At 64.3% G+C, this 50,218-nt stretch carries 49 protein-coding genes, 3 tRNA genes and 1 pseudogene; 34 read left to right on the forward strand and 19 right to left on the reverse strand.

Annotated elements, in window-relative coordinates:
* Positions 1-47: 47 nt before the first annotated feature.
* The gene (locus EWH12_RS09640; RefSeq protein ID WP_129926427.1) at positions 48-776 is read left to right on the forward strand and encodes an SDR family NAD(P)-dependent oxidoreductase; all 729 of its coding nucleotides are present in this window, start codon (positions 48-50) and stop codon (positions 774-776) included.
* Between the two features lie 2 nt (positions 777-778).
* Here EWH12_RS09640 and EWH12_RS09645 read toward each other — a convergent pair whose 3' ends face one another.
* Complete coding sequence (locus EWH12_RS09645) at positions 779-2,044, reverse strand: SAM-dependent methyltransferase (RefSeq protein WP_129926428.1); 1,266 nt, start codon at positions 2,042-2,044, stop codon at positions 779-781.
* A gap of 49 nt (positions 2,045-2,093) precedes the next feature.
* On the reverse strand, positions 2,094-3,470 hold the full coding sequence (locus EWH12_RS09650; RefSeq protein WP_129926429.1) for a cryptochrome/photolyase family protein: 1,377 nt from the start codon (positions 3,468-3,470) through the stop codon (positions 2,094-2,096).
* A gap of 232 nt (positions 3,471-3,702) precedes the next feature.
* Here EWH12_RS09650 and EWH12_RS09655 point away from each other — a divergent pair, with 232 nt between their 5' ends.
* From EWH12_RS09655 to EWH12_RS09700, 10 genes are all read left to right on the forward strand, one after another.
* Positions 3,703-4,188, forward strand: coding sequence for an RNA pyrophosphohydrolase (locus EWH12_RS09655; RefSeq protein WP_129926430.1), 486 nt, complete (start codon positions 3,703-3,705; stop codon positions 4,186-4,188).
* 55 nt (positions 4,189-4,243) lie between these two features.
* A complete protein-coding gene (locus EWH12_RS09660; protein ID WP_066601489.1) occupies positions 4,244-5,152 on the forward strand; it encodes a DUF481 domain-containing protein in 909 nt (302 codons plus the stop codon).
* Positions 5,153-5,211: 59 nt separating this feature from the next.
* The gene (locus tag EWH12_RS09665; protein ID WP_066601488.1) at positions 5,212-6,456 is read left to right on the forward strand and encodes a hydrolase; all 1,245 of its coding nucleotides are present in this window, start codon (positions 5,212-5,214) and stop codon (positions 6,454-6,456) included.
* Entirely contained in the window at positions 6,453-7,472 is a 1,020-nt protein-coding gene (locus tag EWH12_RS09670) for an arginine N-succinyltransferase (protein ID WP_165363593.1), read from the forward strand. The genes EWH12_RS09665 and EWH12_RS09670 overlap by 4 nt, the downstream gene beginning before the upstream one ends.
* Positions 7,469-8,728 (forward strand): N-succinylarginine dihydrolase, encoded by a 1,260-nt coding sequence (locus tag EWH12_RS09675; RefSeq protein WP_066601480.1) that lies wholly within the window; start codon positions 7,469-7,471, stop codon positions 8,726-8,728. The genes EWH12_RS09670 and EWH12_RS09675 overlap by 4 nt, the downstream gene beginning before the upstream one ends.
* A 29-nt stretch (positions 8,729-8,757) precedes the next feature.
* Positions 8,758-8,973 (forward strand): hypothetical protein, encoded by a 216-nt coding sequence (locus EWH12_RS09680; protein WP_066605181.1) that lies wholly within the window; start codon positions 8,758-8,760, stop codon positions 8,971-8,973.
* A 196-nt stretch (positions 8,974-9,169) separates the two neighbouring features.
* On the forward strand, positions 9,170-10,054 hold the full coding sequence (locus tag EWH12_RS09685) for a PAS domain-containing protein (protein WP_129926431.1): 885 nt from the start codon (positions 9,170-9,172) through the stop codon (positions 10,052-10,054).
* Between the two features lie 170 nt (positions 10,055-10,224).
* On the forward strand, positions 10,225-10,689 hold the full coding sequence (locus EWH12_RS09690) for a TadE/TadG family type IV pilus assembly protein (RefSeq protein ID WP_129926432.1): 465 nt from the start codon (positions 10,225-10,227) through the stop codon (positions 10,687-10,689).
* Complete coding sequence (locus tag EWH12_RS09695) at positions 10,686-12,311, forward strand: pilus assembly protein TadG-related protein (RefSeq protein ID WP_129926433.1); 1,626 nt, start codon at positions 10,686-10,688, stop codon at positions 12,309-12,311. The genes EWH12_RS09690 and EWH12_RS09695 overlap by 4 nt, the downstream gene beginning before the upstream one ends.
* Before the next feature lie 54 nt (positions 12,312-12,365).
* Entirely contained in the window at positions 12,366-13,817 is a 1,452-nt protein-coding gene (locus EWH12_RS09700; RefSeq protein WP_129926434.1) for a cobyric acid synthase, read from the forward strand.
* 51 nt (positions 13,818-13,868) lie between these two features.
* On the opposite strand, the gene EWH12_RS09705 is transcribed toward EWH12_RS09700, so the two are convergent.
* Together EWH12_RS09705 and EWH12_RS09710 are read right to left on the reverse strand one after the other, a co-directional pair.
* A tRNA-Arg gene (locus EWH12_RS09705) sits at positions 13,869-13,945 on the reverse strand.
* Between the two features lie 58 nt (positions 13,946-14,003).
* Positions 14,004-14,080: transfer RNA gene (locus EWH12_RS09710), tRNA-Arg, on the reverse strand.
* Between the two features lie 113 nt (positions 14,081-14,193).
* Here EWH12_RS09710 and EWH12_RS09715 point away from each other — a divergent pair.
* Positions 14,194-14,694, forward strand: a complete 501-nt coding sequence (locus EWH12_RS09715) for a hypothetical protein (RefSeq protein WP_129926435.1) — start codon at positions 14,194-14,196, stop codon at positions 14,692-14,694.
* A 39-nt stretch (positions 14,695-14,733) separates the two neighbouring features.
* On the opposite strand, the gene ppdK is transcribed toward EWH12_RS09715, so the two are convergent.
* The 3 genes from ppdK to EWH12_RS09730 form a co-directional block, all read right to left on the reverse strand.
* Positions 14,734-17,433 (reverse strand): pyruvate, phosphate dikinase, encoded by a 2,700-nt coding sequence (gene ppdK, locus EWH12_RS09720; protein WP_066601472.1) that lies wholly within the window; start codon positions 17,431-17,433, stop codon positions 14,734-14,736.
* Between the two features lie 145 nt (positions 17,434-17,578).
* On the reverse strand, positions 17,579-19,759 hold the full coding sequence (gene glyS / locus EWH12_RS09725) for a glycine--tRNA ligase subunit beta (protein WP_129926436.1): 2,181 nt from the start codon (positions 19,757-19,759) through the stop codon (positions 17,579-17,581).
* Positions 19,759-20,658, reverse strand: a complete 900-nt coding sequence (locus tag EWH12_RS09730; RefSeq protein ID WP_129926437.1) for a glycine--tRNA ligase subunit alpha — start codon at positions 20,656-20,658, stop codon at positions 19,759-19,761. Before EWH12_RS09730 ends, glyS begins: the two co-directional genes overlap by 1 nt.
* A gap of 181 nt (positions 20,659-20,839) precedes the next feature.
* On the opposite strand from EWH12_RS09730, the gene EWH12_RS09735 reads away from it, so the two are divergent.
* The 6 genes from EWH12_RS09735 (at position 20,840) to EWH12_RS09760 (ending at position 26,617) form a co-directional block, all read left to right on the forward strand.
* Complete coding sequence (locus EWH12_RS09735) at positions 20,840-21,754, forward strand: TraB/GumN family protein (protein ID WP_129926438.1); 915 nt, start codon at positions 20,840-20,842, stop codon at positions 21,752-21,754.
* Entirely contained in the window at positions 21,754-22,638 is an 885-nt protein-coding gene (locus EWH12_RS09740) for a TraB/GumN family protein (RefSeq protein WP_129926460.1), read from the forward strand. The genes EWH12_RS09735 and EWH12_RS09740 overlap by 1 nt, the downstream gene beginning before the upstream one ends.
* 147 nt (positions 22,639-22,785) lie before the next feature.
* A complete protein-coding gene (locus EWH12_RS09745) occupies positions 22,786-23,403 on the forward strand; it encodes a 50S ribosomal protein L25/general stress protein Ctc (RefSeq protein ID WP_066601468.1) in 618 nt (205 codons plus the stop codon).
* 137 nt (positions 23,404-23,540) lie between these two features.
* Positions 23,541-24,110 carry an aminoacyl-tRNA hydrolase gene (gene pth, locus EWH12_RS09750; protein ID WP_066601467.1) on the forward strand — a complete coding sequence of 190 codons (570 nt, stop codon included), beginning with the start codon at positions 23,541-23,543 and terminating at the stop codon, positions 24,108-24,110.
* Between the two features lie 89 nt (positions 24,111-24,199).
* Entirely contained in the window at positions 24,200-25,828 is a 1,629-nt protein-coding gene (locus tag EWH12_RS09755) for an alpha-D-glucose phosphate-specific phosphoglucomutase (RefSeq protein WP_129926439.1), read from the forward strand.
* Positions 25,829-25,933: 105 nt separating this feature from the next.
* Positions 25,934-26,617: a DUF2490 domain-containing protein gene (locus EWH12_RS09760; RefSeq protein WP_129926440.1), complete on the forward strand. Its 684-nt coding sequence runs from the start codon at positions 25,934-25,936 to the stop codon at positions 26,615-26,617.
* 200 nt (positions 26,618-26,817) lie between these two features.
* Here the strand turns inward: EWH12_RS09760 and EWH12_RS09765 are convergent, their stop codons facing one another.
* Positions 26,818-27,561 (reverse strand): hypothetical protein, encoded by a 744-nt coding sequence (locus EWH12_RS09765; protein WP_129926441.1) that lies wholly within the window; start codon positions 27,559-27,561, stop codon positions 26,818-26,820.
* Positions 27,562-27,718: 157 nt separating this feature from the next.
* Between EWH12_RS09765 and EWH12_RS09770 the strand changes: the two genes are divergently transcribed.
* Both EWH12_RS09770 and rarD read left to right on the forward strand, forming a co-directional pair.
* A complete protein-coding gene (locus EWH12_RS09770) occupies positions 27,719-27,940 on the forward strand; it encodes a hypothetical protein (RefSeq protein WP_066605161.1) in 222 nt (73 codons plus the stop codon).
* 29 nt (positions 27,941-27,969) lie between these two features.
* Positions 27,970-28,836, forward strand: a complete 867-nt coding sequence (rarD, locus tag EWH12_RS09775; protein WP_277986018.1) for an EamA family transporter RarD — start codon at positions 27,970-27,972, stop codon at positions 28,834-28,836.
* A 4-nt stretch (positions 28,837-28,840) separates the two neighbouring features.
* On the opposite strand, the gene EWH12_RS09780 is transcribed toward rarD, so the two are convergent.
* The gene (locus EWH12_RS09780) at positions 28,841-30,172 is read right to left on the reverse strand and encodes a dihydroorotase (RefSeq protein ID WP_129926443.1); all 1,332 of its coding nucleotides are present in this window, start codon (positions 30,170-30,172) and stop codon (positions 28,841-28,843) included.
* A gap of 69 nt (positions 30,173-30,241) precedes the next feature.
* On the opposite strand from EWH12_RS09780, the gene ygfZ reads away from it, so the two are divergent.
* Together ygfZ and EWH12_RS09790 are read left to right on the forward strand one after the other, a co-directional pair.
* Entirely contained in the window at positions 30,242-30,979 is a 738-nt protein-coding gene (gene ygfZ / locus EWH12_RS09785) for a CAF17-like 4Fe-4S cluster assembly/insertion protein YgfZ (protein ID WP_129926444.1), read from the forward strand.
* A complete protein-coding gene (locus EWH12_RS09790; protein ID WP_129926445.1) occupies positions 30,976-31,728 on the forward strand; it encodes a glutaminyl-peptide cyclotransferase in 753 nt (250 codons plus the stop codon). Before ygfZ ends, EWH12_RS09790 begins: the two co-directional genes overlap by 4 nt.
* Here EWH12_RS09790 and EWH12_RS09795 read toward each other — a convergent pair.
* Complete coding sequence (locus EWH12_RS09795) at positions 31,725-32,168, reverse strand: DUF983 domain-containing protein (protein WP_129926446.1); 444 nt, start codon at positions 32,166-32,168, stop codon at positions 31,725-31,727. The two genes, EWH12_RS09790 and EWH12_RS09795, sit on opposite strands and share 4 nt — an antisense overlap.
* Before the next feature lie 160 nt (positions 32,169-32,328).
* Here EWH12_RS09795 and ychF point away from each other — a divergent pair, with 160 nt between their 5' ends.
* The 4 genes from ychF to EWH12_RS09815 all read left to right on the forward strand — a co-directional run bounded on the left by ychF (position 32,329) and on the right by EWH12_RS09815 (position 35,853).
* Positions 32,329-33,429, forward strand: a complete 1,101-nt coding sequence (gene ychF / locus EWH12_RS09800; protein WP_066601449.1) for a redox-regulated ATPase YchF — start codon at positions 32,329-32,331, stop codon at positions 33,427-33,429.
* Positions 33,430-33,433: 4 nt separating this feature from the next.
* Positions 33,434-33,964, forward strand: coding sequence for a DNA-deoxyinosine glycosylase (locus tag EWH12_RS09805; RefSeq protein ID WP_066601448.1), 531 nt, complete (start codon positions 33,434-33,436; stop codon positions 33,962-33,964).
* A 70-nt stretch (positions 33,965-34,034) separates the two neighbouring features.
* The gene (locus EWH12_RS09810; protein WP_066601445.1) at positions 34,035-35,315 is read left to right on the forward strand and encodes an alkaline phosphatase family protein; all 1,281 of its coding nucleotides are present in this window, start codon (positions 34,035-34,037) and stop codon (positions 35,313-35,315) included.
* Between the two features lie 64 nt (positions 35,316-35,379).
* A complete protein-coding gene (locus tag EWH12_RS09815; protein WP_066601444.1) occupies positions 35,380-35,853 on the forward strand; it encodes a MaoC family dehydratase in 474 nt (157 codons plus the stop codon).
* Positions 35,854-35,909: 56 nt separating this feature from the next.
* On the opposite strand, the gene EWH12_RS09820 is transcribed toward EWH12_RS09815, so the two are convergent.
* Entirely contained in the window at positions 35,910-36,401 is a 492-nt protein-coding gene (locus EWH12_RS09820; RefSeq protein WP_066601443.1) for a hypothetical protein, read from the reverse strand.
* 4 nt (positions 36,402-36,405) lie between these two features.
* On the reverse strand, positions 36,406-38,196 hold the full coding sequence (gene mutL / locus EWH12_RS09825; RefSeq protein WP_129926447.1) for a DNA mismatch repair endonuclease MutL: 1,791 nt from the start codon (positions 38,194-38,196) through the stop codon (positions 36,406-36,408).
* A 161-nt stretch (positions 38,197-38,357) separates the two neighbouring features.
* Here mutL and EWH12_RS09830 point away from each other — a divergent pair, with 161 nt between their 5' ends.
* The 6 genes from EWH12_RS09830 to EWH12_RS09855 all read left to right on the forward strand — a co-directional run bounded on the left by EWH12_RS09830 (position 38,358) and on the right by EWH12_RS09855 (position 44,223).
* Positions 38,358-39,404 carry a rod shape-determining protein gene (locus EWH12_RS09830; RefSeq protein ID WP_066601439.1) on the forward strand — a complete coding sequence of 349 codons (1,047 nt, stop codon included), beginning with the start codon at positions 38,358-38,360 and terminating at the stop codon, positions 39,402-39,404.
* Positions 39,405-39,421: 17 nt separating this feature from the next.
* Positions 39,422-40,336 (forward strand): rod shape-determining protein MreC, encoded by a 915-nt coding sequence (mreC, locus tag EWH12_RS09835; protein WP_129926448.1) that lies wholly within the window; start codon positions 39,422-39,424, stop codon positions 40,334-40,336.
* On the forward strand, positions 40,333-40,860 hold the full coding sequence (mreD, locus tag EWH12_RS09840; protein WP_129926449.1) for a rod shape-determining protein MreD: 528 nt from the start codon (positions 40,333-40,335) through the stop codon (positions 40,858-40,860). The genes mreC and mreD overlap by 4 nt, the downstream gene beginning before the upstream one ends.
* On the forward strand, positions 40,857-42,932 hold the full coding sequence (gene mrdA / locus EWH12_RS09845; protein WP_129926450.1) for a penicillin-binding protein 2: 2,076 nt from the start codon (positions 40,857-40,859) through the stop codon (positions 42,930-42,932). Before mreD ends, mrdA begins: the two co-directional genes overlap by 4 nt.
* Positions 42,929-44,041, forward strand: coding sequence for a rod shape-determining protein RodA (gene rodA / locus EWH12_RS09850; protein ID WP_129926451.1), 1,113 nt, complete (start codon positions 42,929-42,931; stop codon positions 44,039-44,041). The genes mrdA and rodA overlap by 4 nt, the downstream gene beginning before the upstream one ends.
* 106 nt (positions 44,042-44,147) lie before the next feature.
* Positions 44,148-44,223 (forward strand) — tRNA-Lys (locus EWH12_RS09855).
* Between the two features lie 621 nt (positions 44,224-44,844).
* On the opposite strand, the gene EWH12_RS22460 is transcribed toward EWH12_RS09855, so the two are convergent.
* The 5 genes from EWH12_RS22460 to sciP form a co-directional block, all read right to left on the reverse strand.
* Positions 44,845-45,036 (reverse strand): cation-transporting P-type ATPase, encoded by a 192-nt coding sequence (locus EWH12_RS22460; RefSeq protein ID WP_207212384.1) that lies wholly within the window; start codon positions 45,034-45,036, stop codon positions 44,845-44,847.
* A 391-nt stretch (positions 45,037-45,427) separates the two neighbouring features.
* Positions 45,428-45,832 (reverse strand): nucleoside diphosphate kinase regulator, encoded by a 405-nt coding sequence (rnk, locus tag EWH12_RS09865; protein ID WP_129926452.1) that lies wholly within the window; start codon positions 45,830-45,832, stop codon positions 45,428-45,430.
* A gap of 249 nt (positions 45,833-46,081) precedes the next feature.
* Complete coding sequence (locus EWH12_RS09870; protein WP_129926453.1) at positions 46,082-47,086, reverse strand: rod shape-determining protein; 1,005 nt, start codon at positions 47,084-47,086, stop codon at positions 46,082-46,084.
* 152 nt (positions 47,087-47,238) lie between these two features.
* Complete coding sequence (locus tag EWH12_RS22640; RefSeq protein ID WP_340640831.1) at positions 47,239-47,643, reverse strand: c-type cytochrome; 405 nt, start codon at positions 47,641-47,643, stop codon at positions 47,239-47,241.
* Between the two features lie 131 nt (positions 47,644-47,774).
* Entirely contained in the window at positions 47,775-48,074 is a 300-nt protein-coding gene (sciP, locus tag EWH12_RS09880; protein WP_129926454.1) for a CtrA inhibitor SciP, read from the reverse strand.
* Between the two features lie 205 nt (positions 48,075-48,279).
* Between sciP and EWH12_RS09885 the strand changes: the two genes are divergently transcribed.
* Together EWH12_RS09885 and EWH12_RS09890 are read left to right on the forward strand one after the other, a co-directional pair.
* Positions 48,280-48,591 (forward strand): hypothetical protein, encoded by a 312-nt coding sequence (locus tag EWH12_RS09885; protein WP_129926455.1) that lies wholly within the window; start codon positions 48,280-48,282, stop codon positions 48,589-48,591.
* A 125-nt stretch (positions 48,592-48,716) separates the two neighbouring features.
* Positions 48,717-49,124 carry a DUF4332 domain-containing protein gene (locus tag EWH12_RS09890; protein ID WP_129926456.1) on the forward strand — a complete coding sequence of 136 codons (408 nt, stop codon included), beginning with the start codon at positions 48,717-48,719 and terminating at the stop codon, positions 49,122-49,124.
* Between the two features lie 87 nt (positions 49,125-49,211).
* Here EWH12_RS09890 and EWH12_RS09895 read toward each other — a convergent pair whose 3' ends face one another.
* Positions 49,212-49,478, reverse strand: coding sequence for a GlsB/YeaQ/YmgE family stress response membrane protein (locus EWH12_RS09895; RefSeq protein ID WP_129926457.1), 267 nt, complete (start codon positions 49,476-49,478; stop codon positions 49,212-49,214).
* Positions 49,479-49,563: 85 nt separating this feature from the next.
* Positions 49,564-50,079: pseudogene (aqpZ, locus tag EWH12_RS09900) on the reverse strand (aquaporin Z); the annotation flags it as partial.
* Positions 50,080-50,218: the final 139 nt, after the last annotated feature.

The following is a 50,218-nucleotide window of genomic DNA, read 5'->3' on the forward strand; positions in this document are numbered from 1 at the left end:
ACGGGTCTTCGACACGCTCAGCCCCTACTCAGCACGAACGGATTTATATGTCTTCTTCCGACCTTCCCCTTTCTGGCCCCCTCTCCGGCAAATTGGCGCTCGTCACCGGGGCGAGCCGCGGCATCGGCGCCGCCACGGCCGAAGCGCTCGCCGCCGCGGGCGCGCATGTGGTGCTGACCGCTCGGACTACGGGCGGGCTGGAAGAGGTGGAGGATCGCATCCACAAGGCTGGCGGCCATGCGACCATCGCGCCGCTCGACCTGACCGATGGCGAGAGCATCGGCCGGCTGGCGCAGGCTGTCGGCGGTCGCTGGCAGGCGCTCGACATTCTCCTGCTCAACGCCGCGACGCTGGGCGCGCTGGCGGCGGTCCCGGCGATCGACGCCAAGGAATTCGCCCGGCTGCTGACGCTCAACATCGCCGCGCCGCAGGCGCTGATCGCCGCCTTCGACACCATGTTGCGCGCCAGCGGCGATGCGCGGGTCGTGGCGCTGACCTCCTCGGTCGTGGCGCCGCGCGCCTATTGGGGCGCCTATGGCGCGTCGAAGGCGGCGCTGGAAACGCTGGTCGGCGCCTATGGCGAGGAGATGAAGAATATCTCCGCCATCCGCACCCATATCGTCGATCCCGGCGCGACCCGCACGGCGATGCGCGCCCGCGCCTTCCCCGGCGAAGACCCGGCGAGCCTCAAGGGGCCGGACGCGGTGGCCGAGGCGATCGTTAATCTGGTGACGTCCGACGCGCCGACCGGCCATCGACTGCGCGTCGAAGGCTAAGCTTACGCCGGCTTGACCAAAGTCACTTGCGCCACATCGATGCCACCGCCGCGAAAGCCGCCTTCGCAATACATCAGATAATAGCGCCACAAGGCCACGAAATGCTGGTCGAAACTGGCGGGCAGCTGGCCTTCCTCGATCGCACGGTCGAACCGCTCGCGCCAGCGGCGCAGCGTTTCGGCATAGTCCAGGCCGAAGCGGTGGACGTCGCGCCATTCCAGCCCCTGCGCCTCCGCCAGCGCACGGAACCGGCTTTCCGACACCAGCATCCCGCCGGGAAAGATATAGGCCTGGATGAAGTCGGCGCCGCGGGCATAGCGTTCGAAGATCGCGTCATCGATCAATATATACTGGATCGCCGCCTTGCCGCCGGGCTTCAGCAAGCGATGGATGGCGGCCAGATAGGCAGGCCAATAGGCTTGCCCCACCGCCTCCACCATCTCGACGCTGGCGATGGCGTCATATTGGCCCTGGGCATCGCGATAGTCGGTCAGCAAAATCTGCGCGCCCGACCCCAGCCGATCGCGGGCATAGCCGGCCTGTTCGGTCGACAGGGTCAGTCCGCTATAGGCGATCGCGCACCGCTCCATCGCCTGTTCGGCCAGACCGCCCCAACCGCAGCCGATCTCCAGCAGCGACGCGCCATCGGTGAGGTCCAGCCGGTCGAGGACCGCATCGACCTTGCGCCGCTGCGCCTGCTCGAAATCCTCGTCCTGATTCGCAGAATCGATAAACAAGGCACTGGAATAATGCATATTTTCATCGAGCCAGAGCCGGTAGAAATCATTCCCCAGATCATAATGATAGGCGATGTTGTGCCGCGATCCCGTGCGGCTGTTGCGCCGCAACCCGTGCATCGCGCGGCCTATCCACCGCCCCGGCCCGCGGGGCCGCGCCGCTTGCCCCAGCGCCGCCGCATTGCGCATGAACAGGGCGAAGAGCGGCACCGGATCGGGACTGGCCCACTCGCCCGCCGCCCAGGCGCGATACCAGCCCGCCGATCCTCCCACCGCCAGTCGCACCAGCGCGCGCCAGGAGCGCAGGTCCACTTCGCAACGCGGCCCCGGCGCCCGACCGCCCAGCAGGCGATTTGTGCCGTCCGGCAGCGAGGCGTGCAATTCGCCCGCCTCCAGCCCTTGGTCGATCCGGTCGAGCAGGCGATGGAAAGACGGCGCCAGCGCGCGCGACGCCAGGCCGGGTGCGCCGGATCGTGGTGGACGTTTGATCGATAGCGCGCGCCGACCGCGCCGGGGAGTGATGGCGTTCATGACGCCAATCCTGCCGCAAGCCGCCCGCCGCTGCAATCACCCGCTGCAATCACCCCTTGCTATGACGATAGGCGGCCAATGCCCGTTCACGCCCCTCGCGATGGCCGATGATCTTCGCCGGATAGTCCGTAGGGCGCGCGTCATGGGCGTCGGGGTCGTGGATCGCCGCGTCCGACAGCTCCGCCAGTTCGGGCACCCATGACCGAATATAGTCGGCCGCGTCGAACTTGTCCGACTGGGTCAATGGCGCCATAATTCGCGTGAACAGATTGGCGTCCACGCCGCTGCCCGCGACCCATTGCCAATTGACGCTGTTATTGGCGTAATCCGCATCGACCAGCGTGTCCCAGAACCAGCGCGCGCCATGCCGCCAGTCGATCAGCAGATGTTTGATGAGGAAGCTGGCGGCGATCATGCGCACCCGGTTATGCATCCAGCCCGTCGTCCAAAGCTGCCGCATACCCGCGTCCACGATCGGATAGCCTGTCCTGCCCGCCTTCCACGCGGTGAAATCGGCCCTCGCCTCCCGCAGGTCGCGCCAAGGCAGCGCATCGAAATTCGATCGCGCATTTTCGGAGCCATAGGTCGGCAACTCGCAAATCTGGACATGCGCATAATCGCGCCAGATCAATTCCTTAAGGAAGATCGTTGCATCATGGCCTGACGTTTCTATCCGGCGCCACACATAGGCGGGCGACACTTCGCCAAAGTGCAGATGCGGCGACAAGCGCGACGTCCCCTCGATCGAGGGCAGATTGCGGGCCGTCGCATAATCGCCCGCCTCGTCCAGAAAATTCGCGACATTGGCGCGCGCGCCCTGCTCGCCCGGCGTCCAGTCCGCCGCGAAACCCTGGGCCCAGTCCGGCTTCGTCGGCAATAAGCCCCAGTCGTCCAGCGAATCGCTCGCCGGCCAGTGCGCCGGCCCGTCGATCCGATGCGGCGCGGGATGCGGCGCGGCGGGCGGCATATGCTCCATCACCGCGCGGGAAAAGGGCGTGTAGATGCGATACATGCCGCCCGCCCCGGTCCGCACCGCGCCGGGCGGCAACAACAGGCCTCCGTCATGCAGGCAGAGGTCCAGCGCCTTGCCCACCGCCTTTTCCGCGTTGCGCCACCAGGGTTCATAATGATGCAGCGCATGGACCCGCGACGCGCCGGCCTCCTTCGCCAGCGTGGCCAGAACATCCGAGCACCGCCCGCGCCGCAGAATCAGGCGCGATCCCTTGGTGCGCAGGCTTTCGTCCAACCGCGCAAGGCTATGGTGCAGCCACCAGCGCGTCGCGCCGCCCATTGCCCATTTGCGCGGGCTTTCATCATCCAGGATATAGACCGGGATCACCGGCCCTTCGCTGACGGCGGCGGCCAGGGCGGCCTGATCGGACAGGCGGAGATCCTGGCGGAGCCAGAGGAGAAGGGGAGCGGACATGCCGGGGCAATGCGCCGCGCCGCCGCCGGTTCCAAGCGGCCATTGGGGCATATTGCCGTCATCCCATCCCTCGTCGCATCTTCCACCGCATCGCCACAAATCGGCAGGCGGACGATTCGACCGATGGACGCGGAGCCTTCCGCTGCCTATTCTGACCCAAGCGTCGGGAAGCGGCGCCAATGGCGGTCTTTGGGACGGACAACGCCCGAAACCGAACTCTTTTGGGGATGATATGGCATCGATGCCGAACGATACAGAATTGCCATACCGCCCCTGCGTCGGGATCATGCTGGTGAATATGGACGGCAAGATATTCGTCGGCCAGCGGCTCGATAATCTGGTCGAGGCGTGGCAGATGCCGCAGGGCGGGATCGACGAAGGCGAGGATGCCAAGGCGGCTGCGCTGCGTGAATTGCAGGAAGAAACCGGCATCCGCCCCGAACTGGTCGAGATTATCGCCAAGGCGAAGGACGAGCATTTCTACGATCTGCCGCCTGAACTGGTCGGCAAATTATGGGGCGGCAAATATCGCGGCCAGCGCCAATATTGGTATCTCGCCCGCTTCGTCGGCCAGGACGGCGACATCGATATCCAAACCAAGCATCCCGAATTCCGGGAATGGAAATGGACGATCCCCGATACGCTGCCCGACCTGATCGTGCCGTTCAAGCGCAAGCTGTACCGCGACATATTGCAGGAGTTTCGCGCGCTTATCTGACCCGACAGGCGTTTTGGGGGCTTAAAATCCCCGGTCGCTTGGCTATGACGGGACCATGTATGCCCGTCTGATCCCCCTGTCGTTGCTGCTCTTCGCCCTGCCCGCCGCGGCGCAGGCTGGCGAATCGGCACTATTGCCCCCCGCCGTCCGCGAAATGATGGAGGCGGCGATCGCCAACGGCAATGAAACCGACATCGCCACCGTGTCCAAGATCGCCAAGCAGACCAATCCGGCGTCGGCCGACGAAATCCAGCGCATGGTCAATAGCTGGAAGGAGCGGACCAAGGCGACCCACGACACTGTGATTCGCGAAGCGCGCTTCAACGAACTATGGACCGGCCGGGTCGAAGCGGGCGGCTTCCGCTCTACCGGTTCCACCAGCGAACTGGGCATTACCCTGGCGGCGACCGCGACTCGCGCCGGGCTGCAATGGTCGCACAAACTGACCGCCGCCGTCGATTATCGCCGCGCCAATGGCGTAACCTCGCGCGAGCGCTATTTCGCGGGTTACGAACCCAAATATGAATTCGATCCGCGCGGTTTCGTCTACGGTCTCGCGCAGTTCGAACGTGACACGTCGATCGGCTATGACGAGCGATACACCTCGTCAATCGGCGTCGGGTATAAGCTGATCGTCAGCAAACCGATTGATCTATCGGCCGATATCGGTCCATCCATCCGCCACGTTAAATATATGATCGGCGAACGGGAAACCAAATTGGGCGTCCGCGGATCGATGGCGTTGGCCTGGCGCGCGACGCCGACGGTGACGTTCAAGCAGACCGCATCGGGCTACGCCGAAAGCGACGTCTATACCCTCAACGCCCTGTCCTCGGTCGAAACCAAGGTCAGCACACGGCTGTCGGCGGCTTTTTCCTATAACATCCAATATGAATCGGAGACATTGCTGTCCACCCGCGACCTGGACACCCTCAGTCGCCTGACCCTGACCTATGATTTCTGAACCACGCAATTTTATTGCGGGGGTGGAGACGCGCCCGGCGCTCTGATAGACCAGAGCGGATGAGGGATTTTTCATCGCAGGAACGAATGCTGCTCGACCGCGCTGCCGCCGCGCCGATGCTGGCGCAGACGCAGGATTGGGCGGCGATCAACAGCGGATCGCGCAATCTGGGCGGGCTGGCCCGGATGGCGGATGTGCTGGCCGACGCCTTTTCCGCGCTGCCCGGCGCGATCCGACTGGTCGATCCCGCGCCGGTCGAAAGCATATCGCCGGACGGCCGCGTCCAGACGATCGACCATGGTCGCCATCTCCATCTGTCCGTGCGCCCCGACGCGCCCATCCGCCTGCTCCTGACCGGGCATATGGACACGGTGTTCCCCATCGATCACCCTTTCCAGCAGCAACGCTGGTTGGAGCCGGGCGTCCTCAACGGCCCCGGCGTCGCCGACATGAAGGGCGGGATCGCGGTCATGCTCGCAGCGCTCCATGCTATCGAGGGATCGGACGCTGTCGCCACGCTGGGCTATGATGTCGTCATCAACAGCGACGAGGAAGTAGGCAGCGCATCGTCCGCGGCGCTGTTGCGGGGACTGGCGGCGGGTAAGCTGGCGGCCTTCACCTACGAGCCGTCCGCATTGCCCGACGGCACGCTGGCCGGCGCGCGGGCGGGGAGCGGCAATTTCTCCATCATCGTCACGGGCCTGAGCGCCCATGCCGGGCGCAACCCCGATGACGGCCGCAACGCCCTGCTCGCCGCCGCTGACCTGGCGCTGCGGCTGAAGGCGGGCAGCGGTGCCGGATTTTCCTGCAACCCTGCGAAGATCGATGGCGGCAGCCCGAACAATGTCGTGCCCGACCATGCCGTGTTGCGCGTCAATTTCCGGCCGCGCACGCCGGAAGACGAGGTCGTCGCCCGCGCCCTGATCGACCGGTCCATGGCCGATGTCGCGCGCGACCATGACGTCAGCCTGCATCTCCACGGTGGCTTTGGTCGCCCGCCCAAGCCCATGGACCCCAAGGCGCAGGCGCTGTTCGGGCTGGTGCGGCAATGCGGCGCGGACCTCAGCCTCACCATCGGCTGGCGCGATACCGGCGGGGTATGCGACGGCAATAATATCGCGGCCTGCGGCGTGCCGGTGGTCGACACGATGGGCGTGCGCGGCGGTAACATCCATAGCGACGCCGAATTTCTGCTGACCGACAGCCTGCCCGAACGGGCGCAACTATCCGCGCTGGCGCTGTGGCGGATCGCGCAGGGCCAGTTCGATCCGGCGCAATTTATAAAAGAGGGGATCACCGCTTGAGCTTCATCATGCGCATCGCGCGCGCCGACGATTTGCAGACGCTCTATGAGATGGCGAAGCTGACCGGCGGCGGCTTCACCAACCTGCCGCCCGATCGCACGGCGCTGTCCGCCAAGCTGGAGCGCACCGAAAAAGCGCTCGCACGCCAAGGCGACGGCATCGAAGACGAACTGATCGTCATGGTGCTGGAAAATGTCGAGACGGGCCAGGTCCGCGGCACCTGCCAGATATTCTCGACCGTGGGCCAAAGCTGGCCCTTCTACAGCTATCGTCTGGGCGTGCTGACCCAGCATAGCCGGGAACTGGGCCGCACCTTCCGCGCGCAGATGCTTTCGCTCACCACCGATCTGGAAGGATCGGTCGAGGTCGGCGGCCTGTTCCTTCACCCGCGCGAGCGGGCCGAGGGGCTGGGGTTGTTGCTGGCGCGCAGCCGCTATCTCTATATCCGCAGCCATCGCGCGCGCTTTGGCGACCGGGTGATTGCAGAATTGCGCGGCGTCATCGACGAAGCGGGTGGATCGCCCTTCTGGGACGGCCTGGCCGGTCGCTTCTTCGGCATGAATTTTCAGGAAGCGGACGAGTTCAACGCGGTGAACGGCAATCAGTTCATCGCCGACCTGATGCCCAAGACGCCCATCTATACCGCCATGCTGACCGACAGCGCCCGCGCCGTCATCGGCCTGCCCCACCCCAATGGCCGCGCGGCGATGCGGATGCTGGAGACGGAGGGGTTCGACAATGCCGGCTATGTCGATATCTTCGACGGCGGCCCGACCATGGTGGGACAGATCGACCAGCTAAAGACGATCGCAGCGGCCCGCGACGTCATCCTCTCCGCTACCCATGAAAAGGGTGGGGACAAGATGCTGATCGCGACCGGCAAACTGGCCGATTATCGCTGCACCTGGGGCTTCGTGCAGGAAGGCGCGAATGGCGCGGTGTCGCTCGACGCGGCCAGCGCGGCGCGGCTCGGCCTCGAAACCGGCGGCTCCTTCACCATGGCGGGGCGGGCATGAGCGTCCGGGAAATCAATTTCGACGGGATCGTCGGTCCCAGCCACAATTATGCGGGCCTCAGCCTCGGCAATCTCGCGTCCGCGCGCAATGCCGGCGCGGTGGCGCATCCGCGCGCGGCGGCGCTACAAGGGCTGGAAAAGATGCGCGGCAATATCCGCCTCGGCCTCGCCCAGGGCATCTTCCTGCCACAATGGCGGCCCGACGTCGCCTGGCTGACGAAGCTGGGCACCGATGTCGGCGACGCCGATCCCCATATTCGAGCGGCCGCCATGTCCGCTTCCTCCATGTGGGCGGCCAACGCCGCCACGGTGTCGCCCGCCAGCGACACGGCGGATGGGCGGACACACCTGACCGTCGCCAATCTCGTCACCATGCCGCATCGCAGCCATGAATGGCCGCAGACTCTGGCGCAGCTCCGGATCGCCTTTTCCGACACCCGCGCCTTTGCCGTCCATGATCCCATCCCCGCCCCCTTTGGCGACGAGGGCGCGGCCAATCATATGCGTCTGGCCGAACGCCACGACCAGCCGGGCGTGGAGGTGTTCGTCTATGGCCGGTCGGGCGGCGCCTTCCCCGCCCGCCAGCATCGGGAGGCCAGCAAGGCGGTCGCCCGCATCCATGGCCTCGATCCGGCGCGCACCCTGTTCGTCGAACAGTCCGAAGCCGCGATCGCTGCGGGCGCCTTCCATAATGACGTCGTCGCCGTGGCGAACGAGCGCGTGCTGTTCACCCATGAGCAGGCCTTTGCCGACAAAGACGCTTTCTACGCCGATCTGCGCGTCGCCCTGCCCTGCGTCGAGATCGTGGAGGTGCCCGCCAGCGCGGTCAGCCTGGCCGATGCGATCAAATCCTATCTGTTCAACGCGCAACTCGTCACCCTGTCTGATGGCGGCATGGCGCTGATCCTGCCGACAGAGGCGCGGGACACCCCCGCAGTCTGGACCTGGCTGGAACAGATGATCGCGGGCAACGGCCCGATCCGCCGCGTCGTGCCGGTCGATGTGCGTCAATCCATGGCCAATGGCGGCGGCCCCGCCTGCCTGCGGCTGCGCGTCGTCGCCGATCCCGTCGACATCGATCCGCGCTTCCTGGTGGACGAAGCGCAGTTGGATAATATTGCGCGGATCGTGTCCCAATATTGGCCAGAATCGATCGCGCCCCAGGATTTGAGCGACACACGGCTGATTGCCCGGATCGAGCAATCATGGTTAACGCTTGTTGACCATTTGCAGCTGTCGGGCGATCTTTCGCCCTGATGGCGGGGGCAACGCCGGATGGAATCGATATGGAACGGATCAAGAGCCTCTTCATCATCAAGACCAAGTTCGAGGCGTTTCTGGTGATCTATGCCCTCGCGCTGGGCGCTGCCGAGCGCGGCCATGTCTATATGCAGCAATATCCCGGCGCCGGCGGCCATCTGCTGGCGCTCGCCTGTTCCGGCGCCGTGTTCATGGCGGGTGGCAAGATCCTCGACGCGCTGGATTATCAGCGGGGAATCTAGAGCGTTTTTCAAGCAGGCAGATTCACCTGCTGACTCGGAAAACGCGCCAAATCAAAAGACTAGAGCAACTGAGCAGATGCAATCGGATCGGCTGCTCTTGCGACTGCCCTCGTTCCGAAACGGATCGAACTGCGCCACAACCACAGTCCGTTCTGCATTATCCTGCCTGCGTTCACGACAACGGAGTGCCGACAGGATGCTGGACGATCGACGCAGGCGCAGCGTGCCCGCCGCCGAACTGGTGCGCAATTTCGCCCATTGGCGCGAGGTCGGATCGCACGAACCGGTGATGGTGACCCATCATGGCCGCGAAACCCATGTCTTCATGGGGCTGGACCGGTTCCGCACGATGACGATCGGCGATGATGGCGCGGTGGCGCCCGACCGCACCTTCGAACTCGCCGCCCGCATCCATCAGGGCCTGGTCCTGTGCCGCGGCGACCTCACCATCGACTATGTCAATGGCGTCGCTCTGGCGATGGCCAAACGCTGGGACCGGCATCTGGAGGGACAGTCGCTATGGGAGGCCTTTCCCGAACTGGCCGGCACGTTGACGGAGGCGCATATCCGCCACAGTCTGGCCTCTGGCGAAGCGAGCGCGGCCGATATCCCGTCCCCCTTTCGCAGCGATGTCTGGCTGCATGTCCAGACCTTCCCCTTTGCCAGCGGCGTCGCGCTGCTGCTACGGGACATCACCGCCGACATGCAGCGCCACCGGCTGGCTGACGTCAAATCGGCCATCCTCAAGGCGATGGGCGTGCATGGCGGTGTGGGCTATGTCCGCGTATCGATGCGGGGTTTCATCGATGTCGTGAACGACAGTTTCTGCGCGATGGTGGGTCTGACCGCCGATCGGCTGGCGGACGCCCCAGTCGCCGATCTGGTCGCGCTGCCCGCCCGGCCCCATTTTCGCGAGCGGATGGAGCGGGTGCTGCGCGGCGAAGGCGACATGCGCTTTCCCACTCAATTGCTGACCAACGATGGTTCGCTCGCGCCGACCGACGCGGCGATCGCCCGGTTGCACGGCATTTATGGACCGGAGGGGGCGGTGATCGTCATGACCCCCACGAACGCCGCCTGAATGTGCGACAACAACGTCCATATCGGAGGATGCCAGGCGGCCCTGCGCAAGCTTTGCGCCAAAGTCCGCTTTTCGCCTGCCGGACGCGCCTGCCGACTATGTAAAATCCGTCAATCGCGCGGTTGGCGAAGCAAACCCGATATTGAACCGCGCGCTCTAGCATCCCCCTCATGCCCTACGATAGCGCCCGCCCTGTCACCCGCCATCCTGTCACCCGATCGCGTCGACCGCTGGCCGCCCTGCGGCGCCATCAGGCCGGCAGCAGCCTGATCGAGGCGGCCTTCGCCCTGCCGCTGCTCATCCTGCTGCTGATGGGCATATTGGCCTATGGCAACTGGTTCATGACCGCCCACAGCCTCCAGCAAGCGGCGAATGACGCTGCTCGCGCATCGGTGGCCGGGCTGAACGCGACCGAACGCCGCACCCTGGTCGATCAGAGCGTCGTCGCCGCCCGCGCCGCCTTTCCGGTCGCCGGCGCCCAGACGATCGCCGTCAGCACTGGCGAAAGCAGCGGCTATTACACCGTCACGCTGCGCTACACCCTCGCGAGCGCGCCGCTATTCGCGGCCATGCCCTTGCCCATGCCCGGCAATGTGCTGGAACGCAGCGCCGTCGTGCGGATCGCCAGCCAATGATCGGCGCGCGCCTTGGCCGGGCGCTGGCGCGGGACCGGCATGGCGGCGTGACGTTCATCCTGGCCGGGTCGCTGTTCATGCTGGCGGGCGCCGCCACCGTCGCGGTCGATCTGGGGTCGGTCTATCTGGCCCGTCGCCAGTTGCAGGGTGTGGCGGACGCCGCCGCGCTGGCCGCCGCCGATGGCGGACGCACCGCCGCCGAACAACTGGTGGGGCGCAGCGGGATCAGCGGCGCAGCGCTCGCGACCTTCGACAGCGGCAGCTATGTCGCCGATCCTTCCTTGCCCTTGGACCAGCGTTTCCGCGCGGGCGACGCCAATGGCGGCGCGATGCGGGTGGAGGTGCGCCGCCGCGCGCCGCTCTTCTTCGGCCGATTGCTGGTCGGCCGCGACGGCATCGACCTCAGCGCCCGCGCCACCGCCGCCCGCACCGACGCCGCCGCCTTTTCACTCGGCACCGGCCTCGCCTCGATCAGCGGCGGATTGCCCAACATGCTGCTGTCCAACCTCGCCGGGACCGAACTCAACCTGTCGGTCATGGACTATAATGGCCTGGCCAGCGCCAATCTCGACCTGCTGCATGTCGCCGATGCGCTGCGAGTGCGGACCGGGCGCGACGGGGAAGCCTATGGCGCGCTGTTCGACCGGGACATTCCGTTGACCGACCTGCTGGCCGCGATGGCGGACAGCGCCGGGACCAGTCCCGCCGCCGCCACGCTGCTGGCGCTGTCGAGCCGCATTCCCGGCCGCTCCACCCGCCTGAGCGACATCGTCGATCTTGGCCCGATGCGCGGCGCGGTCAGCGCCACCGGCCAACCCAATATCCTGCTCGATGCTTTCTCGATGCTGCGCATGGTGCTCAGCCCGCCATTGGGAACGACCGTGCCGATGGACCTGCGCGTCACCGTGCCGGGCCTCACCAGCACCCGGCTGATGCTGGTGACGGGCGAGGGACAGGCCAGATCGCCGCTGATGAGCATCACCGCCAAGCGCGACGTGGTGCTGCGCACCGCCCAGACCCGCATCTATCTGGAAAGCTCCGTCGCCACCGCGCTGTCCGGCATAGCCTCCGTGCGCGTGCCGCTTTATGTCGAACTGGCGGCGGCGGAGGCGCGCCTGTCGGATATCCAGTGCGGCAGCGATGGGGGCGTCACCCTGGCGGTCACGCCATCGGTTGGCACCGCGGCGCTGGGCGATGTCGATATGACTGCGCTGACCAATTTCTCGGCCTCCGCCAACCCGCGCGCGGCCGTGCTGGCGCAGACGCTGGGGACGCGCATCACCGGCTATGCCAATATCAGCCTGGGCGGCACGCAAACCCATAATGTCCATTTCTCCCCGTCGGAGATCAGCGCGCAGCAGGCCAAGACCGTCAGCACCCAGGATCTGACGCAGGGCATCGCCGCCAGCTTGGCGGGCCAGACCCAGATACAGGTGTCGCTGCTGGGCATCACCATAGGCAACAGCCCGCTCAGCCCGCTGGTCGGCGCCGTACTGGGCACCACCGCACCGCTGCTGGACGGCATCGTCAACAGCGTCACCGCCACGCTGGGCGTCCGGGTCGGGGCGGCGGAGGTGCGCGTGCATCAGCGGCGCTGCGGCATGGCGGCTATCGTCGCCTGACCCTGGCCTTGATCTCCCCTTGCGCTGGCGGCGCTGCACCGTCAGGAGCAGGCCATGGGCGCTATCATGTTGCAGGGAACCGGATCGGACGTCGGCAAATCGGTGCTGGTCGCGGGACTATGCCGCGCGCTGCTGCGCCGGGGCTATCGGGTCCGCCCGTTCAAGCCGCAGAATATGTCGAACAACGCCGCCGTCACCAGCGATGGCGGGGAGATCGGCCGGGCGCAGGCGTTGCAGGCGATTGCCTGCGGCATCGCGCCGCATACGGACATGAACCCGGTGCTGCTCAAGCCCCAGGCCGACCGGACGTCGCAACTGATCGTCCATGGTCAGGTGCGCGGGACGCTGGGGTCGGGCAATTTCCGCAGCGCGCGCGGGCCGTTGCTGGGCGCTGTGCTGGAAAGCTACGAACGGCTGCGCGGCCAGTGCGACATCGTCGTGGTCGAAGGCGCGGGATCGCCGGCCGAGATCAACCTGCGCGCCGGCGATATCGCCAATATGGGTTTCGCCCGCGCCGCCGATGTGCCGGTAATCCTGGTCGGCGACATCGACCGGGGCGGCGTGATCGCGGCTGTGGTCGGCACCCGCGCGGTCATTGATCCCGACGATGCGGCGATGATCCGCGGCTTCCTCATCAACAAATTCAGGGGCGACCCGGCGCTGTTCGAGGATGGCTATGCCCAGATCGAAGCGCTGTCGGGCTGGCGCGGATTTGGCGTGGTGCCCTGGCTCGACGCCGTCGCGCGATTGCCAAGCGAAGATGCGGTGGTGCTGGAACGTCGGACCTTCTCGACCGCCGCGCCGCTGGTCGTCGCCTGCCCGGTGCTGCCGCGCATCTCCAATTTCGACGATCTCGACCCGCTCAAGCTGGAACCGGGTATCGATCTACGCATGATCGGACCGGGCCAGGCGATCCCAGGTGATACGACGCTGGTGATCCTGCCCGGATCGAAGGCGACGGTCGCCGACATGCGCGCCATGGTCGCGCAGGGGTGGGACATCGACATTCGCGCCCATCATCGGCGCGGCGGCATGGTGCTGGGCCTGTGCGGCGGCTATCAGATGCTGGGGCGCCTGATCGCCGATCCCGACGGGCTGGAGGGACCGGCTGGGTCCGTCGCGGGGCTGGGGCTGCTTGACATCGAAACGCGCCTGTCCGGGGTCAAGACACTGGAGCAGGTCCACGGCCGCGCGCTCGATGCCGACTTTACCGGCTATGCAATGCATATGGGCGTAACCCACGGCCCGGATTGCGCCCGCCCCTTCGCCCTGATCGATGGCGCGCGCCCGGATGGGGCCATCAGCCGCGACGGACGGGTGATGGGCAGCTATGTCCATGGCCTGCTCGCCAGCACGGCGCTGCGCGATGCGCTGTTGCGGCGGCTGGGCGGCGCGTCGGCGGGGCATGACTATGACCAGTCGGTCGAGGACGCCCTGGACGAGGTCGCTACGCTATTGGAAAGCCATGTCGATATCGACGCCATGGTGGCGCTGGCGATGGCCTGACCGGCACGTAAAAAAGGCGGCCAGATGCCGCCTTTTTATTCGATCATAATATGGTGCACCCAGAGCGATTCGAACGCCCGACCCTCAGATTCGTAGTCTGATGCTCTATCCAGCTGAGCTATGGGTGCGAAGGAAAGACGAACGGACCGCGGCTATAAGCCCGGACCAAAAGCCCTTCGGAATAAATGGTGCACCCAGAGCGATTCGAACGCCCGACCCTCAGATTCGTAGTCTGATGCTCTATCCAGCTGAGCTATGGGTGCGTGGAGACGCGCAGATAGAAGCGCTTGGCCGATTGGGCAAGCCCCTTTTTTGCACTTTTATGGCCGGGCAACTTTTATCCCCCGTCCCTCGTTCAGTGGGGCAGGAGGACGCCATGATGAGCTTCAATCTGAACGAGGTTGCGTTACTGCTGGTGGTGCTGGTCATCGGCTGGCTGCTGGGTCTGATGATGAGCGGTCGCGGCAAATATCGGCGGCTGTGGCAGGACGAACAGGCGGTGCATCGCAGCGCTATCAAGGAGCGGGACGCCCGCATCGAAGCGTCCCATAAGCGGATCGCCGAACTGGAGCGCCACTCGGCCGCCCCGATCGCCGTCGGCGCCACCACGACGGCCGCTGGGGTTGGTCATGGCCGCGACGATCTGAGCCGGATCAGCGGCGTCAGCCAGGCGCAGGAAAGCGCGCTGAACCAAGCGGGCTATCACCGCTATGGCCAAATCGCCGCGCTCAATGCCGAGCAGGAAGCGACGCTGGAGGCGCGGCTGGGCCTGAAACCCGGCGCCATCGCGCATGACGACTGGCGCGGTCAGGCTCTGGCGCTGGAACGGGGCGACAGCAAGCCCGGCTTGCTCAGCCGCCTGACCGGATCGCACTGAAACGAAAAAAGGCGGGGTTGACGCCCCGCCCTTTCCTCATCACTTCCGGGCAAGCGCCGCCTGCGCCGCCGCCAGTCGAGCGATCGGCACGCGATAGGGCGATGCCGACACATAATCCAGGCCTGTCGCCTCGCAGAAGGCGATCGACGCCGGATCGCCGCCATGTTCACCGCAAATGCCGAGCTTGATGTCGGGACGGGTCTTGCGACCACGCTCGGCGGCGATCTCGATCAGTTCGCCCACGCCTTCCACATCGATGCTGACGAAGGGATCGCGCGCGAAGATGCCCTTGTCCACATATTGCGTCAGGAACCGCCCCGCATCGTCGCGGCTGATGCCGATCGTCGTCTGCGTGAGGTCATTGGTGCCGAAGGAGAAGAATTCGCCCACCTCGGCAATCTCGCCCGCCTTCAATGCCGCGCGCGGCAGTTCGATCATGGTGCCAACCAGATAGTCGACGCGCTCGCCCTGCTCTTCGAACACTTCGGCCGCGACGCGATCGACGATCGCCTTCATCAGTTCCAGTTCCTTGGCGGTCGCGACCAGCGGGATCATCACTTCGGGGATCGGCGCTTCGCCGCCCCGCGCCTTGACGATCAGCGCCGCTTCGAAGATCGCGCGCGCCTGCATCTCGTAGATTTCGGGATAGGTCACGCCCAGGCGGCAACCGCGATGACCCAGCATCGGGTTGAACTCATGCAGTTCGTTCGCGCGGCGCTTGAGCGTATCGACGCTGACGCCCGCCGCCTTCGCCACTTCCTCGAACTCCGCTTCGCCATGCGGCAGGAATTCGTGCAGCGGCGGATCGAGCAGGCGGATGGTGACGGGCAGGCCCGCCATCACCATGAATATCTGTGCGAAATCGTCGCGCTGTTCCGGCAGCAGCTTGTCGAGCGCGACGCGGCGGCCCTTCTCGCTGTCCGCCAGGATCATCTCTCGCACCGCGGTGATGCGCGCCGCGTCGAAGAACATATGCTCGGTCCGGCACAGGCCCACGCCTTCCGCGCCGAATTCGCGCGCAACCTTGCAGTCCTGCGGCGTTTCCGCGTTGGCGCGCACCTTCAGGCGACGGACCTTGTCCGCCCACACCATCAGCGTGCCGAAATCGCCCGCCAGTTCGGGCTGCACGGTCGGCACTTCGCCCGCCATCACTTCCCCGGTCGACCCGTCGATGGTCAGGATGTCGCCTTCCTTCAGCTCACGGCCACCGACGCGCAGGATCTTGGCCTTGCCGTCGATCGAAATGCCGCCCGCACCGGACACGCAGGGACGACCCATGCCGCGCGCCACCACGGCCGCGTGCGACGTCATGCCGCCGCGCGCGGTCAGGATGCCTTTGGCCGCGTGCATCCCATGAATATCTTCCGGGCTGGTTTCCACGCGCACCAGGATGACCGCGTCGCCCATTTCCGCGCGCCGTTCGGCGGTGTCGGCATCGAACACGATCGCGCCCGAAGCCGCGCCTGGCGAAGCCGGCAAGCCCTTGGTCAGCACGTCGCGCGGCGCCTTGGGATCGAGCGTGGGGTGCAGCAACTGGTCGAGCGCAGCCGGATCGACGCGAGCGACGGCTTCTTCCTCGGTGATGAGGCCCTCATGGGCCATGTCCACTGCCATTTTCAGCGCAGCCTTGGCGGTGCGCTTGCCCGACCGGGTCTGGAGCATCCACAGCTTGCCCTGCTGCACCGTGAATTCGATGTCCTGCATGTCGCGATAATGGGTTTCCAGGATCTGGAAAACGCCTGCCAGTTCGGCATAGGTTTCCGGCATCGCTTCTTCCATCGACAGCGGCTTGGCCCCTGCCCGCTCACGCGCAGCCAGCGTCAGATATTGCGGCGTGCGGATGCCCGCGACGACATCCTCGCCCTGCGCGTTGATCAGATATTCGCCATAATAGGCGTTCTCGCCGGTCGACGGATCGCGGGTGAACGCGACGCCGGTCGCCGACGTTTCGCCCATATTGCCAAACACCATCGCCTGCACGTTGACGGCGGTGCCCCATTCGCCGGGGATGTTGTTCAGGCGGCGATAGACCTTCGCGCGCTCCGACTGCCACGATCCGAACACGGCCGAAATCGCGCCCCACAACTGGTCATGCACATCCTGCGGGAAGGGCTTGTTCCACAGCTTCTGCACCAGCGCCTTATATTCGGCGACCAGCGCCTTCCAGTCGGCGGCCGTCATTTCGGTGTCCAGGCTGTAACCCTGGTCTTCCTTGGCGACCTCCAGCGCTTCCTCGAACGCGCCATGGTCCAGTTCCAGCACCACGTCGGAATACATCTGGATGAAGCGGCGATAGCTGTCCCAGGCGAACCGCTCGTCTCCGCTGGTCGTCGCCAGGCCGATGACGGTCTCGTCGTTGAGGCCCAGGTTCAGCACCGTATCCATCATGCCCGGCATAGACGCGCGCGCGCCCGAACGGACCGACACCAGCAGCGGATCGGCGGCATTGCCGAAACGCTTGCCGGTGATCCCCTCGATATGGGCGATGCCGTTTGCGACTTCGGCGTTCAGGCTTTCGGGATATTGGCCGCCATCTTCATAATAGCGGGTGCACATGGCCGTCGTGATGGTGAAACCCGGCGGCACCGGCAGGCCGATCGCGGCCATGCCGTCCAGATTCGCGCCCTTGCCGCCCAGCAGGTTGCGGTCACCCTGCCCGCCATCATCCACGCCGCCGCCGAAACGATAGACATAGCGCGTCGCGGTGCTGTTCATGATGGCCTCTTCCGTCGTAACCATGTGATCCGGCTCTCCCTGCACTGATTGCCGTGAATATTGTGCGCTGCAACAGCCTTTACAAAAGACGTGCGGGAATTGCACCCGCCTTTATTGGACTTTGTCGTCATATCGTCATTTTTATGGACGGATATGTCCGACTTGTCTCTCAGCCCGTAATTTTCGAAAAGTCCGCGACGCCATGCACAGCCGCCCGCACCCGGTCGAGCAGCGCAAGACGCGCCGCCCGTTTTGCAGGATCGGCGTCGTTGACCGTGACGGACTCGAAGAAAGCGTCGATCGGCGCGCGCAGCGTGGCGAGCGCGGCCATGGCGTCTGCAAAGCGTTCGTCAGTGACAGCCCGCGCCGCGAGGGGCTCGGCAGCGTCGAGCGCGGCGAGCAAAGCGGCTTCCGCCGGTTCGGACGGCGCCGCCGGGACGATGGCGGGATCGACGGCTTCCTTTTTCAGGATATTGGCCGCCCGCTTGTACCCGGCGAGCAGGTTCGCGCCATCATCCGTCGCGACGAAGGATTGCAGCGCATGGACGCGGGCGAGCAAGCGGACGAGATCATCCTCGCCACCCAGCGCGAACACCGCGTCGATCAGGTCGTGGCGGACGCCGGCTTCGCGTTGCTGGACCTTGAGGCGGTCGGCGAAGAACGTAACCATCGCATGAGCAATGTTCGGAGGAATTTCAAACCCTGCCCACGTTTCTGGGTTTTCACCAGAAAGCTTCTCGTTCAATTGAATCTTTTTTTCTATTGGCAACTCGTCATAATTCAATAATACGCCCTGCCAATGCGTCAAACTCTCTGACGTCAATTGCCTCATGACAGTCATCGCGTGACCATAACTCACGCCATTTAATGAGGTTCTAACCCGGTTTTCCAGTATAAGCTGGATAACTCCCAGAGCTGCCCGTCGGAGAGCGAATGGGTCTTTCGATCCAGTAGGCAGTAAACCCCATGAGAAAAAGCCGACCAGCGTATCCAGCTTGTCCGCCAGGCTCACCGCCACCGTCACTGGCGCGGTCGGCACGTCATCGCCCTGCCCGACCGGCTTATAATGGTCGCGGATCGCGTCGGCCACCGCGTCGGGCAAACCCTCCGCGCGGGCGTAATAGCCGCCCATGACGCCCTGCAATTCGGGGAACTCGCCGACCATCTCCGTGACCAGGTCGGCCTTGGCGAGGCGGGCTGCCTGTTCGGCCAAATCCGCATCCGCGCCCTTGACGATCCCCTCTTCCACCAACCACCGCGCCAGCTTCGCAACCCGCTCCACCTTGTCGGCGACGGTGCCCAACTTCTCGTGGAAGGTGATGCGCGCCAGCTTCTGCGCATGGTCCGCCAGCGCCGTCTTGCGATCCTGCTCCCAGAAGAAGCGGGCATCGCTCAACCGCGCGGCCAGCACCTTGCGGTTGCCCGCCACGATCGCCGCGCCGCCATCCTTCGCCTCGATATTGGCGGTGCAGATGAAGGCAGGCGCCAGCTTGCCAGCCGCGTCGCGCAGCACGAAATATTTCTGGTTGATGCGCAGCGTCAACTGGATGACTTCGGGCGGCACCTCCAAAAAGGCCGGGTCGAAATCGCCCAGTAGCGGCACCGGCCATTCGGTCAGCCCCGCATTCTCCGCGACCAGGCCCTTATCCTCGATCACCGTGTAACCATGCGCCGCAGCAGCCTGCGCCGCCTTCGCCGCGATGATCGCCTGCCGCTCTTGATGGCTTACGATCACATGGCAGGCGCGCAGCTTTTCGACATAATCGTCCGCGCCGCCGATCGTGATCGCGCCGGGATGATGGAAACGATGGCCCAGCGTCGCATAGCCCGACCGCACATCCTCGACCACGATATCGACCAGTTGCTCACCCAAAATGGCGACGATGCCCTGCAACGGGCGGACCCAGCGCAGGCTCTCGGTCGTCTGGCTGGCGACGCCCCAGCGCATCGCCTTGGGCCAGGGGAAGGCGCGGATGACGGCGGGCACGGTCTGCGCCAACACGTCCATGGTGGCGCGGCCGGGCTTGTTGACGACGGCGAACCAGACGCCGTCCCGGTCTTCCAGCTGGTCCTGGGTCAGGCCGGTCTTGCGCAGAAAGCCTTCGAGCGCCTGGGGCGGCGCGGATGTGCGCGGACCTTTATGCTCTTCGCTCACCGCCGCGGTTTCGAGCGGCAGGCCGCGCGCGACCAGCGCAAGGCGGCGCGGCGTGACAAAGCTGTCGATCGCAGCGGGCTTGAGGCCGGCCCTGGCCAGTTCTTCGGTGAACAGGCGGGCAAGGTCTTCGGACGCCTTCAATTGCATACGCGCGGGAATTTCCTCACAGCGCAATTCGAGGAGGAAATCAGTCATCACGCGGTCCACCCCGGAAATTTGGCGCTCCATGCGTCGGCATTGCTGGCGATCCACGCCTCGCAACTGCCCTTCGCCATGTCGCGCACCTGGCCCATATAGCTGGCGCGTTCCTGCACGGAAATCACGCCGCGCGCCTGGAGCAGGTTGAACACATGGCTCGCCTTGATCGCTTGGTCATAGGCGGCCAGCGGCACGTTCGCCTCGATGCAACGACCATATTCGGCCTGGCAATCCTTGAACCAGCGGAACAGCTTGTCCGTGTCCGCGACCTCGAAATTCCATTTCGACATCTGCTGTTCGTTGGCCAGAAACACATCGCCATAGGTGACGCCGGCGTCGTTGAATTTCAGGTCGTAAACGCTGTCGACGCCCTGAATATACATGGCCAACCGCTCCAACCCGTAAGTCAGCTCGCCCGCGACCGGCTTGCAGTCGTATCCGCCCATTTGCTGGAAATAGGTGAACTGGGTGACTTCCATCCCGTCGCACCACACTTCCCAGCCCAGACCCCAGGCGCCCAGCGTCGGGCTTTCCCAGTCATCCTCGACGAAGCGAATGTCGTGGACCAGCGGGTCGATGCCGATCTCCACCAGACTGCCCAGATAGAGTTCCTGGAGGTTCGCTGGCGACGGCTTCATGATCACCTGATATTGGTAATAATGCTGCAACCGGTTGGGATTTTCGCCATAGCGCCCGTCGGTCGGGCGGCGGCTGGGCTGGACATAGGCGGCGTTCCAGGGCTGTGGCCCCAGCGCGCGCAGCGTGGTCGCCGGATGGAATGTGCCCGCCCCCACTTCCATGTCATAGGGTTGGAGGATGACGCAGCCCTGTTTCCCCCAATAGGCATGGAGGGTCAGGATCAGGTCCTGGAAGGAAAGCGCTTTGCCTTCGGCCACGAAACGTCCTTATCGAAATCGCTGAATTACGTGGCCGCGCCTTGGCGCATGGGGCCGATAGGGTCAAGGGCCAAGGGTCGGGGCCAAGGGTCGGGGGCCAAGGGCCAAGGGTTGGGGAAAGCCGCCCTAAACAGGGTTAAGCGGCTTGCCCTCCCGCCCCGCGCTCCCCATTGAAGGAGGCATGAAGCTGCTTCCTACCCTGTTGCGGGCCATCGGCGCCGCATGGCTGCTGATCGGCGGCGTCCCTGCCCATGCCAAACCCGCCGTCACCACGACGACCGCCACCCCGGCGCTGTGGGCGGTGCAGGATGCCGACACCACCATCTATCTGTTCGGCACCGTCCATGTGATGAAGCCGGACATTGACTGGTTCCATGGCGACATAAAGCGCGCCTTCGACCGCTCGAACGAACTGGTGCTGGAAATCATCGAGCCGGACGATCCAGGCGCGATCGGCGCGGCGATGGCGGGCATGGCGCTGGCCAAGGACGGGGTGAAGCTGTCCGACCGGCTGACCCCGAACGCGCGCGCGCGATATCAGGCGGCGATGGACGCCAATAGCCTGCCCTGGCGCACGTTCGACATGTTCAATCCCTGGATGAGCGGCATGGCCCTGTCGGTCGCCCCGCTCGCAAAGCTGGGCTATAAAAATGATCTGGGCGCGGAGAAAATCCTGCGCATCGCGGCGCAGGCCGCGAGCAAGAAGGTCGATGCGCTCGAAACGGTCGAACAACAGCTAGGCTTCTTCGCCAGCCTGCCGATGGCGCAGCAGGTGCAGTTCCTGAACGCCACCGTGGACGGCCTGCCGGACATGGAGAGCGAATTTGGCGACCTGCTGCGTTACTGGCAGGCGGGTCAGCCGGACAGGCTGGCCAAATCGATGAACGAATCGCTCGAAGCGACGCCGGAACTGGCGCAGGTGCTGCTGACCGGCCGCAACGCCAACTGGGCCAAGTGGATCAAGGCCCGGCTCGACCAGCCCGGCACCGTCTTCGTCGCCGTGGGCGCGGGTCATCTGGCCGGCAAGGGCAGCGTGCAGGACCAACTCAAATCTTTGGGCCTGCGCGCCCGCCGCCTGAAGGACGTAAAACCATGATGCGCCTCGTCACCCGCCTCCTCGCTCTGTTCGCGCTGACGCTGGTCGCGGCGTGCGGACAAAATGACGCGCCGCCCGCCAAGGCGCAGGGCGGCCCCGCCCTGTGGCAGGTGCAGCGGGGCGAACTGAACGGCTGGCTGTTCGGCACCATCCATGTCCTGCCCAAGGGGCTTGCCTGGCAAACGCCCGCCATCACTGAAGCGATGACCGCGTCCGACCGGCTGGTGCTGGAGGCTGCCGATTTGCAGGACGAACAGAAGACCTTGTCGCTGTTCGAGAAAATGGGCCGCAGCGCCGGCCTGCCGCCACTGGAACGGCGCGTGCCGGACGAGGAAAAAACGGCCCTGGTCAAGGCGATGGCCGATGGCGGCACCAACAGCCAGCTGCTGTCGGGCTATGAAAGCTGGGCCGCCGCGATGCTGCTGTCCGCTTCCAGCCAGCAGGGCCTGGGCGTCAGCCAGGATGACGGCGTGGAGCCGGTGCTGATCGAGGCGTTCAAAAAGGCCGGCAAGCCGATCGGCGGGCTGGAGACGGTGGAGCGGCAATTCGCCGCCTTCGACACGCTGCCCGAAGCGGCGCAATCCCGCCTGCTGGTCCAGACCATCCATGAAGCCAAGGGCATGAAGGCGCTCTACGACCGCATCCTCGCCGCTTGGGGCAAGGGCGACATGGAAGCGATCGCCAAGGAAGACCAGATTGGCGAGCAGCCCGACCCGATGGTCGAGGAAGCCGTGCTGGTCGCCCGCAACCGCGACTGGGTGAAGGCGATCGAACCGATGCAGGGCCGCCCCTTCATCGCGGTGGGCGCGGGCCACCTGACCGGCCGGGAAAATCTGATCGAGTTGTTGAAAGCCAAGGGGTTTACGGTGACGCGGGTGCAGTAACGCCTCCCCCACCACCAAACGGAACTTGCGCAATATGGCTCCCACCCTTGCATTCCCGCCCTTTTCTGCTAAAGGGCCGCCTCCCGCTATGGTCATCCCTGGAGGCGTGGCGGGAAAGTACATCAATTTTGCTTTTGGAGACACGCAATGAGCGAGCAGCTTACGCTGTCGGCCGAGGCACGCGATCGGGCAGGCAAGGGAGCCTCCCGCGCCCTCCGCCGTGAGGGCCGCGTACCCGCCGTCATCTATGGAATGAACGAAGAACCCCTGTCGATCCATGTCGAGGAAAAGCTCCTCAACAAGCAGCTCGGCACCGGTCACTTCTTCAATTCGGTCATCATGGTCGAAGTCGGCGGCAAGACCGTCCGCACCCTCGCCAAGGACGTGGCCTTCCACCCCGTCTCGGACCGTCCGCTGCACGCCGATTTCCTGCGCGTTTCGGAACATGCCTCGGTCAACGTCAACGTCCCGGTGCGTTTCGAAAATGAAGACGCTTCGCCTGGTCTGAAGAAGGGCGGCGTGCTGAACGTCGTTCGTCATGAGATCGAACTGATCGTCGATGCCGCCGAAATCCCCGAAGACGTCGTTGTCGACCTCAAGGGCTTCGAAGTCGGCGATTCGATCCACATCAGCGCGGTGACGCTGCCCAAGGGCGCGAAGACCGCGATCGACGACCGCGACTTCACCATCGCGACCATCGTCGCCCCTTCGGCTCTCAAGAGCGCCGAGGGCGAATCGGAAGCTGAAGCGGGCGAGGCCGAATAAGTTTTTCGAGCTATACGCTAATGGCTCAACCCCGTTCGGGCTGAGCCTGTCGAAGCCTGATCCTTCCCTATTCGGAAGCAGAAAGGCCCTTCGACAGGCTCAGGGCGAACGGGGTTTTGCTTTTCTGGAGGATATGGATGCAGATCTGGGCGGGCCTTGGCAATCCGGGGCAGCAATATGCGATGCACCGGCACAATGTCGGCTTCATGGTCGCGGATCTGGTCGCGGACATGCACCGTTTCTCCCCGCCCAAAAAGCAGTTTCAGGGCTGGGTGCAGGAAGGACGGATCGGGCCGGAAAAAATCATCCTGCTCAAACCCGCCACCTTCATGAACGAAAGCGGCCGGTCGGTCGGCGATGCGATGCGCTTCTACAAGCTGACGCCGCAGGACGTCACCGTCTTCCACGACGAACTCGACCTCGTGCCCATGAAGGTCAAGGTGAAGCGCGGCGGCGGCAATGCCGGGCATAACGGCCTGCGCTCGACCGACGCGCATATCGGCAATGATTTCCGCCGGGTGCGGATCGGCATCGGCCATCCGGGGCATAAGGACAAGGTCCATGGCTATGTCCTGGGCAATTACGCCAAGAGCGAGATGGACGCCCTGACCGACATGCTGGCCGCGATCGGCGCGGAAGCCGAATGGCTGGCGAAGAATGACGACGCCCGCTTCATGAACGAAGTGGCGCTGCGGCTGGCAGCCTGAAAAAGCTTAACCCGATTGCGCGTTGCAACATTGCCGGGCCATAAGGCCCATAATATTACAGTGCGCAAACGCAGTTCAGGGGATATTGGGTGATTCACACCGTTGCCACGACGCCGTTCGACGACCAGAAGCCCGGCACGTCCGGCCTGCGCAAAAAGGTCCGCGTCTTCGCGCAGCCCCATTATGCCGAAAATTTCGTCCAGTCGGTGTTCGACAGCCTTGATGGCTTTGCCGGGCAGACGCTGGTGGTGGGGGGCGATGGCCGTTACCTCAACCGCGAAGTCATCCAGATCGTCCTGAAGATGGCGGCGGCCAACGGCTTTGGCCGGGCGCTGGTCGGCCAGGGCGGCATCTTGTCCACCCCCGCCGCCTCCCACCTGATCCGCGCATCCGGCGCGTTCGGGGGACTGGTGCTGTCGGCCAGCCACAATCCGGGCGGCCCGGACGAGGATTTCGGCATCAAATATAATATCGGCAATGGTGGCCCCGCGCCGGAAAAGGTGACCGACGCCATCGCCGCCCGTTCGCTCGTCATCGACCACTACACCATCCTCGACGCCGCCGATGTTGACATCGACACGATCGGCGAAATCCAGTTGGGCGACATGACGGTCGAAGTGGTCGATCCGGTGGCCGCCTATGCCGATCTGATGGAAAGCCTGTTCGATTTCGCCGCGATCCGCGCCCAGATCGCAGGCGGCTTCACCCTCGCCTTCGACAGCATGAGCGCTGTGACCGGCCCCTATGCGGTCGAGATTTTCGAACGCCGTCTGGGCGCGCCGCAGGACACGGTGATGAACGGCACCCCGCTCCCCGATTTTGGCCATCATCACCCCGATCCCAATCTGGTCCATGCCAAAGAGCTTTACGACCGGATGATGGCCCCCGACGCGCCCGATTTCGGCGCGGCGTCGGACGGCGATGGCGACCGCAACCTCATCATCGGCCGGCACAGCTATGTGACGCCCTCGGACTCGCTCGCGGTGCTGGCCGCCAACGCCCATCTGGCGCCCGGCTATGCCGCGGGCCTAAAGGGCATCGCCCGTTCCATGCCCACCAGCGGCGCGGCCGACCGGGTCGCCGAAAAGCTGGGCGTGCCGCTCTATGAAACGCCGACCGGCTGGAAATTCTTCGGCAACCTGCTTGACGCGGGCATGGCGACCATCTGCGGCGAGGAAAGCGCCGGCACCGGCTCCGACCATGTGCGCGAAAAGGACGGCATCTGGGCGGTGCTGCTGTGGCTCAATATCCTGGCCGTCCGTCAGCAAAGCGTCGCCGCGATCATGGCGGACCATTGGGCGACCTATGGCCGCAACTATTATGCCCGCCACGATTATGAAGCCATCGCCAAGGACAAGGCCGATGCGCTGATGGCGGCGTTGCGCGCCAAGCTCGACAGCCTGTCCGGCACGGCGAATAGCGGCGGCACGGTCAAGGCCGCCGACGATTTCGCCTATACCGACCCCACGGACCAGTCGGTCAGCCGCAACCAGGGCGTCCGCATCCTGTTTACGGACGGATCGCGCGTGGTGTTCCGCCTGTCCGGCACTGGAACCGAGGGTGCCACCCTGCGCGTCTATATCGAACGCTATGTCGGGCCGGACGGCGACCTTGGCCTGGAAACCGGCGACGCCCTCGCCCCGCTGATCGCCGCGGCGCAGGAATTGGCCGACATTACGGGTTATACCGGCATGGACCAGCCGAGCGTCATCACCTGATCGCCCGGCTTCGCTGGCGCAGATATAAACTAACGCATCGGCAACAAAGTGGAAACGCGCGCGGATTAGAGGGACGGGCATCCCTTTCCCAACTCCAGGACATCCATGCGCCGCCTCGCTCTCTGCCTGTCCGCCTGCCTCGCGCTGCTCTCTGCCCCTGCCCGCGCGGCCACCAGCGAGGATGAGCAAGTCTGGCTTAACCTGACCGCCATGGGATCGATCAAGGACGAACTGGTCTATTTCGCCGAAATTCAGCCGCGCTTCGGCGATGGCGTCTCGCGGATCGACCAGTCGCTCTTCCGCGGCGCTGTGGGCTGGAAATTCTCGCCCACGCTGACCCTCTATCAGGGCTATGCCCATGTCGTCGCACCGATCGAGGGCGGCAAGGACGTCAACGAGGAACGCAGCTTCCAGCAGCTAAACTGGACGCTCGGCAAGCCCTGGGGCGGCGAACTCTCGTCGCGCACCCGCCTCGAACAGCGCTGGCGCTCGGACGGCGACGACATGGGCTGGCGCGTGCGCGAAATGCTCCGCTACGAAAAGCCGCTGCGCGCCGACAGCGACGCCGTCAACGCGCTGGTCTATGCCGAGGGGTTCGCGGCGCTCAACGACACGGACTGGGGCGCGCGCAACGGGTTCGACCAGCTACGCAGTTTCGTCGGCGCGGAAATCGGCCTGCCCGGCGCATCGACGCTGGAGGTGGGTTACCTCAACCAGTTGGTCAACCAGCGCGCGGGCAACACGCGCGTCAACCATGTCGCGTCGCTGACGCTATTTTTCCGGCACTAAGGACAGCTGCGACGTCCTCATCAGGATGATTTGCGTGCATTTACCGTCAATCACAGGCGTCACAAGTCATTGGTTATAAAGAAAAATAGGATAATTAACGTCCACATCGAATGACAGGCGGTCAAAAAATCGCCGCATAACAATAACTTGCAATCGCCCGATGTGGCGCAACTGTCCAACTCGCTGTCTCGGAACGCGGCTTATCGGCCGTTGTCGGCGATGATATCAACGCTGGTCTTGCCGCCCGGCGCGTCGGTGAACAGGATGAAATAGGCGCTGCCGTCGGACCTGCGGGTGCCGCCCAGCACATGGTCGCCGCCCAATATCTTATGTTCGCCATCATAGCCTGCGCGGCGCGCCAGCGTGTAATAATAGTCCATCACGCCCTGCCGCGGCGCCGGCGTCACGAAACTCGCCGCGCGCAGGGTGCAGCCGTCGACCTGCGCGCCCGCCGCCTCGGTCAGTTGCGCGCCGGGAAACAGGCCGAAGGGTTCGGGCAGCCGCTGCGCCCATTCCATGCCGTAATTCAGCTTCTTCGCGCAAGCGCCGTTGCCGCCGCGACGGCCGGAGTCCGCGCGCGCGACCGCGCCCAGCGTCACGGTCGACGCCATGGCCTCACCCTCGCTCGCGGTCGGCGTGGATAGCAGCTTGCCGCCGGCCAGCTTCACCGCTTCCGCCTGCGCCGCGCCCGCATCTCCGGTCAGCGCCGGCAGCGCGCCATTGGCGGGCCGATCGGCGGAGCGCACGGCGTTGCGATTGGCCCGGCCCACCAGTTGCGGATCGACCACGATCGGATCGGCGAGCGCCCCCTTGAGCGCCGGGTCGGTCGCATTGTTGGTCAACTGCGCGTCGAGCGCGGCCAGGCTGGCGTCCTTGTCCCCCTTGCCGCAGGCGGCCAGCGCCAACGCCAAAGACACCATTGCTATAGATCGGACACGCGCCATGCTTCACTCCTTCGTAAACAAGCCATGAAGAGGGCAAGTTAATTTTCCATTAGGATATGTGGTGAATCTGCCGATTTTTGCGCAGATGGCCAGCGCTTATCGACTGGCCTTGTCCCGCTGTCTTGCTCTGGGACAATATCGCGGCCATGATGGGCCGATGCTCAATATATTGTCAGGCTTCATCGGCCTTGTCACCCTCATCCTCATGATCCCGGCGGTCATCCCGCTGCTCGGCGCGCTCAACTGGATATTGGTGCCGCTGGCCCTGTTCGGCGCGCTTGTCGGCATGATCTCGTCGAAAAATGGCGGGCGGAACTTCTGCCTGATCGTCGCCGGCTTCGGCGCGCTGCGGCTATTCCTGGGCGGGGGCATTTTCTGAGCGACATCGACGCGGAAACGCGGCGTGGCTTGCTGGCCGCAATGGTCGCCTATGGCCTGTGGGGGCTGCTGCCGCTCTTTTTCCGCCTGCTGCACCATGTCGATCCGGTGGAGATCGTGACCCAACGAATCCTTTGGTCGCTGCTGCTGATCGCCGCCATTCTCGCCGCGCGAAAAAGCCTGCCCGCTTTTCTGGCCGCCATGCGCGACCGCCGATTGGTGGTGCCGCTGGCCGGATCGGCGCTGATGATCGGCATCAACTGGCTGACCTATGTCTGGGCGGTCAATGACGATCATGTCGTCGCGGCGAGCCTGGGCTATTTCCTCAATCCGTTGGTCAATGTCACACTGGGCGTATTGGTGCTCAAGGAAAGGCTGCGCCGGGGGCAGATGCTCGCGATCGGGGTGGCCACGATCGGCGTCGCCATCCTTGCCGCATCGGCGCTGACGACATTGTGGATCAGCCTGGCGCTGGCGTTCAGCTTCGCCTTTTACGGCCTGCTGCGGAAACTGACGCCGGTCGCGCCTATGACCGGCCTTGGCGTCGAGACGCTGTTGTTGGCGCCGCTCGCCATCGCCTATCTGTTCTGGAAAGCAGACCATGGCGGCATCGGGTTCGGGCAGGACATATCCACCAGCGCCTTGCTCATCCTCTCCGGCGCGGTGACGACGGTGCCGCTGGTGCTGTTCGCCGTGGCGGCGCAACGTCTGCCGATGGCGACGCTTGGCCTCATGCAATATCTCGCGCCCACGCTGCAATTTCTCTGCGGACTGCTGCTGGGCGAAAAGCTCAGCATGGGACAGATGGCCAGCTTCGGCCTGATCTGGATCGGCCTGATCCTCTTCGCCGGCGACGGCATCGCCGCCGCCCGCCGCAACCGGCAGGCGACGACATGATCCGTCATCCGAACTGGGTCGCCTCGAAGCGCACCGCTTCGCCGACCGCCGCATTGGCCAGCGCATCCTCCCACATCACGCGATTGCCGCGAATGATGGTGCCGATGGCCTTGCCGGTCAGTTGATCTCCCTCGAACGGCGACCAGTTACAGCGCGAGGCGAGCCACTCGCTGCCCACGGTCCAGCGCTTCTTGAGGTCGACTACGGTGAAGTCGGCGTCATAGCCGAGCGCAATCCGCCCCTTGCCGACCAGCCCGAACACCCGCTGCGGTCCTGAAGAGGTGAGTTCGATAAAGCGCCGCAACGACAGCCGCCCCTGCGCCACATGGTTCAGCAGCAGCGGCACCAAAGTCTGCACGCCGGGCATCCCGCTTGGCGAAGCGGGATAGGTCTTGGCCTTTTCCTCGATCGTGTGCGGCGCATGGTCGCTGCCCAACACGTCGGGCACGCCCTGATTGAGCCAGAACCACAGGCCGTCGCGGTGCGCGCCCGACCGGATCGGCGGATTCATCTGCGCATAGGTGCCCAGCCGCGGATAGGCGTCCTCGCCCGCCAGCGTCAGATGCTGCGGCGTCACTTCGCAGGTCGCGATATCCTTGTTCTGCGCGATATATTCCAACTCGGCGGGCGTGGTGATGTGCAGGATGTGGATGCGGCGACGCGCCTTGCGGGCCAATGCGATGATCCGCTTGGTCGCGATCATCGCGCTTTCGTCGTCGCGCCAGACGGGGTGGGTCGACGGATCGCCTTCCAGCGCATGGACCTTGCGCGCGTTCATCCGCGTCTCGTCCTCGGCATGGATGGCGACGCGGCGGGTGCCCGACGTCAGCACGCGCGACAGGGCATCGTCATCATCCACCAGCAGGCTGCCGGTCGATGCGCCCATGAAGATCTTCACCCCCGATGTGCCGGGAATCCGCTCCAGTTCCTTGAGCTGCTCGGCATTGTCCGCCGTCGCGCCGACATAGAAGGCATGGTCGCACCACATGCGGTGATGCGCGCGCTTCAGCTTGTCATGCACCCGCTCGGCGGTATCGGTGTTGGGATTGGTGTTGGGCATTTCGAACACGGCGGTCACGCCGCCCAGCACCGCGGCGCGGCTGCCCGATTCGAGGTCTTCCTTATGCTCCAGCCCCGGCTCGCGGAAATGGACCTGGCTGTCGATGCAGCCGGGCAGCACGTCCAGGCCGGTGCAGTCGATCACCTCGCCCGCATCGCCCAGCCCCGTGCCGATCGCCACGATCTTGCCAGCCCGCACGCCTACATCCACGCTCTCCGCGCCGCCCGGCGTATGGACGGTGCCGTTCCTGAGGATCATGTCGAAGGTCTGGGTCATGACGATATTCCTATATTCCGTTCGCGCAGACGGCTTGGCTAAGTCGTGCTGCCGTCCTACCTAAAGCCGATGACCGGCACCACCCTAAGCGATCGCGCGATCCTGAGAATTTCCGGCGAGGAGGGCAAAGCCTTCCTGCAAGGGCTGCTCACCCGCGACGTCCTGACCCTTGCCCCCGGCCAGCCGCGCTGGACCGGGCTGCTGACGCCGCAGGGCAAGGCGCTGTTCGATTTCATCCTGTGGGGGGATGGCGACGACATCCTGATAGACTGCGAAGCCGCGCAGGCGGATGCGCTGGCCAAGCGGCTGAACATCTACCGCCTGCGGCGCAAGGTGGTGATTGCCCGCGAGGAAGGACTCGCAGTCCACTGGTCGCCCGACGCCAGCGACCACCCGCTCGACCCGCGCCTGCCCGCGCTCGGCCATCGCTGGATCGCGCCCGCCACGCCGGGCGACGCCGCGCCTGCCTTCCGCGCGCACCGCCTGGCGCTGGGCGTGTTCGAAGGCGCGGCGGAACTGGGGCAGGACCAGACGCTGTGGCTGGAAACCAATGCGGAGGAACTGCACGGCGTCGATTATGACAAGGGCTGCTATGTCGGGCAGGAGAACACCGCCCGGATGCATTACCGCAACAAGGTGAGCCGCCGCCTCGTCGCCGTGCCGATGGCGCAGGCGGACGAAAAGCGCCAACGCGCCGCCCTGCCCGATATGGGCCTGTCGATCGAGTTGCGCCGGGTCGAAACGCTCGATCCCGCTACCCTTCCCTCATGGCTGGCTACCGCGATCGAAAGCCAGGCGGCGGAATGAATCGCATCCTGTTCGCGCTCGTCAGCGCCTTTCTTCTGGTTCCCCCCGCCCAAGCCGACACCCCCTGGAAGCTGGTCGCCACCCATCCCCATGACGCGACCGCCTTCACCGAAGGTCTCTTCTACCATGACGGCGCGCTCTACGAGAGTACCGGGCTGGAGGGCCAGTCGGACATCCGCAAGGTGGCGCTCAAGACGGGGAAAGTCCTGCAACGCCGCATCATCGACCCGCCCTATTTCGGCGAGGGCATCGTCAACTGGGGCGACAAGCTGGTCAGCCTGACTTGGCGGCACCGTCGGGGCTTCGTCTGGAACCTGGCCGATTTCGCACCGCTATCCGACTTCCGCTATGATGGCGAAGGCTGGGGCATGACGCAGGATGGCCGCAGCCTCATCATGAGCGACGGCACCGCGCAACTGCGTTTCCTCGATCCCGACAGCCTGGCCGAACAGCGCCGTATCACCGTCACCTGGAACGGCCGGGCGGTCGATCGGCTGAACGAGTTGGAATATGTGAAGGGGGAGGTGTGGGCCAATATCTGGTACGACACCCGCATCGCCCGCATCGATCCCGCGACCGGCGCCGTGATCGACTGGATCGACGTGGCGCGCCTGCGCAAGGCCGCGGGCGTCACCGATAGCGAAGCCGTCGCCAACGGCATCGCCTACGACGCGGCGAAGGACCGCGTCTTCATCACCGGCAAAAACTGGCCGAAACTGTTCGAGATAAAGGTGGCGCCAAAGCCTTAGCCGCGCGGCGGGCCATCATGCAGCTTGGCCCATAGCGCGCCCGTCCCGGCCTCCTGCGCGCGAGTCGTGAACTGGGCGGCGACCAGCCAGCCTTTGATTGGCCGCATGGGCAGCAGGGTCGTCAGGATCAGCACCGGCAACCCGACGGCCAGATGCACCCAAAGGCCGGGACGCGCGATAATCTCCAGCATCAGGATGAACACCACGCCCGGCACGCAGGCGAACAGTTGCACGAACACCGCCGGGCCATCGGCCGGGTCGGCGAAGCTGTAATCAAGCCCACAGACCTCGCAATGGTCGCGCATCGTCAGGAACCCGGTGAAAATATGCCCCTCGCCGCAGCGCGGGCAGCGACCGAATACGCCCGTTTCATGCGCCGGACGCTTTTTCCACGCCCGACCCTTTTCGTCGATCCAGTGGGTTTCGCTGCTCTGTTCCATATCATCTCCCGACATCATCCCCTATGTCGGCAAAGCGCCGCTGATTGCAATTGCGCCTTTTGTCCCACCCCTTCTGGCCCACGAACGCGCCAAGGCTGGCCATCGGGCGCGCAAACCGCTATCGGGCGCGCCAATGTTTCCGATCTTATAAGGCAGTCAAATGGGTTTTCGTTGCGGTATCGTCGGCCTCCCCAATGTGGGCAAGTCCACCCTGTTCAACGCGCTGACCGAAACGCAGGCGGCACAGGCGGCCAACTATCCCTTCTGCACGATCGAACCCAATGAGGGCCGCGTCGCCGTGCCCGACGACAGGCTCGATACGATCGCGAAGATCGGCGGCAGCGCAAAGATCATCGAAACGCAGCTCAGCTTCGTCGACATCGCCGGGCTGGTCCGCGGCGCATCCAAGGGTGAAGGGCTGGGCAACCAGTTCCTGGCCAACATCCGCGAAACCGACGCGATCGTCCATGTCCTGCGCTGTTTCGAGGATGACGACATCACCCATGTCGAGGGCAAGGTCGATCCGATCGCCGACGCCGAGACGGTCGAGATGGAATTGATGCTGGCCGATCTGGAAAGCCTGGAAAAGCGCGTCCCCAACCTCGCCAAGAAGGCCGCGCAGGGCGACAAGGAGGCCAAGGCCGCCGCCACCGTGCTGGGCCAGGCGCTCGACCTGCTGCGCGAAGGCAAGCCTGCTCGCCTCACCGTCCCGCGCGACGCCGAGGAAGAGCGGCTGTTCAATCAGGCGCAGTTGCTGACCGCCAAGCCGGTCCTCTATGTTTGCAATGTCGAGGAAGACGCCGCATCGGAGGGCAACGAATTTTCCGCCCGCGTGTTCGAAAAAGCGAAGGCCGAAAACGCCAGCGCGGTCATCGTGTCGGCCGCGATCGAGGCCGAACTGGTCACCATGCCGGTGGAAGAACGCGCCGAATATCTCGAAGCGCTGGGCCTGGCCGAAGCCGGCCTCGCCCGCATCATCCGCGCCGGTTACGAATTGCTGGGCCTCATCACCTTCTTCACCGTAGGGCCGAAGGAAGCGCGCGCGTGGACGGTGGCGAAGGGATCGAAGGCGCCTCAGGCGGCGGGCGCGATCCATAGCGACTTCGAGAAGGGCTTCATTCGCGCCGAAACCATGGCCTATGCCGATTATGTGCAATATAATGGGGAAGCCGGCGCCAAGGAAGCAGGCAAGTGGCGGTCGGAAGGCAAGGAATATGTGACGCAGGACGGCGACATCATGCTGTTCCGTTTCAACGTCTGATCCCATGGCGCTGCGGCTTGGCCAGATGCCTGCCCGGCGCAAGGCCGCCTTCCCGCCCAGCGTCGACGCCGATACGCGCCTGCTGATCCTGGGCAGCCTGCCGGGCGATGCGTCGATCCGGCAGGGCGAATATTATGCCCATCGCGGCAACGCCTTCTGGGCCTTGCTCGGCGAGGTGTTGGGCGAGGATCTGCGCGGCCAGCCCTATGCGATGCGGCTGAAACGGCTGCGCGCGCGCGGCGTCGGGCTGTGGGACGTGATAGAAAGCGCCGAGCGCGAAGGCAGTCTGGACGGCGCGATCCGCGGTGCGGAACTGCGCGACCTTGGCGCCTTCGTCGCCCGCCTGCCCGCGCTCAAAGCCATCGCCTTCAACGGCAAGACCGCCGCGCTGCACGGCCGGCGGCAATTGGGCGCGCGGACGGGCCTGGCGCTGATCGACCTGCCATCCTCCAGCGGCGCCTATGCCAGCCTGTCGCGCGACGCCAAGCAAGCGGCCTGGATGCCGATCGCCGATCATCTGCCTGCCGCATCCTGACGTCTTCGTCACTTTACCGACATGGTCCGGCTGCTAAGCAGCGAACAACGCCAAACATGAAGAGTCGCTGATGTACATCCGCTCCCTGTCCCTCGCCCTCACCCTGTCCGTCTCCTCCTTGGTCGCCGCCTGCGCCCCGGTGCAGCAACATCCCGTCGCCAGCGCATCCGCGCCGACGGAGCAGCGCGCGCCGGTCACCATATTGGTGTCGATCGACGGCTTCCGCCCCGATTATCTGACCCGCGGCGTATCGCCCCACCTCAATGCATTGGCGTCCGGCGGCGTCGAAGCGTCGATGCGCCCGTCCTTCCCGACCAAGACCTTCCCCAATCATTGGGCGATCGTGACTGGCGACCGGCCCGATCGCAGCGGCATCGTCGCCAATAATATGGAAGATGAGAGCCGGCCCAAGGACAAGTTCACCATGGCCAGCGACGATCCCTATTGGTGGAACGAGGCCGAGCCGATCTGGATCACCGCCGAAAAGCAGGGCGTGCGCACCGCCACCATGTTCTGGCCCGGCTCCAACGTCGCCTGGGGCGGCGCCAAGGCGGCGGAATGGCCCTACACCATCAGCAACGGATCGCGCCCTAGCGACTGGGCGCAGTTCAACGAAGCGATCAGCCCGACCCAGCGCGTGAACGGCGTGCTGGACGTGCTGCGCCGCCCTGCCGATATCCGCCCGCAGTTCGTCACCCTCTATTTCGACGAGGTCGATACCGCCGGCCATATCAACGGTCCCGATGCGGCGCAAACGACGCAGGCCGTGGCCGATGTCGACGCGCATATCGGCAATCTGGTCGCCGGGCTGAAGGCGCTCGGCCAACCCGCCAACATCGTTATCGTCTCCGATCATGGCATGGCGGCCAAGGCCAACGACCGGGTCATCGTGCTAGACAAGATCGCGAACCCGGCCGACTATCGCACGGTTGAAACCGGCCCCTATGCCAGCCTGGCTCCGATACCCGGCCATGAAAAGGCGCTGGAATCTGCGCTGTTCAAGCCGCGCGACCATATGCAATGCTGGCGCAAAAGCGAGATCCCGGCCCGCTTCCACTATGGCACCCACCGCCGCATCCCGCCCTATTTCTGCCTGGCGGAAACCGGCTGGGTGTTTCAAAATACGACCCCGACCAGGCCGATAACAGGCGGTGACCATGGCTGGGACGATCGCGCACCCGACATGCAGGCGCTGTTCATCGTCAACGGCCCAGCCTTCGATCGCGCATTTCGCCCATCGGCCGACTTCGCCAATATCGACGTCTATCCGCTGCTAGCTCGCTTGCTCGGTGTGACGCCGCTGGCGTCGGATGGCGATGCCACTGTGTTGCAGGGGTTGGTAAAGCCCTGACATTGACGTAAACGGAAAGCACCTCTAAGCCATCACCTGTTGAAATGGGAGTGGGAGACGGGTGATGGCGGAAGAAATTGTCTATTTCGAAGATATCGCGATCGGCGATGGCTTCGACTTCGGCCCGCTGACCGTCTCGCGCGAGGAAACGGTCGCCTTCGCCGCCGAGTTCGACCCACAGCCCTTCCATCTGTCCGACGAAGCGGCGGCGCAGACCCACTTCGGTACGCTGTCCGCCAGCGGATGGCACACCACAGCCCTGTTCATGAAGATGTTCGTCGCGGAAATGCAGCGCCAGCCCGGCCGCCAGGCGGCCAGCCTGGGCGCCATGGGAGTGGACGAACTGCGCTGGCTGCGTCCCCTCCGCCCCGGCGACGCGCTGCATGGCCGGAGCGAAGTGATCGACAAAAAGGCGTCGCAAAGCCGGCCGGAAATGGGCATCGTTCGCAGCAAGGTTACGATCTTCAACCAGGACGACAAGCCGATCCTGACTATGATCCCGATCGCCATGTGGCGCACGCGGCCGGCTGGATTGTGATGCTCAACGAAAAAAAGTGCAGCGCTTCGACAGGCTCAGCCAAACGGGTTTAGGGTTCAATTCGCAGGGTGGTTCGCCTGCGCATCCGCCGCCATCACCCGCACCGAAGCCGCCTTCGATCCCACAATCTGGACCAGATGCCTCCCGGCGCGCAGGTCGAACCAAACAATCTTGCGGATGCCCGAACAGTCCGGCCCATGGCCATGCTCTACCGAGGCGATGGAAGCGTCGCCCGTCACCACATCCACCCAGGCAGGCCCCGACAGCGCGATGCCGACCCGCGCCGCCTGCTTGAGCGACAGGCTGAACAGCCCGCCATAACCGTCCTTCGCCCCCTTGCCTGGCGCAACGCGAAACTGGACCTGCGCGGCCGGGGACAGCGCGGCGGTCAACGGCTTGCCCAGGATCAGCGCCGGCGCGCCATGCGCCAGCACGCCGGCCGTCGCCTGCCCGCTCCGGGTCCAACTGGTCCAGGGTTCGTCCAGCACCGCCGGCACAGCGCAGACGGGTTCGGCAGCGGCCAACAACAAGGCGGCTAGGATCATCATCGACTCATTTCCTCCCGAACAGCTTTTCTATGTCGCCATGGCCCAGTTTCACCCATGTCGGCCGCCCATGGTTGCACTGGCCCGACCGCGGGGTGACTTCCATCTCGCGGAGCAGCGCGTTCATCTCCGCGACGCTGAGCACCCGTCCCGCGCGCACCGATCCGTGGCAGGCCATGGTCGCGGCGACCAGATCGAGCCGTTCCTTCAGTGACAGCGCGCTGTCATAAGCCGCCAGATCGTCGGCCAGGTCCGTCACCAATCCCTGCACATCCGATTGCCCCAGCATTGCCGGGACCGAACGGACCAGCATGGCCGATGGGCCGAACCGCTCCAGGTCGAGGCCGAATTCCTTGAGTTCGGCGATCCGCGCCTCCAGCCGGTCGCAGGCCGGCTCGTCCAGTTCGACCACTTCGGGCAGCAGCAGCGCCTGACTGGCAACGCCCTTCCCGTCCATCGCGCGCCGCATCCGCTCCAGCGTCAGCCGCTCATGCGCGGCATGTTGGTCTACGATGACCAGCCCATCCTCCGCCTCCGCCACAATGTAGGTGCGCGCCACCTGGCCCCGTGCGACGCCGAGCGGGAAACTGGCGCCTTCCGGCGCGGGCGCGGCAGCCGGTTCGGCGCGCGCCTGGGGCGGTGGGGTGATGAAGGACGGGCGATGATCGGCGAAAGAGGATGGCGCGAACTGGTTGTAGCTCGCTGGTGAAGACATCGGCGCTTCGAAGATCGGCATCGCCCCGATGGGAGTGGGCGAAAGCGGTTCGGGTTTCCATGCCGACAAGGCCGCCGGATCGGCATGTTGCACAGCGCGGAAACCTTCGGCATCGAGCGCGCGGCGCAGGCCGGACACTATCATGCCGCGGATCAGCGCGGGATCGCGAAAGCGCACCTCGGTCTTGGCGGGATGGACGTTCACATCCACGTCCAGCGGCGGCACGTCGAGGAACAGCGCGACGACCGGATGCCGGTCGCGCGCCAGCATGTCGGCGTAGGCGCCGCGCAGCGCCCCGATCAACAACCGGTCCTTCACCGGCCGTCCGTTAACGAACAGATATTGATGATCGCCCACGCCGCGATTGTAGGTCGGGATAGATGCGACGCCCGACAGGCGGATGCCTTCCCGCTCCAGCGATACGATCACGTGATTTTCCGCCAACGCCCGGTCGGTCAGCGCAGCCACCCGCTCCTCGCGCGCCTCATCGGCCTGCACGCCCAAAACTCGGCGGCCATCATGTTCGACCGAAAAAGCGACGGTGGGATGTGCCATTGCGAGACGACGGACGATGTCGAGGCAGGCGGCATATTCGGCCTTGGGCGAGCGCAGAAACTTGCGCCGGGCCGGCACCTTGCCGAACAGCTGCTCCACGACGACGCGGGTGCCGGGTGGCAAGGCCGTCGGCCCCTCCCCCACCAGCTGTCCATTGTCGACCGTACGGTTCCATCCGTCGGTCCCGCGCGGCCGGCTGTCGATGGACAGGCGCGCCACGCTGGCGATCGACGGCAGCGCCTCCCCCCGGAAACCCAATGTGGCCACATTTTCAATGGCATCGTCGGGCAGCTTCGACGTAGCGTGGCGCTCCAGCGCCAGCGCCATGTCGCCCGAATCCATGCCGCAGCCATCGTCGCTGACCTCGATCCGGTCCAGCCCGCCATTGGACAGGCGGATGGCGACGCGAGTCGCGCCCGCGTCCAAAGCGTTTTCGACAATCTCCTTCAGCGCGCTGGCGGGTCTTTCGACCACTTCACCGGCAGCGATACGATTGACCAGATGTTCGGGCAGACGGCGTATTGACATTGATTAGGGACTAGCCCAATCGAGCGCTTTCCGCGAGCCGCGAACCTCATATTTTTTGCACTGCAAGGCGCAAGAAAGACAAGGTGAACGGCAGGAGCAGAACAGCTTTCCGACCGGCCCCCTATCGCGTCGCGGGGACGGCGGGCGATACAGGATAAGGCATGTCGATCTTCTCGCGTCTCTTCAAATTCACCTCGCAGGATATGGCCATCGACCTGGGCACCGCCAATACGGTGGTCTATGTGCGCGGCCGCGGCATCGTACTGAACGAGCCGTCGGTGGTGGCGGTCGAGACGCTGAACGGCGTCAAGCGGGTGAAGGCGGTCGGCGTGGACGCCAAGCTGATGATGGGCAAGACCCCGGATTCGATCGAAGCCATCCGCCCGCTGCGCGATGGCGTGATCGCCGACATCGACGTCGCCGAACAGATGATCAAGCATTTCATCACCAAGGTGCATGGCGGCAAGCATAGCCCCTGGCGCGCGCCTGAAATCGTGATCTGCGTGCCGTCGGGTTCGACCAGCGTGGAACGGCGCGCGATCCGTGACGCCGCCAGCAATGCGGGCGCCAGCCAGGTGTTCCTGATCGAAGAGCCGATGGCCGCCGCGATCGGCGCCGACATGCCGGTGACCGAACCGATCGGGTCGATGGTCGTGGACATCGGCGGCGGCACGACGGAGGTCGCCGTGCTCTCGCTGCGAGGCTTGGCCTACACCACGTCGGTGCGCGTGGGCGGCGACAAGATGGACGAGGCGATCGTGTCCTTCGTGCGCCGCCATCATAACCTGCTGATCGGCGAAGCGACGGCCGAGCGGATCAAGAAGCAATATGGCGTCGCCCAGCCGCCCGAAGACGGCGTGGGCGAGACGATCCACATCAAGGGCCGCGATCTGGTGAACGGGGTTCCCAAGGAAATCTCGATCAACCAGGGGCAGATCGCCGATGCGCTGGCGGAACCGATCAGCACAATCGTCGAAGGTGTCCGCATCGCGCTGGAAAACACCGCGCCTGAACTGGCCGCCGACATCGTCGATCAGGGCATCGTCCTGACCGGCGGCGGCGCGCTGCTCAAGGGGCTGGACGACGAATTGCGCGACGAAACCGGCCTGCCGGTAACTATTGCCGAAGACCCGTTGACCTGTGTCGCCATCGGTACCGGCCGCGCAATGGAAGATCCCATCTTCCGGGGCGTGCTGCAAACGGCCTGATCGAGAAGGACGATTAAATGGCGCGGCCAACCAGCCGACGCCCCGGTATCAACCGGAAGGCGCAATATAGCCTTTTCGCCAGCTATGTCGTGGCGGTGACTGGTGCAGCCGCAGGCCTGTTGCTGGTGGTGGTCGCGATCTTCGATCCCACGGGTTTCTCTGCGATCCGCATTGCGACAGCCGAGATCGGTCGCCCGGTTTCCATGGCGCTCAAGGGCATGGTGAGCGGGGTCAGTTCGCTGGACGAGGTTCTGGCCGCCTATTGGCGCGCCGGGTCGCAGAATGTCGCGCTGCGCCGACAGGTCGAGGCTGACCGTAACCGCATCATCGAAGCCAAGGGCGTGGCACAGGAAAATCTGCGCCTGAAAAAGCTGCTCAAGCTCGTCGATGCCGACGCCAGCCAGGTGCTGACGGCCCGCCTCATTGCCTCATCCGCCACCAGCACGCGGCGATTTGCGCGGCTCAATGCGGGACGCTGGCAGGGTGTGCGACCGGGTATGCCGGTGCGTGCACCGGAGGGGTTGATCGGCCGCATCCACATTGCCACGCCCAACAGCTCGGACGTGCTGTTGCTGACCGACACGAGCAATATCGTGCCCGTCCGCCGCACGAACGACAATATCCCGGCCATCTCCACCGGCCTTGGCGACGGGACTGTGGAAATCCGGGCGCTGACGGCCGGGCGCAACCCTTTCAAACCGGGCGACCTGCTGGTGACGTCCGGCATAGGCGGCGTCTATCAACCCAATATACCTGTCGCAGTCGTTGTCCGCGCGCAGGGCGAAATCGCCTATGGTGTGCCGCTGGCGAACCCCGGCCGGGTCGATGCCGTCGTGGTCGAACGCGCCTTCGAGGAAGCGGTGACCCGGCCCGGCCCGGCAGCACCCCCGATGTCCGAAGAGGGCGTGGCCGACAACGGCGCCACGCCATGATCGACCCGCATCTGCACCATGTGCCCAGGCTGGGTCGACACCCCTCGCGGTTCCGACTGGCCGGTACGCCAGTCATCACCGTGATGTTGGGTTCGTTCCTGACGGCGCTGCCGGTTATCGCGCAATCCCCAGTCATGCCGCCTTTTGGCCTGCTGCTGCTCCTGTCCTGGCGATTGCTGCGACCCGATCTGTGGCGCACCTGGATCGGCCTGCCGCTCGGCCTGTTCGACGACATGATGAGCGGGCAACCGATCGGCTCGGCCATGTCCCTGTGGACCGTGGCGTTGATCGGCATCGACATGATCGAGCATCGCATGGTCTGGCGCAGCTATCGGCAGGACTGGCTAATTGCAGCGCTCGCCATTATCTTCTGCATCGCCGGTGGCCTGTTCTTCGCAAGGATCACCGGTGGAGGTAATGTGCGTTTCTTGCTGGTCGCGCCACAGATGGTCTGGACGATATTGCTGTTTCCCTTCGTCGTCCGGCAGTGCGCGCGGATCGACCGCTGGCGCGTCATGGCATGAAATTCCTTACCCCCAAGCGCAAGATCATCACCGAAGCCGCCCAGTCCTTCACCTTCACCCGCCGCGCGATGGTGGTTGGTGGACTGCAAGGCGCGATCGGCGCCCTGCTGGTCGGGCGGATGGCCTGGATCAGCGTGGCGGAGAATGAGAAATACAGCCTCCTGTCCGAAAGCAATCGCGTCAACCTGACACTCATTCCGCCAAGGCGTGGCTGGATCGTGGATCGCAACGGCCGGCCGCTGGCCAATAATCGCACCGATTTTCGCGTCGACCTGATCCCCCAGCGCATCGTCGATGCCGAAGCGACCATCCGTCACCTGGCGCAATTGCTCGATCTGGAGCCGGATGAGGTCGATCGCATCCGCGAGGATCTGGAAAAGTCCGCCGGTTTCCGGCCGGTGCAGGTCGCCGACAAGCTGACTTACGACCAATATGCCGCGATCAGCGTGCGCCTGCCCGACCTTCCCGGCGTGGCGCCCAGCCAGGGCTTTTCCCGTCATTATCCCGCCGGCGCCACGGTCGGCCATCTGCTCGGCTATGTCGGCGCGGCGACGGCGGAGGATTATAAGGCGCGCAAGGACCCGCTGCTGATCACGCCCGGCTTCAAGCTGGGCAAGGACGGGCTGGAAAAGGCGTTCGACCGGCATCTGACCGGCAAGGCCGGCGCGAAACGGGTAGAGGTGACCGCGCGCGGCAAAATCGTGCGGGAATTGACCACGCGCCCCGATACGCCGGGCAAGTCGATCAAGTTGACGATCGACGCAGGGCTTCAGGAATATGCCGGCCGCCGCCTTGCCACGCAGAGCGGATCGGTGGTGGTGATCGACTGCCAGAATGGCGATGTGCTGGCCCTGGCGTCGATGCCCAGCTTCGACCCCAACAGTTTTTCCGACGGCATCAGCCATCTGGAATATGAGATGCTGTCGAAAGACGACCATGTACCGCTGCGCAACAAGACGCTGCAGGGCCTTTATCCACCCGGCTCGACGGTCAAGCCGATGGTGGCATTGGCGCTGCTGGAAGCCGGCATAGGGCCGCAAGAGACGGTCAGTTGCGGCGGCGCGATCCGGGTGGGCAATACCCTGTTCCATTGCCATAAGAGGCGCGGCCATGGGCCGCTCAACATGCGCGGCGCGATCGCCCAGAGTTGCGACATCTATTTCTACCAGATGGCGCAGCGCATCGGCATGGATCGGATCGCCAGCATGGCTCGCCGGGTCGGCATGGGCCAGAAATTCGACCTCCCTTTCCCCAGCCAAAGCTATGGCACCGTGCCGGACCCGGCGTGGAAGGAAAGGAAATATGACCAGAAATGGCAGGTTTACGACACGGTGAACGCCACCATCGGCCAAGGTTATATGCTGATCAACCCGCTGCAAATGGCGGTGATGGCGGCGCGCCTGGCGACCGGCAAACAGTTGATGCCCAATTTCATCCATAACGCCAGGCGGCCCGATCCCGCGACCGTGGGCGCGACCGAAGAGCATTTGATCGTCATCCGCGATGCGATGAACGCGGTGGTCAATGGCGGCGGCACCGGCGGCGCGGCGCGCAGTTCGATTCCCGGCGTCATGATCGCGGGCAAGACCGGCACCGCGCAGGTCCGGCGGATCACCATGGCGGAGCGCGCGGGCGGCGTGCGCGGCAATAGCTCGCTGGCGTTCAAGCTGCGCGACCACGCGCTGTTCCAGGGCTTCGCGCCGTTCGACAATCCACGCTATGCGATCGCCTGCATCATCGAACATGGCGGGCATATGATCCGCAATGAAGATGCGCCGATGATCGCCAGCGACACCTTGTCCTATCTGTTCGATCCAGCCAAAGCGATGGAGAAGCTGGAAACGCTGGAAAAGGGCTGGGGTGGCACGCCCGCCCAGCGACAGGCGCGACAGATGGCCAGCTTCCGCATCGCAAAAGCGATCGAGAAGGGCGATGTTCCGCCACCTTCGGACAATGTAGCGGACAATGCCGGCAATGCAGCCGCGCTCTCCCCGGCCCCATCGCCACCTGCGCGCGATGAAAGCGAAGATGATGCGCCGCCGCCGGGCGCCAATGTGACCGGCGCGCCATGAGCATCATTCCGCACCCCCTGACCGAATTTCCCTGGCGTATACTGGCTCTGCTGCTGGCGATCGCCGGCTTCGGAACGATCGTGCTCTACAGCGCGGCGAGCGGGAACATCTTTCCCTGGGCGGCGATGCAGGCGGTGCGCTTCTGCATCTTTTCGGCCATGGCGCTGACGCTCAGCCGCATTCCGCTGGAAATTTTCGCCCGCTTCGCCTTCCCCGCCTATGGCGCGGTTCTGGCGTCCCTGTTCCTGGTGGAACTGATCGGCGGCGTCGCGGGCGGCAGCCAGCGGTGGATCAATCTAGGCTTCATGCAACTCCAGCCGTCGGAATTCATGAAGCCGATCATCGTCCTGACGGTGGCGCGCTTCTATGCGATGCTGCCGGTGGGCGAAATCCGGCGCTGGAACGCGATCTGGCCCGCTTTGGTGCTGATCGGCCTGCCTTGGGCGTTGGTGCTCATACAGCCTGACCTTGGCACCGCCACGATGATCGCGGCGGGCGGGGTGACCGTCATGTTCCTGGCCGGCCTGCCGCTGCGGCTGTTCATCGGCACCGGCCTCCTCGTGGCGTCGGCGATCCCGATCGCCTTTAGTTTCCTGCACGATTATCAGAAAAACCGTGTCCTCATATTCCTTGATCCCGAAAGCGATCCGCTGGGCGCGGGATATCATATCAGCCAATCGAAGATCGCGATCGGATCTGGCGGCTTCTGGGGCAAGGGATTCCTGCAAGGCACGCAGAGCCATCTCGACTACCTGCCCGAAGGCCATACCGACTTCGTCTTCGCAACCATGGCGGAGGAATGGGGATTGCTGGGCGGCGCGTTGCTGATCCTGGCCTTCATGCTGCTGTTCCGCTGGGGCATCCGGGTCGCGATGCGCAGCCAGGACAAGTTCGCGCGCTTGGCGGCGGCAGGGCTGACCACCACCATATTCTTTTATGTCGCGATCAATCTGATGATGGTGATGGGATTGGCCCCGGTGGTGGGCATCCCCCTGCCCTTCATGTCCTATGGCGGTTCTTCGATGCTGACCGTGATGCTGTGCATAGGCGTCATCATGGCCATCGATCGCGCGAGCAAGCGTCGCACGGGAACGGGAAACTGGGCGTAAATCGGCTCGGCCGAAAAATTTCCGGCATAGGGGCGATTTATGGTTTGCAAACAGCCGAGCGACTGCTAACAGCCCGCCCACACCGGAGCGCCTACCGCATCGGAATGGACGCATAGCTCAGTTGGTAGAGCAGCTGACTCTTAATCAGCGGGTCCTAGGTTCGAGCCCTAGTGCGTCCACCACTTTCTCCCTATTTGTCAGATAGTTAAAGAGCTCGCAAAGTCCGGCGGATGCTGGCACCGGCGTGCTAGGTAGCTCTCTAGGTAGCAGCACGCGCACCCACTATCGAGCATGGTCAAGCGCCACACTCTGGCAACTCAGGAGCCGCCCTCCGGTCAAGCGAGGGGGACTTCAGGGATCAAGCGAGTCGTGGCCACACCTGCCGACCATTGCGACGGCTAATTCCACTCTGCTTCACACCAGTATGCTACTTTTGAATGAGAGCCACGAGCTGCTGGTTTCGACGGGATGTAGGGGGCGCTAGGGCACTCGAGCTCCGATCCAGATAACCCGACCGACGATGTCGACGCCCTTACGCTGCATGCCGGGCCAGCTGGGATATGCCGGGTGGTCGGTGAGAACGGCCAGACGGTTCTTTATGGGGTCGATCGCTATCCGCCTCACGAAGATCTCAGAGGAGCCACGGATGGCATAAAGGCCTTCACGCAAGCCCTCCCGGTTGCGGACTCGCCCAGGCGCTTCTTGAGTTCCTCCACCGCGGACGATGCCCGGTATTCCTGAAAGAAGCTGAGCAGCGAGCTGCCAAGGACAATCGCCAGGATAATGGCCGCGTCCACCCATTGCTAAAGCACCAGCGAGATGACTGCGGCAAAGGCCAGGATGAGAACGAGTGGGCTTTCGAACTGGCGATGGAGCAGGCGCAGAGCGCTCAGACGCGGTGTATCCTCGACGCTGTTGGGGCCGACGAGGCCGAATTGCGTTGCTGCCTGAACGGACGATAGGCCGACCGGGCTGGTCTCAAGCGATGCCGTCAACGTGGACTGGTCTTGGCTCAAGTACGGAATGTCATCACTTGCCCCGCCCATTCCCGTTTCCAATCGCCCCAGCTCTGATCCAGATCAGATTTTCAAACCCTCGTTACGCGCATCAAGCCGATGCTGCACTGCCAGAAGTCTGTCCGCTGTCAAAATAGCGAACAGGGCATCGTACCAACATAGGCAAGGTTCAGAGTCATCGTGACAATTTTGTCTGTCGTCGTGCCCAGAATGGTCGCGAGAATCTGATGGCCCAGAAGCCCAGCGTCACCAAAGGGACATTGCACAAGGCATCATCGGTCGCATCGCTGTTGCTCAGGTTCATTGTCCATATCCCTGGATGGTTGCGGCGAGAACCAATAAGGTCGGACTCCACCCGCCCCCGGCTACATCAGGAATGGGTGACCTCGATGATGCGCAGAGGACGTTCGTGACCGCCGCGGTCCGGCCAACAAATCGACTGCCCTGCCCGCAGGCCAATCAAGCCCGCCCCGACCAGCGACATGATCGAAATACGCCCTGCCTCGATATCGGCATCCTGCGGATAGACCAGCTGGAGTGTGCGCTCCACGCCGCTCGCGTCATTGACGAACCTTACTGTCGACATCATCGCGACAACGTCCGATGCGAGGCGGGCATCCGGCACCACCCAGGCGCGGCTGATCTCTGCGAGCAGAAGTTCGGCCACCTGGGGCATGCGTCCTTCCATATCCACGGCGAGATTGCTGATCCGTTCGGCGTCGCTTTCACGCATCTGGAGGGGCGGCCTGGCAGTAGCCTTGCGGTTGATAGTCATGGCAATCTCCGTCAGCGCCGACCATGCGGCGCAGCGCGCTGGATCAGCGCTGTGTTGTGCTAGGGGATGGAAGGTGATGCCCCGGACTGCGCCGGACGTATTTGTCGCTGCCCGGGGCTATTGGCCGACGAGGAGCGAACTCCCATGGCAGCGCTGACGCTGCAGAATGGCGACACAGATCATTTCAGGACGATGGCGGATAACGATCAGCAAGTCAAAAGCCGTTGCCGCAGGCAAACGCGCGGATGCTCAATGCGCGAGCGCCGTTTGCAGACCGAGCGCCACGCAGTGGGCATGGTTGTCTGCCACCGTCACGGTCAGGCCAGTGGCATCGGCGACGGCCCGACTGACAAGGCCGATGACTGCACTTCCGCCCGTCAGGACAATGCCGCCATCGTGAATATCGCGGCTCAGTTCAGGCGGTATCTGACCGAGCAGGTTGACCACCATTGCGGCAATTCCCGCAACGTGTTTCTCCACCACCGGATGCAGGTCGCCAACGGGAACACCGATCGCTGCGGGACGCCCGGTGACCAGATTGCGCCCCTTGATCCGGATCTCGACACCGGCGTCCACGCCCTCATGCAGCATTCTCACGAGGTCGCGCTTGGCCTGCTCGGCCGTGCTGGCACCGATCAGGAACTTGTGCCGAAAATGAAGATAGTCTGAAATCGCGACGTCCAGAGCATCGCCCCCGCCGCGAAGCGATGCGGCCGCGCATATCCCGCCAAGCGAGAGTATGGCTGCTTCCGTGGTGCCTGCCCCACATTCAACGATCATGGTGCCTTGCGGCAGATCGATAGGAAGGCCAGCGCCCAGCGCAGCCGCAAGGGGTTCGGCGAGCAATTGGACAGATCCGAGGCCAGCGTCATTTGCCGCTGTGAAAAGAGCACTGCGTTCGGCATTGGTTGCGTCGGCGGGCACGCCGATGATTGCGCGGAAAGAGCGCAGCCTCCTCTGGCCCACACTAGACCGCACGGCATAGGCCAGATAATCGCGAGCAGCAGCGATGTCGCTCAGAACCCCGCGGGTGAGGGGACGGACCACCCTCATGGATCCCGAAGTTCGATCCAGCATAGCGCTGACAGTGGAGCCTGCGGCAACCAGTTCTCCGCGGTCCGCCTGCCCCGTGAAGCAGCACAGCGACGGCTCGTCGAACAAGACGCCGCCGCTCGACGATACGACGCGGGTGTTTGCTGTGCCGAAATCGATCGCGAAATCAGGCTTGCCCATGGCTTGAAACAGTCTCTTCATCTTGCTCGTGTAGCAGTAGCGGCCTGGGATGTCTCCCGAAGGCGGTTGGGCGGCATCTGCATGGCCTGCAGGCCCATTCCGCCGCACCGAAAATACTGCGTCGATCCGCCCAACGGTGCGACACGCCTCGGCGCAAAATTCCGCGACGACCGCTACTGGATCGGCGGCGTGTAGTCGCGGCGCTGGAGCGTTGTCATATATGCGGCAAGGTCATCGATTTGCTCGGGATCGATGGCAAAGTTCATCATCGCTGGGAAATTATGGGAATCGCGCAGCCAGGGTTTGAGTGTTGCGGCCGTGAGGCCCGGTGCGTTGACGACCACCTCGAACGGCGGCGCCTCGGGGTTCGGGGAACCGCGTCCTGTGGTCACGGCATGGCAGCCAGAGCAGTTCGCATTTGCAAATGCGAGTCCCCGTGACGCTGGGCCCGATCCCGCCTCATCGGCATTCATCTTCTCAGTCGTGGGACTGGCTGCAACTCCCCGCGACATCCGTCCGGGACTGCAAGCACTCAGTGTGAGCACGACAAGGGCGAAAATAGGCAATTTGCGCATCATCGATGCCTATCGTGCCGGAGCGGGCACCCGTCAATGTTACCAATACCTGCTGTCACGGGGCGCCCTTCCCCGAATTCCCGGATCGGAAAAACGTCCAATAGCAGTGCGGCATGGCGGAGAGGTGGGCGGCGTCAGTATTTGAGCTGACGCTCATAGAGGTCGCGATAGTGCTGAATTCGGGTCACGCGCAGGCCCTGCATGCCGGAGCGGTCAACAGCCCGCTCCCAGGATGCCAGTTCCTCAAGGGTGATGCTATATCGCTCGCAAGCCTCGTCGAAAGTCAACAGGCCGCCCTGCACCGCCGCAACCACTTCCGCCTTGCGCCGGACAACCCAGCGCCGGGTTTCCGGCGGGGGAAGCGATTCCAGCGTCAACGGTTCGCCCAAGGGCCCGATTACACTAGCAGGTCGAATCTTCTGGTTCTCGAGCATATCCCGCACAAAATAAGGGGCGGCCCTTAAGAACGCGTTGCCCTTACCGTGACACCGTTGCACCGATCGCGATACGCCAAGTCTGGCGGTTTGATCGTCTCATTCCAACACGCGCCGACGTCTGCGATTGCCGCGGGATCGCCTTGGTCTAAGCTGGCATCGGCGACTCCAGAATACCTGGGGCAACAAAAAACGGGAGGGAAGCATGGAAGAGGCACTGAACAGGCAACCGGGCAGCGTTGAACCTTTTCCCGAGGCCCCCAAAAATACCCTGGTATCCGATGAGTTGAACAGAATCCTGTCGCTACTGCGCGACGCATGTCCAGCGGATGCCCATATCAGCTTTGACTTCGATGGCAGGCTGCACGCGCACATCGACCTGAGGAGCCAGGAAGACGTGACCGCAATCGAGACCTTGCTGCCGATGCTGGGGCACGGACTGTTCCATGACATCACGCGCGGCGTAACGCCGCACCATCCCTTCTTTCACCGCGTCAGTGTGCTGGTTGACAGATAATCCCGTTCGCCACGCTCCGCGTAACCAGATATCACTTCGTCTTGTGACGGATGCTGAAGAATGGCAGCTTGCAGGCGCGGCTGACGATTACTTCAGGGTGTGATGCCGGGCAGTGGGAGAGACAAATGAGTTACAAGATCATCGAGATTGAAGGCATTGGCGCCAAGTATGCCGAGCGTTTGCAGGCTGCGGCGATCTATTCGACCAACGACCTGCTCAAAGCCTGCGGCAGCCGGAAAGGCCGTGATGAGACCGCCGAGAAGACCGGCATTTCCGCGAGCCAGCTCCTCAAATGGACCAACATGGCGGATCTGATGCGGGTTTCCGGGATCGGCGAGGAATATTCCGAATTGCTGGAGGCCGCCGGCGTCGACACGGTCAAGGAACTGGCCACGCGCAATGCGGAAAATCTTGCCGCAAAGATGAAGGAAGTGAACGAGGCGAAGAGCCTGACCCGGGCGCTGCCGGGGGTCACGCAAGTGCAGAAGTGGGTCGACCAGGCAAAAACCCTGGATGCTGCAATCAGCTACTGATCCCGCAGCGTCGCCAGGAAATGCCTGAAATCCGGACGGTCTGCAAGACACAGACCATCCGGATCGGGGGGGCTCTTTCAGCCGCGATCAGCGCACGCTGCCGCGCTTGAAGAAGTTGACGATGCCCAGCAGGACGACCGCGCCGACGAAGGCGATGATCAGCCCGGTCAACGAGAATTGCTGCACACTGCCGCGAATGCCGAACAAGGGTCCGGACAGGGCGTTGCCGATAAGCGATCCGACGCAGCCGACTACGATATTCCACATGATGCCCATGGACGCGTCCCGGTTCATGACGAGGCTCGCCAACCAGCCCGCGATCCCGCCCACGATCAGTGCGATAATCCAACCCATCGTCTTCCTCCTCTTGTGGTCTCAATTCTGGCAAGTCCGCAGTAGCAGCCGATTGCGACAGCTCAGCGCCAAGCGTCCCTGCCGCTCAATCCTGCTCTTCTCCCGTCGATAACAGCACGCGCCAGATCAGCGCGCCGACTGCCGCGCCGACCAATGGCGCAAGCCAGAACAACCAGAGCTGGCCCATCGCACCGGTCTCGGCGAAAATGGCGACGCCGGTCGAGCGCGCGGGGTTCACCGAAGTGTTGGTCACCGGAATCGAGATCAGGTGAATCAGCGTCAGGGCGAGGCCGATCGCGATGGGCGCAAATCCGGCCGGTGCGGCTTTCGATGTCGAGCCGAGGATCACAATCAGAAAGCCCGCCGTCAGAAGCACTTCGATGAGCAGCGCTGACTGCATCGAATAGCCGCCGGGTGAAAGTGTCCCGAAACCGTTCGATGCGAACCCGCCAGCCTGGAAGCCGGCCTTGCCCGAGGCCACGGCATAAAGAGCCGTACCCGCAGCAATGGCGCCGACGACCTGCGCGATCCAGTAAGGCAGCAGTTCCTTCCAGCTGAACCGGTTGGCCAGGGCCAGTCCCAGCGAGACAGCCGGATTGAAGTGCCCGCCCGAGTGTCAACGGCGGAGCAAAAGTCGGCCATTCGGCGGCGTAAAACCAGGCCATCGTGTTACATGCCGGGGGGAGTGGCGTGAGGGCGTAGCCCGAGGGCCACTCCCCCCGGCATTGGTGTAATTTTCA

The organism is Sphingobium cupriresistens (assembly GCF_004152865.1).
In the GTDB taxonomy this organism is placed as follows: Bacteria; Pseudomonadota; Alphaproteobacteria; order Sphingomonadales; family Sphingomonadaceae; genus Sphingobium; species Sphingobium cupriresistens.

What these genes read in the sequence shown, in the direction of transcription:
- EWH12_RS09665 (WP_066601488.1), top strand. Translation starts at nt 5,212, where the DNA reads ATGAGGGATTTTTCATCGCAGGAACGAATGCTGCTCGACCGCGCTGCC.
- EWH12_RS09700 (WP_129926434.1), top strand. Translation starts at nt 12,366, where the DNA reads ATGGGCGCTATCATGTTGCAGGGAACCGGATCGGACGTCGGCAAATCG.
- EWH12_RS09685 (WP_129926431.1), top strand. Translation starts at nt 9,170, where the DNA reads ATGCTGGACGATCGACGCAGGCGCAGCGTGCCCGCCGCCGAACTGGTG.
- EWH12_RS09650 (WP_129926429.1), bottom strand. Translation starts at nt 3,470, where the DNA reads ATGTCCGCTCCCCTTCTCCTCTGGCTCCGCCAGGATCTCCGCCTGTCC.
- EWH12_RS09760 (WP_129926440.1), top strand. Translation starts at nt 25,934, where the DNA reads ATGCGCCGCCTCGCTCTCTGCCTGTCCGCCTGCCTCGCGCTGCTCTCT.
- EWH12_RS09810 (WP_066601445.1), top strand. Translation starts at nt 34,035, where the DNA reads ATGTACATCCGCTCCCTGTCCCTCGCCCTCACCCTGTCCGTCTCCTCC.
- EWH12_RS09895 (WP_129926457.1), bottom strand. Translation starts at nt 49,478, where the DNA reads ATGGGTTGGATTATCGCACTGATCGTGGGCGGGATCGCGGGCTGGTTG.
- EWH12_RS09795 (WP_129926446.1), bottom strand. Translation starts at nt 32,168, where the DNA reads ATGGAACAGAGCAGCGAAACCCACTGGATCGACGAAAAGGGTCGGGCG.
- rodA (WP_129926451.1), top strand. Translation starts at nt 42,929, where the DNA reads ATGAGCATCATTCCGCACCCCCTGACCGAATTTCCCTGGCGTATACTG.
- EWH12_RS09655 (WP_129926430.1), top strand. Translation starts at nt 3,703, where the DNA reads ATGGCATCGATGCCGAACGATACAGAATTGCCATACCGCCCCTGCGTC.
- EWH12_RS09780 (WP_129926443.1), bottom strand. Translation starts at nt 30,172, where the DNA reads ATGACCCAGACCTTCGACATGATCCTCAGGAACGGCACCGTCCATACG.
- EWH12_RS09680 (WP_066605181.1), top strand. Translation starts at nt 8,758, where the DNA reads ATGGAACGGATCAAGAGCCTCTTCATCATCAAGACCAAGTTCGAGGCG.
- EWH12_RS09640 (WP_129926427.1), top strand. Translation starts at nt 48, where the DNA reads ATGTCTTCTTCCGACCTTCCCCTTTCTGGCCCCCTCTCCGGCAAATTG.
- EWH12_RS09745 (WP_066601468.1), top strand. Translation starts at nt 22,786, where the DNA reads ATGAGCGAGCAGCTTACGCTGTCGGCCGAGGCACGCGATCGGGCAGGC.
- sciP (WP_129926454.1), bottom strand. Translation starts at nt 48,074, where the DNA reads ATGCTCGAGAACCAGAAGATTCGACCTGCTAGTGTAATCGGGCCCTTG.
- EWH12_RS09765 (WP_129926441.1), bottom strand. Translation starts at nt 27,561, where the DNA reads ATGGCGCGTGTCCGATCTATAGCAATGGTGTCTTTGGCGTTGGCGCTG.
- EWH12_RS09820 (WP_066601443.1), bottom strand. Translation starts at nt 36,401, where the DNA reads ATGATGATCCTAGCCGCCTTGTTGTTGGCCGCTGCCGAACCCGTCTGC.
- EWH12_RS22640 (WP_340640831.1), bottom strand. Translation starts at nt 47,643, where the DNA reads ATGATGCGCAAATTGCCTATTTTCGCCCTTGTCGTGCTCACACTGAGT.
- EWH12_RS09735 (WP_129926438.1), top strand. Translation starts at nt 20,840, where the DNA reads ATGAAGCTGCTTCCTACCCTGTTGCGGGCCATCGGCGCCGCATGGCTG.
- EWH12_RS09660 (WP_066601489.1), top strand. Translation starts at nt 4,244, where the DNA reads ATGTATGCCCGTCTGATCCCCCTGTCGTTGCTGCTCTTCGCCCTGCCC.
- EWH12_RS09890 (WP_129926456.1), top strand. Translation starts at nt 48,717, where the DNA reads ATGAGTTACAAGATCATCGAGATTGAAGGCATTGGCGCCAAGTATGCC.
- mrdA (WP_129926450.1), top strand. Translation starts at nt 40,857, where the DNA reads ATGAAATTCCTTACCCCCAAGCGCAAGATCATCACCGAAGCCGCCCAG.
- ygfZ (WP_129926444.1), top strand. Translation starts at nt 30,242, where the DNA reads ATGACCGGCACCACCCTAAGCGATCGCGCGATCCTGAGAATTTCCGGC.
- EWH12_RS09715 (WP_129926435.1), top strand. Translation starts at nt 14,194, where the DNA reads ATGATGAGCTTCAATCTGAACGAGGTTGCGTTACTGCTGGTGGTGCTG.
- EWH12_RS09830 (WP_066601439.1), top strand. Translation starts at nt 38,358, where the DNA reads ATGTCGATCTTCTCGCGTCTCTTCAAATTCACCTCGCAGGATATGGCC.
- EWH12_RS09870 (WP_129926453.1), bottom strand. Translation starts at nt 47,086, where the DNA reads ATGAAGAGACTGTTTCAAGCCATGGGCAAGCCTGATTTCGCGATCGAT.
- mutL (WP_129926447.1), bottom strand. Translation starts at nt 38,196, where the DNA reads ATGTCAATACGCCGTCTGCCCGAACATCTGGTCAATCGTATCGCTGCC.
- EWH12_RS09695 (WP_129926433.1), top strand. Translation starts at nt 10,686, where the DNA reads ATGATCGGCGCGCGCCTTGGCCGGGCGCTGGCGCGGGACCGGCATGGC.
- EWH12_RS09675 (WP_066601480.1), top strand. Translation starts at nt 7,469, where the DNA reads ATGAGCGTCCGGGAAATCAATTTCGACGGGATCGTCGGTCCCAGCCAC.
- glyS (WP_129926436.1), bottom strand. Translation starts at nt 19,759, where the DNA reads ATGACTGATTTCCTCCTCGAATTGCGCTGTGAGGAAATTCCCGCGCGT.
- EWH12_RS09770 (WP_066605161.1), top strand. Translation starts at nt 27,719, where the DNA reads ATGCTCAATATATTGTCAGGCTTCATCGGCCTTGTCACCCTCATCCTC.
- pth (WP_066601467.1), top strand. Translation starts at nt 23,541, where the DNA reads ATGCAGATCTGGGCGGGCCTTGGCAATCCGGGGCAGCAATATGCGATG.
- ppdK (WP_066601472.1), bottom strand. Translation starts at nt 17,433, where the DNA reads ATGGTTACGACGGAAGAGGCCATCATGAACAGCACCGCGACGCGCTAT.
- EWH12_RS09805 (WP_066601448.1), top strand. Translation starts at nt 33,434, where the DNA reads ATGGCGCTGCGGCTTGGCCAGATGCCTGCCCGGCGCAAGGCCGCCTTC.
- EWH12_RS09645 (WP_129926428.1), bottom strand. Translation starts at nt 2,044, where the DNA reads ATGAACGCCATCACTCCCCGGCGCGGTCGGCGCGCGCTATCGATCAAA.
- mreC (WP_129926448.1), top strand. Translation starts at nt 39,422, where the DNA reads ATGGCGCGGCCAACCAGCCGACGCCCCGGTATCAACCGGAAGGCGCAA.
- EWH12_RS09885 (WP_129926455.1), top strand. Translation starts at nt 48,280, where the DNA reads ATGGAAGAGGCACTGAACAGGCAACCGGGCAGCGTTGAACCTTTTCCC.
- ychF (WP_066601449.1), top strand. Translation starts at nt 32,329, where the DNA reads ATGGGTTTTCGTTGCGGTATCGTCGGCCTCCCCAATGTGGGCAAGTCC.
- EWH12_RS09790 (WP_129926445.1), top strand. Translation starts at nt 30,976, where the DNA reads ATGAATCGCATCCTGTTCGCGCTCGTCAGCGCCTTTCTTCTGGTTCCC.
- EWH12_RS09740 (WP_129926460.1), top strand. Translation starts at nt 21,754, where the DNA reads ATGCGCCTCGTCACCCGCCTCCTCGCTCTGTTCGCGCTGACGCTGGTC.
- EWH12_RS09815 (WP_066601444.1), top strand. Translation starts at nt 35,380, where the DNA reads ATGGCGGAAGAAATTGTCTATTTCGAAGATATCGCGATCGGCGATGGC.
- rnk (WP_129926452.1), bottom strand. Translation starts at nt 45,832, where the DNA reads ATGACTATCAACCGCAAGGCTACTGCCAGGCCGCCCCTCCAGATGCGT.
- mreD (WP_129926449.1), top strand. Translation starts at nt 40,333, where the DNA reads ATGATCGACCCGCATCTGCACCATGTGCCCAGGCTGGGTCGACACCCC.
- EWH12_RS09690 (WP_129926432.1), top strand. Translation starts at nt 10,225, where the DNA reads ATGCCCTACGATAGCGCCCGCCCTGTCACCCGCCATCCTGTCACCCGA.